Raw genomic sequence first — 55,015 nt, 5'->3', positions numbered from 1 at the left:
GTACAGGCCGATGCGGTGATTGACCCCACCGCCGCAACGCACGGCGTATTTCTGCGCCAGCCGCAGGCCGGGCAGGGTTTTGCGGGTGTCCACAATGCTGGCTCGGTTTCCCGGCACCGCTTGCACGGTCTGCACGTACACCGCCGTTTGTGTGGCCACGGCGCTGAGCAGTTGTAAAAAATTGAGCAAAGTCCGCTCGGCACTCAGCAGTGCGCGGGACAAGCCCTTGATCTCCAGGACGACCTGGTTGGCCTCGCAGCGCTGGCCATCACGCACATGCCAGATCAGTTCGGCCTGCGGGTCCAGCCGCTGCAGGGTGGCCTCCACCCAGGGCAGGCCGCAAATCACCGCGGCCTCCCGCGCCAGCACGCGGGCGTGGCTGCGCCGCGCGGGATCAATCAGACCGGCGGTCAGGTCGCCGGACCCCAGGTCTTCGGTCAGCGCACGCTCAACATCGGCCAGTGCAAGGACAGCAACACTGGCGGTGGAAAAATCAAACAAGGCATTCATGGGTTCATCGCTGGAAGGAAATCTTGGCGGCAAGCATAGCGGCTTCGCAGCCCCTATTTTGGTTGGCACGCTATCAGCACGATCACAAAAGGGGTTTGAGCACCGAGAGCGCCTGTACTAGAATGGAACGGCTCCGGGGTGCTGCCCGACCATTGTGGTCGAGCCGCTGAGATGGCCAGGCCAAACCCGTGAACTTGAATCGGTTCGTACCGACGTAAGAAGAGCTGACAGCCAGCGGACCTCCGCTTGCCCGTCAACGATCAAAACCACCCGGCTGGTTTTGGCCACACCTTCGGAGCATTTTGTGTTTCAACACACCACAAGGATGCCCCGATGAATGCGCCTGATCAATTCGCCCAGTTGCTGTCCCTGACACGTGAGCCTTTTCCCGCGTCACGCAAGATTTACCTGCCCGGTCAGCGCCACCCCGACCTGCGTGTGCCCATGCGCGAAGTCAGCCTGAGCAACGGGGAATCCGCCACGCTTTACGACACCTCCGGGCCCTACACCGATCCAGCCGCCGACATCGACGTGCGCCGTGGGCTCCAGGCCTTGCGCGCACCCTGGATTGCCGCACGCGGCGACACAGAAATTTACATCGGCCGCACGGCCCAGGCCGTTGACGATGGCACGCGTCGGGAAGACCGCACCGACCCGCACGACCCCGAAGCCCAACGCATCGCCGCCCTGCGTGCCCAGGCTGCCGGTCTGCAACGCACACCGCGCCGCGCCAAGGTCGGCGCCAACGTCAGCCAGATGCATTACGCGCGCCGCGGCATCATCACCCCCGAGATGGAATACATCGCGCTGCGTGAAAACACCAAACGCGCGTGGATGGCCGAGTACCTGGATGACACCGAACGGGCCAGCCGCGTGCGCGGCAACCCCATGGGCGCGCAACTACCCGCATTTGTGACGCCTGAGTTTGTGCGTGACGAAGTCGCGCGGGGCCGCGCCATCATCCCGGCCAATATCAACCACCCCGAAGTCGAACCCATGATCATTGGCCGCAACTTCCTGGTGAAGATCAACGCCAACATTGGCAACTCGGCGGTCACGTCCAGCATTGAAGAGGAAGTGGAAAAGCTGGTCTGGGCGATTCGCTGGGGCGCCGACAATGTGATGGATTTGTCGACCGGCAAAAATATCCACACCACACGCGACTGGATCATCCGCAACTCGCCGGTGCCCATAGGCACGGTGCCGATTTACCAGGCGCTGGAAAAGGTAGGCGGCATTGCCGAAGAACTGACGTGGGAGATTTACCGCGACACCTTGATCGAGCAGGCCGAACAAGGCGTGGACTACTTCACCATCCACGCCGGCGTGCGTTTGCCTTTTATCCCCATGACGGCCAAACGCCGCACCGGCATTGTTTCGCGTGGCGGCGCCATCCTGGCCAAGTGGTGTATTTCCCACCACAAGGAAAACTTTCTGTACACGCACTTCGAAGAGATTTGCGAGATCATGAAAAGTTATGACGTGAGTTTTTCGTTGGGTGATGGCCTGCGTCCCGGTTCGGGCGCCGACGCCAACGACGAAGCCCAGTTTGCCGAGTTGCGCACCCTGGGCGAGTTGACCCAGATCGCCTGGAAACACGATGTGCAAACCATGATCGAAGGCCCCGGCCATGTGCCCATGCACATGATCCAGGCCAACATGGACGAGCAGCTCAAACATTGCCACGAAGCGCCTTTTTACACGCTGGGCCCGCTGACCATCGACATTGCGCCGGGCTACGACCACATCTCCAGCGCGATTGGCGCGGCGATGATAGGCTGGTTCGGCACCGCCATGTTGTGTTACGTCACGCCCAAGGAACACCTGGGTCTGCCAGACCGGAACGACGTCAAGCAGGGCATCATTGCCTACAAGATCGCGGCGCACGCGGCCGACGTGGCCAAGGGGCACCCGGCCTCGCGGGCGCGTGACGAAGCCTTGTCCAAGGCGCGCTTTGAGTTTCGCTGGCACGACCAGTTCAACCTGTCGCTGGACCCGGACACCGCGCGCGAGTTTCACGATGAAACCTTGCCCAAGGAAGTCAGCAAGGTCGCGCATTTCTGCTCCATGTGTGGGCCCAAATTCTGCTCGATGAAAATCAGCCAGGAAGTGCGCGAGTTTGCGGCGCAGCAGGGCATTGGAGAGGCCGCGGCACTGGCGCAGGGAATGCAGGCAAAATCGGCCGAGTTCCGCGAAGGCGGCAGCGAAATGTACATCCCCATCCAGAAACTTTGAACCCGCGATGAAAAGGGCGAACATCACCATGCACATCGGCATCGCAGGCGCAGGCCTGCTCGGACGGCTGCTGGCTTTCGAGCTGGCCAGGGCCGGCCATTCGGTCGAGGTTTTCGACCCCGCGTCCGGCCCGCAGGCCCCCCCCGCCGGTCCGGGTGCCGCACCGCGCGCCGCCGGCTGGACCGCCGCCGGCATGCTCAGCCCCACGGCCGAACTGGAGTCGGCCGACGCCCATGTTTTTGCACTGGGCTTGCGCTCGCTGGCCTTGTGGCCGGACATCGTGGCGGCCCTGGGCCAACCGGTCGAGTTGCATCAGCGCGGCAGCCTGCTGGTCGCCCACCGCGGCGACGAAGGCGCAGCCCGCCGCGTGGTGGACCTGCTGCAGCACAAGGCGCCAGCCGGTCACACGCCGCAGGCGCTGGACGCCGCGGCGTTGCGCGAACTCGAACCCGCGCTACACGGCGCAGCCCATGCCTGGTTGTTGCCGCACGAAGGACAAATCCACACCGTGCAGGCCATGGCGGCCCTGGCCCACGCGGCCAGCGCCGCGGGCGCACGCTGGCATTGGGGCGTGACGGTGAGTCGGCTGCAGGCCGGCGAAATCCACACGCCGCAAGGCCTACACCGCTTCGACTGTGTGTTCGACGTACGCGGCACCGGCGCGCGGCCTGAACCAGCCCGCAGCGAACAGGACCCGGGGTTCACGCCGGAGGTGCGAGGCGTGCGCGGCGAAATCATCTGGCTGCATGCACCTGACGTGGTGCTGCGGCGGCCGGTGCGCCTGCTGCACCCGCGGCACCGGGTCTACCTGGTACCACGCGAGGGCGGGCACATTGTGGTCGGCGCCAGCGAAATCGAAAGCGAAGACCGCTCGCCGATCTCGCTGCGCAGCATGGTGGAGTTGCTGGCGGCCGCACACAGCATTGTTCCCGAGCTGGCCGAAGCACGGATTGTTCACACGGAAACCAACCTGCGCCCCGCTCTGCCCGATAATCTGCCGCGCGTCGAACAAAGCGCTGGGCTGGTCCGCATCAACGGCCTGTTCAGGCACGGCTGGCTGATTGCGCCCGCCCTGGTCGAAGAAACGCTCAACAATCTGGCATGAACCCTATCAACATCACACTCAACGGCGAAGCCCGGCAAGTCCCGGCAGGCAGCACGCTGGCCGACGCACTGGCGGCCAGCGGCCAGCCCGCGCAGTCCTTCGCCAGCGCCGTCAACGGCGAATTCGTTGCGCGCGATGCGCGTGCATCCACACCACTGACGGAAGGCGATGCCGTTTTCACGTTCCAGGCCATCACGGGAGGCTAGTAGTAACATGACTTTTCACATCGCAGGCGTCGAGCTGGGCAGCCGCTTTTTTCTCGGCACCGCCAGCTACCCCTCGCCCTTAGCCTTGCAGCAAGCGATTGCGGCCTCGGGCGCCGAGGTCGTCACCGTGGGACTCAAGCGCCAGTTGGCTGCGGGCGGCGGCACCCAGAACGATTTTTACAAACTGATCCGCGACAGCGGTGCCCGCCTGCTGCCCAACACCGCCGGCTGCCGCAGCGCACGGGAAGCCATCACACTCTCGCAGATGGCTCGCGAGTTGTTCGGCACGAACTGGATCAAGCTCGAAGTGGTTGGTGACGAACACACCTTGCAGCCCGACCCTTTTGAGCTGGTCACCGCAGCCGCCGAGCTGGTGCGCGACGGCTTCGAAGTGTTTCCTTATTGCACCGACGACCTGGTCAGCTGCCAGCGCCTGCTGGACGCCGGTTGCCGCATCCTCATGCCCTGGGGCGCACCCATAGGTTCCGGCCAGGGGCTGGTCAACCCGTATGCGCTGCGCACCCTGCGCGCGCGCCTGCCCGACGTGCCGCTGATTGTGGACGCCGGCATCGGCTCCCCGGCCGACGCGGTGCAGGCCATGGAACTCGGTTATGACGCGGTGCTGCTCAACTCGGCCGTGGCCCATGCGCGCGACCCGGTACAGATGGCGCGTGCTTTCAAACTCGGCATCGAGTCCGGGCGACTGGCTTACGAGGCCGGCATCATGGCGCAGCAGGACATGGCGGTTGCCTCCACACCGGTGACGGGCCGGCCCTTCATCCTGTGAGCGCCGTCCCTACACCCCAGGTCTGGACCTTTGCCGACAACGCAAGGGAACTGAAGCAACTGTTGCAGCAGTCCGGCCATGGGCAAGCCCGACGGCCCGCCCTGCTCTGCCTGAGTCGCAGCGAAGCGGCCACGCTGTTGGGCCTGCCGGCGCTGGACAACCCAGAAGCCATAGCACAAGCCGCAGCCAGCTTGCGCGCCTCAGCATGCGAGGCCGTTGTGATCACCGGCGACGAGGCCGACTATGCCGACACGCCGCAGGCCAGCGGCTGGTTGAGCCGGTCCGCCACGTCTGCCGAAGCGCCCGCCCACCCCGATGCGAACAATGTGTTCGCCGATACCGCAGCCCAAGCGCTGGCGTGCGGTTTTGTCGCCATGGAGGCCATCATCCTGGCCTGCATGGCGAGAAGTGATGCCTTGAGCCAAGGGACGGCCCTGCCCCGCCCCGACTTTGCCCAACACAGCCGAAACTTGCCGGACTTCAGCCTGCCAGTGCCCACAACGGTCCGTAGCTTTGCAGCGCTCAGCGATGTCGACCTGGGCCTGTACGCCGTGGTCGACAGTGCCGACTGGATTGAACGTGTGGTCGCCGCCGGCGTGCGCACCGTGCAGTTGCGAATCAAGGACGCCGAGGCGCCGGAACACCGCGACTTTGTGCGCGCGCAGATCCGCCAGAGCATTCGCGCCGCCACCGCCGCCGGCGCGCAGTTGTTTATCAACGACCACTGGCAACTCGCGATCGAAGAAGGCGCTTACGGCCTCCACCTGGGGCAGGAAGACCTGCACATCGCCGACCTGGCCGCCATCCATGCTGCCGGGCTGCGACTGGGCATCAGCACCCATGCCTATTGGGAAGTCTGCCGCGCCTGGGCGCTGCAGCCCAGTTATATCGCCTGCGGCCCGATCCATCCGACCTTTGCCAAAGACATGCCCTGGATTCCCCAAGGCAACGGCAACCTGGCTTACTGGCGGACACTGCTGCCAACACCCGTGGTCGGCATCGCCGGCATGGACGTGACACGCACCGAAGAAGCCGCGCGATGCGGCGTTGCCGGTGTGGCCGTGATCAGCGCCATCACGGCAGCAGCATCGCCCGAAACCGCGATTGCACAATTGCAGCAAGCCATCCAGCGTGGCAGAACGCTGCCGCCAAGCCTGGCGCCGCTGCTGCCAAAATCGACCCTTTCTCTGACCTCTTGACTCTTCAGGACACCATGCAACGCACCCTTCTCGCCGGAAAAATCCACCGCGCCACCGTGACCCAGTGCGAGCTGCACTACGAAGGCTCCTGCGCCATCGACGACGACCTGCTGGAAGCTTCCGGCATTGCCGAGTTTGAACAAATCCACATCTGGAACATCAACAACGGCGCACGTTTTGTGACCTACGTCATCCGTGCCCAGCGCGGCAGCGGCACCATTTCCATCAACGGTTCGGCGGCCCGCCAGGCCTCGGTGGGTGACCTCGTCATCATTGCGGCCTTTGGCCAGTTATCGGCCGACCAGGTGGCGGGCTTCCAGCCCAAGCTGGTGTTTGTCGATGAGGCCAACCGCATCAAGGAAGAACGCTCCACGATTGCAGTCCAAGGCCTGTGAGCCGGCTGTGCCATTCCGGCAGACCACAGATGTCGCATCTGTCCCACCTCAAGAATGAAAGCCATGTCCAGCGTATTTGAACAACCCGTCACCCTGCACCGCCCACGCCAGGCCGCGCCCACCCAGCCACAAGCCGCTTCAAAATGGAGCGTGGAGGCCATCGAAGCGCTGTTCAACCTGCCCTTCCCCGAGCTGATGCACCGCGCGCAGACCGTGCACCGCGACAACTTCGATCCCACACGCGTCGAGTTCGCCACCCTGCTGTCCATCAAGACCGGCGGCTGCGCCGAGGATTGCGGCTACTGCCCGCAGGCGGCGCGCTACGACACCGGCGTGGAGGCCAGCAAGCTGATGGAGCCGGCCGAGGTGCTGGTCGCCGCCCAGCGCGCCAAGGATGCGGGCGCGACGCGTTTTTGCATGGGTGCAGCCTGGCGTTCGCCCAAGGACCGCGACGTCGAGAAGGTCGCCGAGCTGATCCGCACCGTCAAAAGCCTGGGCCTGGAAGCCTGCGCCACGTTAGGCATGCTGGAAGACCACCACGCGCAGACCCTGCAACAGGCCGGACTGGACTACTACAACCACAACCTGGACAGCGCGCCCGACTTCTACGGCAACATCATCAGCACGCGCGACTACCAGGACCGTCTCGACACGCTGGCGCGCGTGCGCAACGTCGGCGTCAAGGTCTGTTGCGGCGGCATTGTCGGCCTGGGCGAAACCCGGCGCCAGCGCGCCGGCCTGGTGGCCGAGTTGGCCAACCTCACGCCCCACCCGGAGTCCGTGCCCATCAACAACCTGGTCAAGGTCGAGGGCACGCCGCTGGCCGACCAGGCCGACCTGGACCCGTTTGAATTTGTGCGCACCATTGCCGTGGCGCGCATCACCATGCCGACGGCGCGGGTGCGCCTGTCGGCTGGCCGCCAGCAAATGGGCGATGCGGTACAGGCCGTGTTTTCTGGCCGGCGCCAATTCAATCTTTTATGGCGACAAACTGCTGGTCACGGGCAACCCCGACACGGACGCCGACGTGGCGCTGCTTGATCGGCTCGGCATGACACGTTCGGCACCGGAGGCACAAGCATGAACCCGAAACCCGTCAACCCGCCGGCCGCCAGCCCTTATGGCACCCTGCCCGCCGCGCCGTCACCGGCTGCGCGCAAACCCATCAGCCTGCCGCGTCTGCGCGAGATGCATGCGCAGGGCGAAAAAATCACCATGCTCACCGCTTACGACGCCACCTTTGCGGCGGTAGCCGATGCGGCCGGCGTGGAATGTATTCTGGTCGGCGACTCGTTGGGCATGGTCTGCCAGGGCCTGACCAGCACCGTGGGCGTGACGCTGGAGACCATGCTGCATCACACCGACTGTGTGGCCCGCGGCCTGCGCCGCGCCCAAGCCACGGCCTGGTTGGTCAGCGACCTGCCCTTTGGCAGCTACCACGAGTCCAAAGAACAAGCCCTGCGCAGCGCCGTGGTGCTGATGCAGGCGGGTGCCCATATGGTCAAGCTCGAAGGCGGCGGCTGGACAACGGACACCGTGCATTTTTTGGTGGAACGCGGCATTCCGGTCTGCGCCCATCTGGGCCTGACGCCACAAACCGTACACGCCCTGGGCGGTTACCGCGTGCAGGGCAAATCCGACGAAGCCGCCGCCACGCTGAAAAACCAGGCGCTGGCGCTGCAGCAGGCCGGCGCGGCCATGCTGGTGCTGGAGATGGTGCCGGCCGCCTTGTCGGCGGCGCTGACGACCGAGCTGAACCATTGCGCCACCATAGGCATAGGCGCTGGCGTGGGAACCGCTGGCCAGGTGCTGGTCTTGCACGACATGCTGGGCATGAACCTGGGCAAGATGCCAAAATTTGTGCACAATTTCATGAACGATGCCGGCAGTGTGCGGGGTGCGATGCAAGCTTATGTGGACGCGGTCAAAGAGGGCCGGTTTCCAGTCGATACATTGCACGCCTGGTGAAATAAGGCCCCCACGCGCCCCACTCCGTGTGGTTTGCTGCCCCCCGAGGAGGCGCATTTTTCCTTGGGGCGGCCCGGCGGAAAAACATCCGCTCCCACGCTAGTCATTTATAGTTCGCTCCTTCAGCTTGAGCCCCTCCTTCCATACACGCCATGAAAATCGTTCACACCATCGCCGACCTGCGCGCCCAACTGGCACCTTTTCAGCGCCCGGCCTTTGTGGCCACCATGGGCAATCTGCACGATGGTCACATCGCGCTGGTCAAGCAGGCCAAGCCGCTGGGCGACGTGACCGTGGCCAGCATTTTTGTGAACCGCCTGCAGTTCGCGCCGCACGAAGATTTCGACACCTACCCGCGCACCTGGGACGCCGACTGCGAAAAGCTGGAGGCCGCCGGCTGCGATGTGTTGTTTGCACCGCGGGAAACCGACCTGTACCCCGAGCCGCAAACCTACAAGGTGCATCCACCGGCTGAACTGGCCGACATCCTGGAAGGGCATTTCCGCCCCGGCTTTTTCGTCGGTGTCAGCACCGTGGTGATGAAGCTGTTTTCCTGCGTCTACGCTGGCAAGACTGGCGGTGTCGCGGTGTTCGGAAAAAAAGACTACCAGCAGGTGATGATCATCCGGCGCATGGTGCAGCAGTTTGCCATGCCGATCGAGATTGTTGCCGGCGAAACCCTGAGGGCGACCGACGGCCTGGCGCTGTCCTCGCGCAACGGTTACCTTTCGCCTGAAGAACGTACCGAAGCCGTGCAGCTGTCCAAAGCCCTCAAAGGCCTGGGCGACGCGGTGCGGTCCACCGGTGTGGCCAACGCGGCCGACCTCGAAGCTTTGGCCATGCAGGCCCTGGCGGCACGTGGCTGGCAGCCCGACTACCTGAGCGTACGTCGCCGCGCCGACCTGCTGGCACCAAACAGCGCCAGCGCGTCGGAAGCGCTGGTGGTTTTGGGCGCCGCCAGGCTGGGTAACACCCGCCTGATCGACAACCTGGAAATCTGAATCTACGGCGCCAGCGCTTAATCAGCGTCGGCCGGTGGTTCCGCCTGCTGGCCCGTGAGCCACTGGTAACCCTTCCAGGCCAGCAGGGCCGAACCCGCCCCCAGCATCAGGTTGCGCAGCAGGGGCCGGCCCCGCACACTGGAAAAAGCCAGCGACAACACCGGACTGAACAACTGGGCACGTTTGAACAGCCCCATGGCCAGCGGCAAACCCTTGCTCAAGGCCAGGTTGGGCACGCCACTTTTCAGGAAGCTGAGCGACTGCCGCGCCGTGCCAAAGGCGCCGCTCATCTCGGCGCGTTCCGTCGCCGCGCGCATCAGCAACAGTTGCTTGCGCAGGGCGCGCTGGGTGCTTGCGTCACTCATGGTGCCCACCCGCTTCGCGCTGCGCCTCAGGGTCCAAGGCAGTTTGCAAGGCCTCGCGGTCTTTCGCCATTTCAGCCAGCGTGGCCTGCAGGAAGGGCGGTCGCGTGTTGAGCACACGCTGGATGCGCCACCAGAACCAGGCGGCCAGACCGAGGTAAGTCGCCGCAATGATCGCCAGCGCCGTCACGCGCTGCGTGGCATCCACCGCCAGCACCACCAGCAGCGTGATCATCAGCACACCCACCAGGCCAAACACCAGCAGGCCCAGCATGCTCAGCAGCACGCCGGTCAGCCGCTGCAGCTCTTCCTCCAGCTCCACACCGGCCAGGGCCAGACGGGTGTGCGCCATGCCCAGCGCCGTGATGGCCAGCTGGCGCAGCGACGCAAACAGGCGCGCCGGCGGGTGGGCGCCGGCGGGATGGCCGGAATCGGTCCGGTGTGCCGTCATGGAGCGCTCACCCCGAAACGCGGCAAACCGGTTTGCCCTGTGGTTTTCGCCATTATTTGCGGTTGACCAGCAGGCCAATCAGAAAGCCAGCTGCGGCCGCAATGCCCACGGCCTTCCAGGGGTTGGCGTGGACATAGTCGTCGGTGAGCCTGGCCGCCTCCTTGCCCTTGATACGCGCGGCCTCCTGCAGCCCGGACAGTTTTTCCGTGGCCAGCTTGAGCTTGCCAGCGGCTTTTTCACGCAGGGCCGCGGCGGTATCGCCGGTGGCGGCAGCCGCCGACTTCAGCAAGTCATCCACGTCGGAGAGAACCACTTTCATATCGGTGATCAATTTGTCTTTGCCAGTGTTTTCCATGGAGTGTTCCCAAGTGGTGTGAGTAAGGGCCAGACGCGGTGCCAACCGTCGGTCTGACGAGATGACTCAGGTTAACCAGAATTGGCCGCGGGGTCAAAACATTCTGCGCCGTAGAAGGCCAAGGCGACGCTCCGCCCGCAGCACGATTCGGCACAATCCAGCCACCATGAACCCCAAGCTTTGGACCCCTCGGTTCACCCTGCTGGGCACGCGGGTCGGAGGGCTGCTCAGGTCTGCCGTGAAGCAGCCGTTCAAGCACCCGCTCCTGGCTTTGCCGCAGCCCTGCAAAACGGGATTCATGGTCGAAGAAACCGCGCGCCATGTCCTGAGCCAGCAAAGTTTCACAGCCCCGTCCTTCGCGGTGCTGAAAAAACACCTGGGCGATTTTGGAGACAATGAATTGCGCAAGACCCTCAAAATCTGCCGGTCCGTCGTGTGTTCATGCATCCAATCGAACTCCAGGCCAAAAGGGATGGGCGTTAACAGCTATCAAAAATATAGCGAATGTATGACCCAAACGTTCTTGGCGGGAGCAATCCCTGTGGTGATAATGGCCATGATTTGCCCTTGCAGCTAACTTGATCAGAAGTTTGCACCTCCCAGGGTGGCACTTCGATGCCGTTTGTCACTCGTCGAGGCTGGCAATCGCGGTCCCGGTAGACGCCTCGGCCTTCAAGGAGCGCTCGTCATGTTACGAAACCTGATTCTCCCTGTATCTGCCCTGTTCGCAACTTCCGCGTTCCCGCAAGACGCGACGCAAACCGATGGAGACAAATACAAGATCATTCTGGAAAACGATTGCGTCAGGGTTCTCGACTACCGCGACAGTCCCGGCGAAAAGACACATCAGCACAAACACCCGCCCTTTGTCCTGTATGCGCTGAGTTCATTCAGACGAACCTTGACCTTGCCGGACGGGAAAGTGCTTAGGCGCGAGTTCAAGGAGGGAGACGTCATGTGGTCCGAGGAGCAGACCCACATCGGTGAAAACATCGGCCAAACGCCTACCCATGTCTTGATCGTGGAACTCAAGAAACCCGGTGCGCCGTGTTCCAAATGATGACGCCCACCCGTTTCAGCCAGGGAGACAGGCGCGAGAAGCTATCGGTTTAGCAGCGACCAGCGCGGCCAGTCCATGTCAGGCCAACTCGGCCGTCGGGTCGCGCCCCATCAACGCCGCCACCGCCTCAGCCGGCTGCATCTGGCCATCCAGCAAGGCCACCACGCCGCGGGAGATCGGCATGTCCACACCCAGGCCGGCGGCGCGTTGCACCACGGTGCGGGCGCAATACACACCTTCGGCCACATGGCCCAGCGATTGCACCGCCTGCTGCAGGGACTGACCTTGCGCCAGCAGCAAACCCACTTTGCGGTTGCGGCTCAGGTCGCCGGTGGCGGTCAACACCAGATCGCCCAGACCCGACAGGCCGGTGAAGGTGTCAAAACGCGCGCCCAGGGCCAGCCCCAAACGGGTGATTTCGGTCAGGCCGCGCGTGATTAAAGCGGCGCGGGCGTTCAGCCCCAGGTTCAGGCCGTCGCACAGGCCGGTGGCAATCGCCAGCACGTTTTTGACCGCGCCGCCGACCTCCACACCAATGATGTCGTCGTTGGCATAAATGCGCAGCGTCGGGCCGTGAAACGCCGCCACCAGTGCGTCGCGCACTTCGGCATGTTCGCTGGCGGCCACCAGCGCGGTCGGCTGGCCGCGCGCTACCTCTTGTGCAAAACTCGGGCCGCTGAGCGCGCCCGCTCTTAAATTGATAGCTACTTGCGCCCGTATTTCGTGGGCTAGCAGCCCAAAAGGCTTGAAAATTGAAGCCACATCGGCAACCGGGGCTTCAAAACCCTTGCAAAGCCAGGCGACCGGCACCCGCACCTGCTGCAGGCGCAACAACATGCCGCGCAAGGCGGCAATCGGTGTGGCGATCACGATCAGGTCCTGACCGTGCAGTACAGCGTCCAGCGAAGCCTCGGAGCCACCGGCCAACAGCAAGGTGTCGGGCAGCGCGATGCCAGGCAAATAACGTGTATTGACCCGCTGCGACTGCAGCGCCGCCAGTTGCGCGCCATCCCGCGCCCACAAGGTAACTTGGTGGCGTGGGGCCGAAGCACCGGCGGAACCGGCAGCGCTGATGGCCAGCGCCGTGCCCCAGGCCCCGGCGCCGATGACGGCAATTTTCATGGCGATGCGGGGGCTGGTTCAGCCGCCCTTAGACGATGATTTGCGGGGCTTCCTGTGCGGCCGATGCGGCAGCGGCTTGCTGCTGATCGAACATGGCCTGGAAGTTGATTTCGGCCAGGTTGACCGGAGGGAAACCACCGCGCTGGATCACGTCGGCCACATTGCCGCGCAAATAGGGGTACACGATTTGCGGGCAGGCAATGCCCAGGATCGCGTTCAGTTGCTCTTCGGGCATGTTGCGGACTTCAAAAATGCCGGCCTGTTTGGCTTCGACCATGAACACGGTCTTGTCGCCGATCTTGGTGTGTACGGTGGCGGTCACGCTCACTTCGTACAGGCCGTCGGTGATGGGTTGGGCATCCACGCCGAGCTGGATATCGACCGCAGGCTGCTCCTGGTTGAGCAGGATTTCAGGCGAATTGGGCTGCTCGAGCGAAACGTCTTTCAGGTAGACGCGCTGGATCTGGAACACTGGATCGAGGTTGGCTTCGGCCATGGTGAATCTTTCGAATTGCTTTAAAAATAAAACCCGCTGTGCGGACAGCAGGCTGGGCGCATTATCTCAGCAGTCCCAGGCGCGCTGGCGCAAGAACTGCCCGGAAAAATCAGGCGCTCAACAGGGGCAACAAGCCGCCCCGGCCGTCCAGCGCCACCAGGTCGTCGCAGCCGCCGACGTGGGTGTCGCCAATAAAAATCTGCGGCACGGTCCGGCGTCCGGTGATTTCCATCATTTTCTGACGTTCGTCCGGCTGCATGTCGACTCGGATTTCTTCAATGGCGGTCACCCCCCGCTGCTTGAGCAGTTGTTTGGCGTGCACGCAGTAGGGGCAGCTGGCAGTCAGGTACATCTTGACGGTTTGCATCAATCAATCTCTCCGGGTCGGGTCAACAGGCAAAAGCGCGGCAGGTAGCCGTTTCAGGCTGGCCGCGCGGCCTTAAGGATTCAGGCCTTCTCAAGCGGAAGGTTAGCGGCTTTCCAGGATTTCAGCCCGCCGCCCAGGCATTGGGCCTGCTCGTAGCCAAGTTTCTTGGCCACCGCCACCGCCCGGCTGGCCCGCGCACCCGTGGGGCAGACCAGAATCAGCGGCAAACCCTTGTTTTTCACGGCACCAGGCAATTTTTCTTCGAGCTGGCCCAGTGGAATGTTTTTCGCACCGGTCACATGGCCGGCGGCGAATTCCTCGGCTTCGCTGACGTCGATGACCACGGCTTTTTCGCGGTTGATCAGTTGCACAGCCCCGCTGGCACTGAGTGAGCCGGCTGCCATCCCGCTGGAAATCAGGGGCCACAGCAGCATGCCGCCGGATGCCAGCGCAATGCCGATCAGCATCCAGTTGTCGATGAGAAATTTCACGTTAAGTCCTTCAGGGTTTTGCAGTTAAGCACTGATTTTAGAATGCAGGGGGTGAACAAGGCCGGGCCCAGGCCCATGAAAACCTTGTTCCTCCCTATTTTTCCTTTGGCCCTGCTTTTTTTTAACGCCCACTCGACTGCTTCAACCATGTACAAACTTGTGCTCATCCGCCACGGCGAATCAACCTGGAACCTGGAAAACCGCTTCACCGGCTGGGTCGATGTGGACCTGACACCCACCGGCGTCCAACAAGCCATCGCCGCCGGGCAATTGCTCAAAAAAGAAGGTTACGACTTCGACGTGGCCTATACCAGCGTGCTCAAACGCGCGACCCGCACACTCTGGCACACGCTGGACGAGATGGACCGCACCTGGCTGCCGGTGGTGCACAGCTGGCGCCTCAACGAGCGGCATTACGGCAACCTGCAAGGGCTGAACAAGGCGGAAACCGCCAAAAAATACGGCGACGAGCAGGTGCTGGTCTGGCGCCGCAGTTATGACACACCGCCGCCCCCCCTCGAGGCCAACGACCCGCGCCGCGAACGCGATGACCCGCGTTATGCCAAATTGAAGCCTGGCGAGGTGCCGCTGACCGAGTGCCTGAAAGACACCGTGGCCCGCGTCCTGCCCTTCTGGAACGACGCCATGGCCCCGGCCATACGCGCCGGCAAACGGATTGTGGTGGCCGCCCACGGCAACTCAATCCGCGCTTTGGTCAAATACCTGGACAACATTGCCGACGAAGACATCGTGGGCCTGAACATTCCCAACGGTATTCCGCTGGTCTACGAACTGGATGCCGACCTGAAACCCCTGCGCCACTATTACCTGGGCGACAGTGAGGCGATTGCCAAAGCCGCGGCAGCCGTCGCCGCCCAAGGCAAGGCCTGAAGAAACCTGCCCGTGAGGGGCTTTTCGCCGCGGCCAGCGCCTGTTTCATGTCAACCGGCGGTAAAAGCCGGCAGGATTTGAAACATTTCCATCCGCAGCCCGCGCCGGAGACGGGAACTGCCGGCCAAGGCCTTCGTCCTGGGTGTATATTGGTTTAAATTCTGTGACAACTGTCTTTCAAGGCGAATGAAGGTTTTTTATGGGTCAGAAACTCAAGATAGCAGGCTGGATCTCCATCGGCGCGGTGGCCGGAGCCCTGACCACGGTGCAACTGCAGGCTGTCGCGCGCGGCGGGATCAGCCCCTTGCCGCTGGAAGAGCTGCAGCAACTGGCCGCGGTTTTTGGCATGGTCAAGACCGACTATGTCGAGCCGGTTGACGAGAAAAAACTCATCTCCGATGCCATCTCCGGCATGGTCGCCAGCCTGGACCCGCATTCGGTGTATTTCGACAAAAAATCCTTCAAGGAATTTCGCGAAGGTACAACCGGCCGTTTTGTCGGCGTCGGCATCGAAATTTCCCAGGAAGACGGCCTGGTCAAGGTGGTGTCACCGATCGAAGGTTCACCGGCCGACCGCGCCGGTCTCAAGCCCAATGACCTGATCACCAAAATCGACGACACCGCCGTCAAAGGCCTGTCGCTCAACGAAGCCGTCAAAAAAATGCGCGGCGAACCCAAGACCAAGGTCGTGCTGATGATCTTCCGCAAGGACGAAAATCGCACCTTCCCGGTGACCATCACGCGTGAAGAAATCCGTACCCAGTCGGTGCGCAGCAAGGTGGTCGAGCCGGGTTACGCCTGGATCCGCCTGAGCCAGTTCCAGGAACGCACGGTCGAGGACTTTGTCTCCAAACTCGAGCAGATTTATAAGCAGGAACCCAACCTCAAAGGGCTGGTGCTGGATTTGCGCAATGACCCGGGCGGCCTGCTGGACGCTGCGGTTGCGGTGTCCGCCGCCTTTTTGCCCGAAAACGTCACCGTGGTATCTACCAACGGCCAGTTGGCGGAAAGCAAGTTCACCTACAAGGCGGCGCCCGAGTTTTACCAGCGCCGCAATGCCGCCGACCCGCTCAAGCGCCTGCCCGCCGCCCTCAAAACCGTGCCGCTGGTGGTGCTGGTCAACGAAGGGTCGGCCTCGGCCAGCGAAATCGTGGCTGGCGCCCTGCAAGACTACAAACGCGCCACCATCATGGGCAACCAGACCTTCGGCAAAGGTTCGGTGCAAACCGTGCGGCCACTGGGACCGGATACCGGCCTGAAGCTCACCACCGCGCGTTATTTCACACCCAGCGGCAAGTCGATTCAGGCCAAAGGCATCGTGCCTGACGTGATGGTCGACGACACCCTGGAAGGCAGCCCGTTTGCGGCCTTGCGCACACGTGAAGCCGATCTGGAGAAACACCTGGCCAGCGGCCAGGGTGCCGAGGTGAAAGACCCGGGTCGTGAAAAAGCCCGCGAGGAAGCCCTCAAACGCCTGGAAGAAGAGTCCAAAAAGAGCCCCGAGCAGCGCCGTCCACCCGAGTTCGGCAGCGACAAGGACTTCCAGCTCGCACAAGCCATCAACCAGCTCAAGGGCCGCCCCGTGCTGGTCAGCAAAACCATGGTTGAGCGCAAGGAAGAGAAGAAAGAAAACTGATCCCCGATCAGCCAACCGCCGGGGCACGGGCCACAAGGTCCGCGGCCTTGGTTCTTTCCTGACACACCTCCCGCACGTCCGGGTACGCCCGTCCCATGAACGATACCCAGTTGCTGCGTTATTCCCGCCATATCCTGCTCGATGAAGTCGGGGTGGAGGGCCAGAACCAATTGCTGGCCTCGCACGTCCTGATTGTGGGTGCGGGCGGCCTGGGATCCCCGGTCGCGCTGTATCTGGGCAGTGCCGGCGTCGGACGACTCACCGTGGTGGACGACGACCAGGTGGACACCACCAACCTGCAGCGGCAGATTGCCCACACGCTGTCGCGCGTCGGGCAGTTCAAGGCGCATTCGGTGCAGCAGGCCATCGCCGCCATCAACCCCGATGTACAGGTCGTACCCGTCACCCTGCGCGCCGACGCGGCCGTGCTCGACGAACTGGTGCCGCAAGCCGATCTGGTGCTGGACTGCAGCGACAACTTTGCGACGCGCCAGGCGATCAACCGGGCCTGCGTGAAACACCGCAAGCCGCTGGTGTCGGGCGCCGCCATTCGTTTTGACGGCCAGGTGGCGGTGTATGACCCGCGCCACCAGGACAACTCGGCCTGTTATGCCTGCGTGTTCCCCCCCTCAGAAGCCGTGGAAGAAGCCAACTGCGCCACCATGGGCGTGTTTGCACCGCTGGTGGGTATTGTGGGCACCGTGCAGGCGGCCGAAGCGCTCAAGCTGCTTTGCGGCATTGGCCGGCCGCTGACCGGCCGCTTGCTGATGCTGGACGGCCGCAACATGGAGTGGAACGAAGTGCGCATCGCGCGTGACCCCGCTTGTCCGGTCTGCGGCAGCCGCGAGGCCCACTAAACCCAGCTCTTTCGGGCCGCCGCTTATTTGACCGCTGCAGCGGCCGGGGCGGGTTTTTCAGGGGGTTTCACCGGACTGGCCATGGCCAGCACGCGTTCGCAATCAGCGTCTTTGCCGGGGCCGGTTTCCACCGTAGCCGCCAGAGCCAGCAGCGGATTGATGACACCCAGCAGCACCGCAATACCCGCCCGGCCTGCCAGCGCGGCCTTGTCCGGAAAAACCGACGGCGCGGCAAACGTGCCTGTGATTTTCAGGGGGGAGCGCAGACTCAGGATGCTGTGATCCTTGGGTTGCGGGTACAGCACCAAATCCAGCGTTTCATGGGCCAGGCTGATCTGGCCCTTGCCGTTGATCACGGTATCGGAAGTGTCCAGCAAAATCGCCCGGCTGCTCATCAGGCCCTGCTTCACGTCAAAAGCCGCAGCCGCACAACGCAAGCTGACGTTTCTGTCGCCCTCCACCAGGAATTTGATGATTTCACCGCCGTCCAGGCCCATGAATTCAAGAAGAATATTGCTGAGTTCGCCTTTGCCCATCAGCAACGCCACCGTGCCCGATGAGGAGCCCAGTACTTGCGCGATGGAGTTGCCGTGCCCTGTCAGGTCAATCCGGCCATTGAGTTTGCCCAGGCTACCTTCGGTGCGGGGGAAAAGCCGGTTGAGCTGCAAAGTACGGGCATCCAGCCTGGCCTGCACCACAACGGGCTTGGCATTGGCGTCAAGGCGGATCTGGCCCACCAGCCGGCCGCCCGCCACGCCCATGTCCAGCGGGTCCAATTGCAACACACCGTCTGTCAGACGGATGTGGGCATCGAGGCGCTCCAGCGGAAGCCCCTTGGCATTTTTGACCTCGTCCACTTTGTAGAGGACATCGGCATTCATGGTGTTGAGACGCGCCAGGTCCAGCGTCGCTGAGGGCAGCACTTTGCCGGCGGCCTGCACCTGTTTGGCGGCCGACGACGGCTGGCTCTTGGCGATGGTTTTGGTGGTCTTGCCCGATCGGTCGGACGGCACCCCCACCAGCGGACCCAGGTCCTCGAAATCCAGCGTCTTGGACTGGAGTTTGCCGGACAGCAGGGCGAGCCGTTCAGAACGGTCGTAAACCAGGTCACCGGAAAGATCCGACTGCCCCAGCCGCCCCAGAATGCCCGCCACCTTCCACACCGCCCCCTGCTTGGATAAATGCCCGCGCAGGGCATAGGGCGGCGTGTCCGGCAACACCACCCCCAGCAGGTTGTAGAGGTCCGCCCAGGTTTGGCCTTTCAGGTCAAAGTTGGCGTCCAGCCCGTCCAGCGCCGCCAGATTGCTTATGCTGCCCCTGGCCTGCAAGCTCGTACGCCCGGCACTGGCCTTGATTTCGACCGGAAAAGGATGCGCCTTGGTGTCGCTCAGCTGAAGCACGCTGCCGGTCCGCCCCTGGGCCAAAAAAGCCTCTTTTTTCCAGGTGCCGCGGGCCTTGTAGCTCAGCGGCATGTCCTGCGCTGGCGTGGTAGCGGCGCCTAACACGGCGTCGGCCGTACTTGCGATGACAAACTCGGCGTTGATGTCGGCGCCCTGTCCCTCCGCCAAGTAGCTGAGCCTGCCCTGGTCCACCAGCAGCAAATCAACCACGGGCACCGTGCCGGTGTCCGCCGTGTCCTTGCCCAAGGCCCAGGTGCGTCGCCCGTCGGCCTGCATTTGCAGGCCAAACACTGGCTGGCGCAAACTGACCCGTGGCAATTCCACTTGCCCGCGCAGCAGGGGCCAGAGCTTGATGTCGAACTCCGCTGCTTCAGCTTTAACCAAATACGGATCGCGCGCCCAGGCCGGGTTGGCAAACTCGATGCCGTCGGCCATCACCCGGGACGTCAGCCCAAGTTTGACATCGAGACGACGCGTGATCTCAAAGTGCCGCCCAGTCCGCTCACTGACATAACGGTTCACCGGTCCACGCAACCAGTCCCATGGAAAAAACAGCACGACCAACACCAGGACCAGCAAAAGTGCAGCAACACGTGCAGCCATCCAGCGCCACAAGGCGCGAGGTGCCCGGGGAGCGGTTTGTTGAGAAGGGTTCATACGTGGTGCATGCGATTCTTGTGGGGGAAAACAAACAGGCGCCGGCAAGGTGGTCGGCGTGGAAGCGTCAGGTTTTAAGGCGATGGCGGAAAAATCCGTGATTGATGCAGTTTCTGCCGTCAACGGCAGATAAACCATCGGTTACAGCCATGGCCGGCTGTCAGTGTGTGCCTACAAACATACTTGTAGGAGACGTCCTACGTTCAAGCCACCCTCGCCCTGTCAAAATCTGTTCGCCGTCGTAGATACATTAGTTAACAAGCGTATTTAACCAAGCAACAACCGTCACAACCGCTCCTAAAGCGGCTGAAGTCCGTATTCAGCCTTTCGATTGAAGATCAGTGGGACTCAAAACTTATATCGTCGAAGACAACGCCACGATCCGTGACAATCTCATAGCCACGCTTGAAGAACTTGCCAACATTGATGCAGTGGGCACGGCGGAAACGGAAAACGAGGCCAAGGCATGGCTCAAGGATAAAGACCATCCCTGGGATCTGGCCATCGTGGACCTGTTCCTGAAACAAGGCAGCGGCTTGGGCGTGCTGGAAGCCTGTCGCAACCGCCAAGCCCATCAAAAAGTGATTGTGTTGAGTAATTACGCGACGCTGGACATCCGCAAGCGCTGTGTCCAGCTCGGCGTGGACGCCGTGTTCGACAAATCCAATGAAATCGATGCGCTGATTGACTATTGCATTGCGCAATACAAGTTACTCGGCGCAGCCCATTGATCAGTCGATCAACTTGTTCTTCAGCGCGTAATACGTCAGATCGCTGTTGGACGAGAGGCTCATTTTCTCCATCACGCGGGTCCGATAGGTGCTGACCGTTTTCACGCTCAGGGACAAGGCTTTGGCGATGTCACCAGCGGTTTCACCTTTGGCCAGTTTCAGGAACACCTGAAACTCACGCTCGGAAAGTTGCTCATGGGGAGTTGCATCATTTTTACGATTCAGTTGCTGCGCCAGCAGTTCGGCCACAGCCGGCGTGATGTAACGTTTGCCCAGCGAAATCACGCGAATCGCATTGACGATCTCCATCGGCTCGCACTCTTTGTTCAGATAGCCGCTGGCGCCCTGGCGAATCAGGTTCACCGCGTAATGTTCTTCCGGGTAGCCGCTGAGAATCAGGATGCCAACGTCCGGGGCCTTGGCGCGAATCATGGCCAAGGCGTCAATGCCGCTCTGGCCGGGCATGGACAAGTCCATGACCAGGATGTCCAGCTCCACGTTGCGCACCAGGTCAATGGCTTCACGGCCACTGGCGGCTTCGCCCACCACGCGCAAATCGACCTGGTCGGAAAAGAACTGCTTGAGCCCCGAACGCACAATGGCGTGGTCATCAACAATGCCGATTTTGATCATTTCATTTCCTTGGTTCTAAGGCCGGCGCTGCCAAATGGCACGCAGCTTCAACGCAGCCCGGTGTTATCCCGGGCTTTTGTTTTCAATCGCGATTATTCACGAATAATCGATCATAAAACCGAGCGGAGATCATGATGCGATGGTTTGTAATACCCAAGATGGCGATCAGCCTGCCCCTGGCAGTGCTGGCGGCCGCCATTTTGATTTTCATCAATGAAGCCGGTTTTCGCCTCTCCACCCAGGCCGCCACCAGCATTGAAGAGGCGCAGGAGACGCGAGGCACCGTCAACAAGCTGCTGCAACACATGCTGGACGCCGAGACCGGTCAGCGGGGTTATCTGCTGACGGGCGACCCGAAGTACCTGGTGCCCTACGACGAGGCCACATCCGACCTCAACCAGACCCTGGACACCCTGCGCCGGCTTTACACCCCTTACCAGGAAGAACTGGCGGAATTCGGCACCTTGTCGCGCAATGTGTCACGCAAGCTGGCGGAAATGGACTTGAGCGTACGCATGCGCAAACAGGGCAACGAGGAAGCCTGGAAGTTTGTGCTGACCACCGACGTGGGCATGGAGCAGATGAATGCCATCCGCAGCCAGATCGTCAAACTGATCCAGTCCAGCGACCTCAAAATGCGCATGGCCCAGGCCCAAATTGCACGTTCGCTGCAACTCTCGCGCCTGGGCATCGCACTGATGGCCCTGGCCGGCTTGCTGGCGTTTTACATGTACCTGCGGCAAACCCGGGCTTTGCTGAATGCCGGCCGGCGCGAGCAGGCCTCTCTGCAGCGCGAGCGTGATCAGCTGGACAAGGAAGTGCGGGACCGCACCGCCACACTGGCCGAGCTGGCCACCCACTTGCAACAGGTGCGGGAAGACGAACGCGGCCACCTGGCCCGTGAACTGCACGATGAACTGGGCGCCTTGTTGACCGCGGCCAAACTCGACGTGGCCCGCATCAAGTCACGGCTGGGCGTGATTTCGCCCGAAGCCACCGAACGCCTGCAGCATCTGGTTGAAACACTCAACAGCGGCATCGCGCTGAAGCGCCGTATTGTGGAAGACTTGCGGCCGTCCTCGCTCTCGCACCTGGGCCTGGTCGCCTCGCTGGAGATCCTGACGCGCGAGTTCGAGGACCGCTCCGGCCTGAGCATCACCACCGATCTTGAAATGGTGGAGTTGGGCGGTTCGGCCCAACTCACGGTGTACCGGCTGGTGCAGGAGTCGCTGACCAACATGGGCAAATACGCCGAGGCCCAGCACGCGGAGGTCAGCCTGCATAACTTTGACAGCTACATCACGGTCGAGGTCAAGGATGATGGCAAGGGTTTCGACAGCACGCAGGTCCGGCCCACCAGCCACGGCCTGACCGGCATGAGACACCGGGTGGAAGCGGCCGGAGGCCGGCTGACGGTGACCTCCAGCCCCGGGCAGGGCGCGCGCATTTTTGCGGTCTTGCCCAAAAGCGCTTTGACGCCTTGAACTGAAGCCTGAAAACGGCAGCGACCCACCGCGCGGCAACACGCGTGAACACATGACGTCCCGCAGCCGACCACGGATCGGCACCGTCCTACACCGCGTCCCCACGCTGACCGACAAGGGCAACCGGCCCTCACCGATGAGCTGATGGATGACCGCCGCGTAACCTTGCGGCAGGTGTTTGAATTGCGAGCGCCGTAACCCGGGCCTCATCCCGCAAGGAGACTGACATGCTGCACTATTCCGTTGTGTTCCTGGTGATCGCCTTGATAGCCGCCGTGTTCGGCTTTGGCGGCATCGCTGCCGGCGCCGTCGAAATTGCCAAGATCCTGTTTGTGATTTTTGCGGTCATGGCTGTCGTCAGCTTTGTGGTCGGCCTGATGAAAAGAAACTGACACCCACCCTGCCACCGGCCCGCTGCGCCGCCGGCGGATCACCCCCGATTTACCCACAAAGGATGCTCCCATGAAACACACGAACCCCGACCTGCCATCGATCCCGCAAACCCTGTCTACCACGCGCCATCTGTCCGACCAGGTGCTCAACGGCGCCGAACATGCCGTGGACCAGGCGGAAAGCAAACTGCGCCAGTTGCGCGGCAGCGTGGACCCCATGGTCGACAAACTCGCGACCCAGGCCCAAAAGCTGGCACGCCAAAGCCTGGACATGGCGGCCGAGGCCAGCGAACGGGCACAACAGTCCATGCACCGTTATGCGAACGCCACCACACGTTACGTGGCCAATGAACCCGTCAAGTCCGTGCTGATTGCCGCGACCGTGGGTGCGGCTGTTGCGTGGCTGCTCTCGGCGGCGCGCCATCGCGATTCCCGTTGACCCGTCAAGACCCAACGGTCTTGGCCAGCCGAAGGCCAGCCACCCGGCGACCTTCGATATATCCCTTACGCAAACCGACCGGCGTGGTGCCGTCAGTCGGCCAGCTGTCCAACTCACCGCACCACCATAAATCCAGAAACCTCCAGGAGAAACCATGAAATACGCTCGCGCCATTGCATTCGCCGCCCTTGCCGGCATCACCATCATCAGCGCAGGTTGTGCCGTCGGGCGTGGCCAGGAGACGGCAGGTGCCTACATCGATGACGCCGCCATCACCACCGCCGTGAAGGCCAAGTTTGCGTCCGACAAGTCGGTTTCCGCCACTGCCATCAGCGTGGAAACCTTGAACGGCACGGTGCAGTTGTCCGGCTTTGCCAAATCGGCCACGGAAAAAGCCCAGGCGGAAACCCTGGCACGCGACACCAAGAACGTACGCGCCGTGCGTAACGACATCGTGGTTCGCCCTTGATCTAGCCAGCAGGTCGCCAAACCAGGCGGGCATCACTGCCAGCCTGCCCGCAGGGTCCGTCGTCATACACGACTGGCCCTGCTTTTTTATGCGCCGGACGTGTTGCTTGACGGGTTGGGCGCAGCGCACGACAGGCATAAAAAAACCACTGGGCGCTGCCCGGACAGGTAGCACCCAGTGGCGAGGGTAGGGGCGAATCAGCTGGCTTTGATGACCAACAGATTGTTGACCGAGGTCACACCCTTGACCTGTTTGGCGATGTCGGTCGCCCTGTCCTTGGCGGCCGCCGTGGGTGCCGGGCCATTCAGGGTCACGATGCCGTCCTTGGTGTCCACATTGATTTTGATGAGGCTCAGGTCCGGATCTTTCGCCAGGCTGGTGGAGACCGAGGCGGTAATGGCAATGTCGTCGATTTTTTCAGCCATCGCGCCAGCGGCCTTGCTCCCTGCCGCTTCGGCCTCCTTGGTCGCATTTTTCATGGCATTGCCGGCACTGTCCATGGACGCCGCAGCCTTGTCTTTGGCTGCCTTGGCGGCCTGCTCGGTTTTAGCCATGCCCGCATCGACGGTTTCGCCGACGGTTTTTCCGCTGTCCTGCTTGTTGCAGGCAGACAATGCCAACAACAAGGCCATGGAACAGGCCACGGTCAGGGCTGTTCGGCTGCTGGGGGTCAGAGGGGAATTCATAGATATCTCCTAAAAAGGGATGGAAAAACGTGCTGCGACTTAGATCTTGTTGATCATTTTTTTGACGGCGTCCTTGAGCTGCTCTTTGCTATCGCCGAAAGTCGCCTGGGTTTTGCCTTTGACCTGCTCGCCCAGGCCTTCCACGGCCAGCTTGTCGCTACCGGCGACACGCCCGGCCACCTCTTTGGCCTTGCCTATCGCCTGGTCCACGCGGCCCTTGACTTGATCTTTGTTCATGGCGTTTTTCCTTTGGCTTTGGATATGACAGCGGCTGGCCGACATGGCCGGCACCCTCTCAATATAGGCAGGCGGCTGACACCAGGCCGTCAGCCTGTGCGGAATTTCCTGTAGGACGGCAGGCCACGGGCGGCCGGCCCCGCACATCAGGCGTGGCAAGGCCCATGGCGCTGGCGAAACACCCGCGGTGACACAGCTGCGGGATCGGCAAACAGGCCGCGCCGTGCGGCTTGCGCCTGTACCTGCAGCGCCTGGTAGGGGCCGCCGTCCCGGCTGAAGGGAGCCGACCAGGCCTGGCCCCGGCCGACCATCCAGCCGGCAATGTCTTCGCCGCCCAAATAAAGGCTGGCCACGGTCCGGCCATAACTGTCACGACGGCGCGGCGACACCCCCACCGTGCGGCCCGACACATGGTGCGCCAGGGCGGCGCGTGCCGCGACACCACCGGCCTGGCAAATCTCGGGCGCGTCGATGCCATGAATCCGGATCTTGACCGGTTTGCCGCCTCGCGCGGGCGCCACCCACACCGTGTCGCCATCCGTGATATGAGTGACTTTTCCGGCCCAAGCCCAGACCGGACGGGCGCAAGCAGCTATCAGAACAATAGCAACAACAAGCCAGACCCTGGCCACGGCCTCAGCCCATCACCTGGCGCAGGCGGGCACCGCGGCGCCGGTCGGCCTTGGGCAACTCGGTGTGGACCAGCACCATGTGGTCGGCACGTTGCTGCAAGGCATCCAGCGTCTGGTCCAGCTGCTCGACCCCGGACCCGGGCAGTGCCGCCAGCAGGTCGCGGTTAATCTCCACCACCAGCGGGAACAAGGCCGCATACAACGCACGGCCTTCCGCCGTCAGGGCCAGCATGGCCTGGCGTCTGTCGCCGGGCCGGGTGTCGCGCTGCAGCAGTTTTTTGCCGACCAGCGAGGTGATGGCCTTGGAGGTACGCGCCCGGTCCAGTTGCGCACGTTCGGCCAGTTGCGAGGACAGCAGGCCTTCGTCCTGGGCCAGCAAAGCCAGGATGCGCCACTCGCGCCGTGTGATGCCAAAACGCCCTTCACACAGCCGTATCACCAGGCTGCCAGCCACACCCAGCAGGCGGCTGATGCGGTACAGCAACACATCGTCCAGCGCGGCGGGTTGGACTAGGCGACAAGGCGTGGACATCAGGGGTAAATACCAAGAATGATTGATTAGAACAATCAATTGTCCGGGGATTAGCATGGTGGTGCAAGCTGGCGCAAGCCGGGCTCAACCATCCATGGTCCCAAGGAGATGTTCATGCTGAAAACAATCAAGCACTGCCTGACAGTGGCCGTGGCCACCGCCGCCCTCTCGGTCCAGGCCCAGCCGCTGGACGGCCCGCTGCGCATCGTCGTCGGTTACGCACCGGGCGGCTCCAGCGACCGTGTCGCCCGCATCGTGGCCGACAAGCTGCAGGCCAAACTCGGTGTGCCGGTGCTGGTGGACAACAAAACCGGCGCCGGCGGCCGGCTCGCGGCGCAGCAGCTCAAGACCACACCCGCGAATCAGAACGTGTTGATGCTGGCCAACCCCGCCGTGATGGTGGTGGCGCCGCTGGTCTTCAAGGACAACGGTTACGACGCCGAACGCGACTTCGTGCCGGTCTCGCATGTCAACAACTACGAATTCGCAGTCGCGGTCGGCGCAGCGATTCCCGTGCGTGAGTTGTCGCACCTGCTGGCCTGGTTACGCGTCAACCCCGGCAAGGCCAACTTCGGCGTGCCGGCCACCGGCAGCCTGCCGCATTTCTTCGGTCTGATGGTGGGCCAGAAAGCCGGGGTGGATGCCCAGGTGGTGGGTTACCGCGGCTCGGCGCCGCTGCTGAACGACTTGATGGGCGGCCAGGTGGCCGTGGCTTTCGACACCTTTGACACCGTGTTGCCGCAACACGAAGGCGGCAAGATCCGTATCCTGGCGGTTTCCAGCGCCGAACGTTCGCCGCATGCACCCAACATCCCGACCTTCAAGGAAGCCGGCATAGACCTGGTGGCCACGGGCTGGAACACCTTCTTCGCCCCCAGCAGCATGCCCAAGGCCAAGGTCGAGATGTTGTCCAAAGCGATCCGCGAAGTCATGCAAGACCCTGACACCGTGCGCAAATTCAACGACGCCAAGATGACCGCCGTGGTCAGCACACAGGCCCAGACCCAGGCCATGCTCAAGGCCTTCCGTGCGCAATGGGCACCGGTGGTGCAGACCTCTGGTTACCAGCCCTGATCCTAGCCCCCTCCAGGAAATGCCATGAATATCCCTTCCCTGACTTTGCCTGCATCGCGCCGCCGCTTCACCGCGCTGGCTAGCCTGTGCCTGCTGGCCGTGTTTGCCGCGCCGGTCCAGGCGCAAGCGGTGTATCCCAACAAGCCGGTGAAGTTCATCAACAGCTTCCCGCCCGGCGGACCGTCGGACATCCTGGCGCGTTCGATCGCCGACGTCTTGCAAACCAGCTTGAAGCAGCCTTTTGTGGTCGACAACAAACCCGGCGCCAGCGGCAACATCGGGACCGACCTCGTGGCCAAAAGCCCGGCCGACGGCTACACCGTGCTGATAGGCATCGACACCACGTTCACGGTCAACCCGCACATCTACAAAACCATGCCCTTCAAGATCAGCGACTTCAAGCCGCTGATGGTCATGGCCTCGTCCGGCCTGCTGGTGGGCATGCACCCCGCCACTGGCGTCAAGACCATGAACGAACTGGTGGCCGCCGGCAAGACCCGGCTGCTGAACTTCAGCTCGGCCGGCAGCGGCAGCCCGGGCCACCTGGCCGTCGAGGTTTTCACCGAAGCCACCAAGGTCAAGCTCAACCACATTCCCTACAAAGGCAATACCCCGGCCGTGACCGCCATCCTGGCTGGCGAGGTGGACGGCGGCGTGTTGGCCACGCCCGGCATGTTGCCTTATGTGAAGGCCGGCAAGATCAACGCCCTGGCGGTCACCAGCCGCCAGCGCTCCAAACTTGCGCCCGAGTTACCCACCGTGGCCGAAGCCGGCCTGAAAGAGCTGGAGCAAGAGGTGTTGTACATCGCCATGGTGCCGGCGGCCACGCCGGACGCCGTGGTGCAAACCTTGCAGCGCAATTTTGCCGAGGCCCTGGCCCGGCCCGACATGCAGGCGCGTATGGCTGGCCTGGACTTGCACCACGAAGGTTTGACCGGCAGCGCCGCGAGCAAACGCCTGGCCGATTTGTCAGAGCGTTACAGCCGCACCATCCGCGCCACCGGCATGAAGGTTGAATAATGAAACGCCCCAACATCATTTTTATCGTCGCCGATGACCTCGGTTATGCCGACCTCGGTTGTTACGGCGGCCGGGCACCGGTGTCGCCGGTGCTCGACGGCCTGGCCGCGAACGGCCTGAAATTCACCCAGGGTTACGCCAACTCACCGGTCTGTTCGCCCACCCGTTTTGCGCTGATGACGGGCCGTTACCAGTACCGCCTGCGCGGCGGCGCCGACGAACCCATCAACAGCAAAAGCCGCGGCAGCACGGTGTTGGGCCTGCCGCCCGAACACCCCACCCTGCCTTCGCTGCTCAAGGACAGCGGCTACCGCACGGCGCTGATCGGCAAGTGGCATTTAGGTTACCCGCCCTCTTTCGGCCCGTTACGCTCCGGCTACGAGGAATTTTTTGGTCCCATGTCGGGCGGCGTGGACTACTTCAGCCATTGCGACTCGTCCGGCCGACATGACCTCTGGTTCGGCGAAGAAGAAAAACAGGAAGACGGCTACCTGACCGATCTGCTTTCCCAACGTGCGGTCGATTATGTGGAACGCATGGCGCCCGGCGCCCAGGACGGCACGCCCTTCTTCCTGAGCCTGCATTACACCGCGCCGCACTGGCCCTGGGAAACCCGCGACGACGCGGCGCTGGCGCCCCAGGTCAAGGACAACCTCTTCCACCTGAGCGGCGGCAACATCCACACCTACCGCCGCATGATCCACCACATGGACGAAGGCATAGGCCAGCTCATGCAGACGCTGGACAAACACGGCCTGATCGACAACACACTGGTGGTCTTCACCAGCGACAACGGCGGCGAACGTTTCTCCGACAACTGGCCGCTGGTAGGCGGCAAGATGGACCTGACCGAAGGCGGCATCCGTGTGCCCTGGATCGCGCACTGGCCGGCGCAGATCGCCCCGGGCGGCCTCAGCGAACAACATTGCATGACCATGGACTGGTCGGCCACCATGCTGGACGCGGCCGGTGTGAGCGCCGCCCCCGACTACCCACTGGACGGCATCTCGCTGCTGCCGGTGTTGCGCGAGGCTGGCCACCACTTTCCCCGGCCGCTGCACTGGCGCATGAACCACCGCGGCCAGCGTGCCCTGCGCGACGGCGACTGGAAATACCTGCAGGTCGATGGCAACGAGTACCTGTTCAACCTCCCGGCCGACGAACGTGAGCGCGCCAACCTGGCCCAACGCGAACCCGAACGCCTGCAGGCCATGCGTGCCGCCTGGCAAACCTGGGAGGCCAGCGTGCCGCCTATTCCCGCGGACGCCACGGTGAGCCTGGGTTATTCGGTCAAGGACATGCCGCAGCGTTAGCCGGCAGGCGCCGGGGCAGTCGCTACCTTATTGATAGCTTCTTGCGCATATGGAGTATGGGCTAGGGCCCTATTTGATCAATAAATGGCCGCATCCAGCCCCTCAGGCGCTGACAATCCAGCCTTCGAGCGGATCCACCGTCGCCGGCAAGCCGTAACAGGCAGCGCCCTGCTCCTGCTGGGCTTGCGCCCAGGCCGCCTGCATCAGGCACAAGACCGCATCCAGGCTGTCGCCGCTGGCGTCGTCTACCAAGGTGTCGCGCTGGGCGTGTGTCAGTTTCAGGCGCAAGGCCAGCCGGGTCTGGCCCATCTCCAGCGCGGTGATCAAGTCCTTGCGGGCGATCAGCCGCTCCGGTGTCTGCTTAGCCTTGTCGTCACTTTTGTAGGAACGCTGGCCCAACACTTCTCGCGCCAGCAGGCCGGGATAAGCTTCAAGCGCCACCCGCGAGTGGTCGCCATCCAGCAAGGCCGGCAAATGTACCCCGGCGGCCAGCAGGCGCGGCACACCGGCGTGCAGCATATAAGCCACCGGCGGGTTGACCCATTTCATGGACGGGCTGGCGCCGGCCGGTCCATCGGTGGCGCGGTGGGCAAACTTGCCACCGACGGGACGTGCATCGCAAAACGCCGCAAAGGTGTCCCGGATTTCGGCGCGACTCAAGCCCGCGTAATGCGCCATCAACGCCGGCCAGGCCTCGGGCCAGCCGAGCTGCGTCACCAGTTCGCGTGGCAGGCCAAAGGGAAAGTCAAAAGCCCCCAGCCAGGCGGCGGGCTGGCGCAGCCAGGCTTCAAAGCCGTCCAGCGATTCGATCCGCTCCAGTTTGGACAGCTGAACGCGCCCGTGTTTGCAGCTGCCGCTGGCCAGCACAATCGGTTTCCGGCGCGTAGGCGCACTGGAAAAATCGCAACCAATGAGCAAGGGCAACACCGCAGACATGGCGCGCGGGTCAGGTTAGCCCAGCGCCAGCGCCATCACACCGACCGCGATCAAGGCCGCGCCCAGCAGGCGCTGCAGGCGGTCGCCCTCGCCCAGCAAATGCCCACCTATCAGCGCCGCAAACAGCATGGACACTTCGCGCGCCGGCGCCACATGCGACAGCGGCGCCGTCTGCATCGCGTACAAGACCAGCACGTACGAAATCGGGCTGATGGTGCCGACCAGCAGCGCATATTTCCACTGCTGGCGCCACAGCCGCAGCGCCGCCGGCATGTCGCGCAAGGCCACGGGTGCCAGCAAGGCCAGGCGCACAAAATTGCCGAAGTAGTCGAGCAGGATGGGCGACATCAGCAAAAACTTCACGGCGTAACCATCGACCACGGTGTAACTGGCGATAAAGGCCCCGGTGAGCAGGCCGTAAATCATGCCCTTGTGTACACGGCGGCGCTGTTCCGGGTCGTGCGCGGCGCGCAGCAAGCCGGGGCCGCCGGCGATCAGAAACACACCACCGACCACACCGGCGATGCCGGCCAGGCCCATCGCAGAAATCTGTTCGCCCAGCAGCATGATGGCCACCATCGAGGACAACAAGGGACCGGAGCCGCGGGCCAGCGGGTAGACCACGGTCAGGTCGGCCTTGCGGTAGCCGCGCAGCAAGACCACGTAATACAACACATGCAAAACGCCGCTGACAGCGATAAACATCCATTCGCGCCAGCCCCAGCCGGGCACCACGCCCCAGGCGGCCCAGAGGCCGACCGGCGCCCAGACCAGCATCAGGATCAGGCTGGTGAACAAGGCGAAACGCGCGTCGCCGCCGGCTTTTTTGGCGGCGATGTTCCAGCTGGCGTGAATCAGGCCGGCGAGGATGACGAGGGCAAGAGCGGAAAGCGGCACCGGTTAAACCGATACGCTGAGGCGGCAGTGCAACATGAGCTTCTCCTTACCAGCCGGGGCCGCGGGTCCGGCTTTGCCGGCCCGCAGGCGCAGCGCCCCCTTGGGGGGGCAGCGACCCGCGCAGCGGCGGAGCGTGGGGGCTCAAGCTCTTCCGCAGATGGCGGCGTTGGCCATCAGGTCTTCCAGCAGGGCCAGCGACATCTTGCCCGAGACCGCATAAGGGTCTAACTCGGGCTTTTCGGAGTATTTCAGCAGGATGGCCGTGTTGACCTTGGCGGCGTTGACCTGGCCCATGGACCAGCCGCCAAAATGGCGCTCGCTGATTTCTTCGTAATGCAGCAAGACCACGTCGGTGTGGCGCGGGTCTTTCTGGATATGGCCAAACAGCTCGCTGACCTGCTCGCGCCCGCCTTCCAGGGCCTGCAGGAAAACGCCGCCGCCGTAACACAGGATGCCGGTGATGCCGCAGGCCGGGTTGTGGCTGCGCGACTGCGCCAGGATGGCGTCGGTGACATCGCTGGAGCCCGGTTGGGCCGAGCGGCTGGCGTAGAGAAGGCGTACCAACATCGTGAAGTCCTCAGTTGTTGTTCTTTTTCGGGATCAGCGACAAAAACTCGCGGCGCAGATTCGGGTCCTTGAGGAAGACACCACGCATCACGGAGTTGATCATTTTGCTGTCCAGGTCTTTCACACCGCGCCAGCCCATGCAGTAGTGGCTGGCCTCCATGACAATCGCCAGGCCGTCGGGCCGGGTTTTGTCCTGGATCAGGTCGGCCAGTTGCACCACGGCTTCTTCCTGGATTTGCGGCCGGCCCATGATCCACTCGGCCAGGCGTGCGTATTTGGACAGGCCGATGACGTTGGTGTGTTCGTTGGGCATCACACCGATCCAGAGCTGGCCGATGACCGGGCAGAAATGGTGCGAGCAGGCGCTGCGCACGGTGATGGGGCCGACGATGATCAGCTCGTTCAGGTGTTCGGCGTTGGGAAACTCGGTGATGGTGGGGCCGGCCACATAACGGCCCCTGAAGACCTCGTTGAGGTACATCTTGGCGACGCGGCGCGCGGTGTTCTGGGTGTTGTGGTCGCCCTCGGTGTCGATCACCAGGCTGTCCAGCACGCCCTGCATCTTGACCTCGACCTCGTCGAGCAGTTTTTCCAGATCGCCCGGTTCGATGAACTCGGCAATGTTGTCGTTGGCGTTGAAGCGTTTTTTGGCGGCGGCCAGGCGTTCACGAATCTTGACGGAAACCGGTGTGCCTTCGTCGCTGGCATCCAGACACGACACCAATCCTGTGCCTGCGGCGGGCGACGAGGGAGGGACAGCGACCAGCGTGGCCGCCAGCTCAGATTCGGGCGAGTTGGATTTCATAAGCATGCTCAGATGTTACCAGCCCGACCGGAAACAGTCATGCCCGACGTTTACAAGGGTTTTAAGCCCCTAGCCCTTTAAGGACGGGCGCAAGCAGCTATAAATTCAGGAGCAATTCAGAGCACCCCGGATACCAGCGGAATTTAGCCCGTACCCGCGGCGCCCACAACTTTCGGCAGCAGCAACACGGCTTCGGCATTCGAGGGGGAATAACACTGGTCGGCGGCCGCCAGATAAGGCAGCCACTGGTAGGCGCTGTGTTCGCGCGTACTGAGGGTGACCGCCGTGGCGGCCGGCACACACAGGCTGAATACATGTTCGGTGTTGCGCATCACGCCGGGGGCGTAGCGCTGCCGCCAGGCCGGGTAAATTTCGTAAACATTGGACAGCGCCCAGTCTTGCAGGTCTTGCGGCCGGGCGCGCAGGCCAGTTTCTTCCCACACCTCGCGCACGGCCGTGTGCAACAAGGGCTCGTCCAGCGCATCTTTGGAGCCGGTCACGCTTTGCCAGAAACCCGGGTGGTCGGCACGTTCGATCAGCAAGACCTCCAGCGCCGGGGTGTGAATCACCACCAGCACGGACTCGGGGATTTTGAAGGCCGTCATGGCCGCACGCGAACGACGTCGCGCCAAAGAAAAACCGCCCCGACGGGCAGCGCCGTGGAGCGGTTGTTCATGTCGGCCATGTGGATGGCGTCAGCGGTGGTGTCAGACCGGCTGCGGGTTGCGCAGGCGAATGTGCAGTTCGCGCAATTGTTTTTCGTCGACCGGACTCGGTGCATGGGTCAACAGACATTGCGCACGCTGGGTCTTGGGGAAAGCAATCACGTCACGGATGGACTCGGCGCCCGTCATCATGGTCACGATGCGGTCCAGGCCAAAGGCCAGGCCGCCGTGGGGTGGCGCGCCGTATTGCAGGGCATCCAGCAGGAAGCCGAACTTCTCTTGCGCTTCCTCGGGGCTGATTTTCAGGGCGTTGAAAACCTTGCTCTGCACATCGGCCTGATGGATACGGACCGAACCGCCGCCCAGTTCCCAACCGTTGAGCACCATGTCGTAGGCTTTGGAAATGCAACGTCCGGGATCGGTGTCCATCCAGTCTTCATGACCGTCCTTGGGCGCAGTGAACGGATGGTGCACCGCGCTCCAGCGATTGTTTTCCTCGTCGTGTTCAAACATCGGGAAGTCCACCACCCACAGCGGTTTCCAGCCGACCGTGAACAGGCCGGATTTTTTGCCGAAGGCGCTGAGGCCGATTTTCAGGCGCAAGGCACCGATGCTGTCGTTGACCACCTTGGACTTGTCGGCCCCGAAGAAAATGATGTCGCCGTTGGCCGCGCCCGTGCGCTGCAGGATTTCGGCAATCGCGGCGTCGTGCAGGTTTTTGACGATGGGGCTTTGCAGGCCTTCGCGGCCTTTGCTCACGTCGTTGACCTTGATCCAGGCCAGGCCCTTGGCGCCGTAAATTTTGACAAACTCGGTGTAACCGTCGATCTCGCCACGGCTCATCTCGGAGCCGCCGGGCACACGCAGGGCCACCACACGGCCGCCCGGCGTGGTCGCCGGAGTGCTGAAGACCTTGAAGTCCACATCGGCCATCACACCCGTCAGTTCCGTGAATTCAAGATTGATACGCAGATCCGGCTTGTCGGAGCCAAAACGGAACATGGCATCGGCATAGGTCATGACCGGGAATTCGCCCAGGTCGGTGGCCAGCACGGTCTTGAAGATGTTGCTGATCATGCCCTGGAACATGTCACGGATGTCTTGCTCGCCCATGAAGGACGTCTCGATATCAATCTGCGTGAATTCGGGCTGGCGGTCGGCACGCAAGTCTTCGTCGCGGAAACACTTGGTGATCTGGTAATAACGATCGAAGCCGGCCACCATCAACAACTGCTTGAACAGCTGCGGGCTTTGCGGCAGCGCAAAAAACTGGCCTTCGTTGACGCGGCTGGGCACCAGGTAGTCACGCGCACCTTCGGGCGTGCTCTTGGTGAGCATGGGGGTTTCGATGTCGATGAACCCATTGGCGTCGAGGAACTTGCGGGTTTCCATGGCCACGCGGTAACGCAGCATCAGGTTGTTCTGCATGTAAGGACGGCGCAGGTCCAGCACGCGGTGGGTCAGGCGTGTGGTCTCGGACAGGTTGTCGTCGTCGAGCTGGAACGGCGGTGTCACACTGGGGTTGAGCACAATCAGCTCGTGGCACAAGACCTCGATCTTGCCGCTTTTCAGCGCGTCGTTGACCGTGCCCTCGGGACGTGCACGCACCAGGCCCTTGATCTGCACGCAAAACTCATTACGCACACCTTCGGCCGTCTTGAACATGTCGGCGCGGTCCGGGTCACACACCACCTGCACATAACCTTCGCGGTCGCGCAGGTCGATAAAAATCACGCCGCCGTGGTCACGCCGGCGATTGACCCAGCCGCACAGGCTGACGGTTTGACCCATCAGGCTCTCGGTCACCAGGCCGCAATAGTGGGAACGCATTTGGGAAGTCATAGATAGGTCGCTTGTACTTGTGAGCGCTCGCGCGCTGCGGAGGAGAAATTATTTCGGTTTGTAGTTGGCGGCGCTGCCAGGCACCACCACACCCATGGAGATCACGTAGGTCAGGGCTTCGTCCACACTCATCTGGAGCTCGATGCAGTCGGCTTTTCGGAGCATAACGAAATAGCCGCCGGTCGGGTTGGGGGTGGTCGGGACATAAATGCTCAGGTAATCATCCGGCAGGTGGTTGGCGACGTCGCCGCCCGGCATGCCGGTCTGAAAAGCAATGGTCCAGACCCCTTCACGCGGCCATTGCACCAGCAGCGCCTTGCGAAACGCATTGCCGTTTTCGGAGAACAAGGTGTCGGACACCTGTTTGACGCTGGAATAAATCGACCGGACGATGGGAATACGACTCAACAGCGCATCCCACCAGCGCACCAGCTTTTTACCCAGGAAATTGCTGGCGATGGCGCCAATCGACAAGACGATGGCCAGGGCCAGCAACACGCCGAAACCCGGAATATGCACACCCAGCAATTTGTCCGGGTGCCAGCCGACCGGCAGGATTTGCAAGGTCTGGTCCAGCGTGCCTATGACCCAGTTCAGCAGCCAGACGGTGACCGCCAGCGGCACCAGAACCAGCAGCCCGGCCAGCAGCCATCGACGGATGGCGGCCATCAGCTCGCCTTGCTAGAGGCGGTGGAGCCGCTCGCCGGTGGAGTGCTCGCAGCGGCCGCCGGAGCCGGGGCGGCTGTTGTTGGGGCCGTGGACGCCGCCGGCTTGGCATCCGCCGTGCTGGCCGCCGGAGCGTCCGAACCACTCACGGGCGGAACCGCCGTGGCACCGCCACCGCCGCGGAAGTCGGTCACATACCAGCCCGAACCCTTGAGCTGGAAACCAGCTGCAGTCAGCTGCTTTTTGAAGGCGGGTGCACCGCACTGGGGGCAGTCCGTCAGGGGCGCATCGGACATTTTTTGCAAAACGTCCTTGGAATGCCCGCAGGACTCGCATTTGTAAGCGTAGATTGGCATGGTGGTAGAGGTTTGGTCGCGGCTGTTTGACCCCACGGGACCCGCAGGATGCAAAACCCTCAATTATAGGCGCTAGGCCACTACCACCATGGTAGCGAGGAGATCAGCCTTCGGTGGACAACCGGCGGTGCAAGCCACGGTTGTTTTCAATGGTTTGCGGGGTCAGCGAGCCCACCAGCATGCCCAGGGTCGCGGCCAGCACGCCGGCCAGCTGGGCCGGAAACTGCTCGCCCAGCGTCGAAAACGTGAACAGCAGCCAGACGCCAATGCCACACACCACGGAAAAAATCGCGCCCTGGGTGCTGGCTTTTTTCCAGTACAGGCCGGCCACCAGCGGCACAAACGCCCCCACCAGAGGCACTTGGTAGGCGCCCGACACCATCTCGTAAATCGAGGTGCCCTGCATCGCGATGGCATACGTGACCACCAGGCAACTGAACACCAGCACCGTGGCCCGCATCAGTTTGAGTTCGTGTTTGTCGCTCATGCGTGGTTTGAACTGGCGCCAGATGTTCTCGACAAACGTCACGCTGGGCGCCAGCAGGGTCGCCGACGCGGTGGATTTGATGGCCGACAACAAGGCACCAAAAAACAGCACCTGCATCACAAAAGGCATCTTTTCCAGCACCAGGGTCGGCAGGATTTTTTGCGGATCGTCCTTGAGCAAGAGGGCCGTCTGCTCCGGCATGATGATCAGGGCGCTGGCCACCAAAAACATGGGCACAAAGGCAAACAGGATGTAGCAAACACCGCCTATGACCGGCCCCTTGGTCGCAGCGCTGTGGCTGTTGGCGGACATCACACGCTGGAAAACGTCTTGCTGCGGGATCGAGCCGAACATCATGGTGATGGCCGCGGCAAAGAAAAACACCATGTCCTTGAACTGGGGTTCGGGCCAGAAGCGGAACAGGTCCTGACTGGTGGCCAGGGCGATGACCTTGTCGGCACCGCCGGCCTGGTTGCCCGCAAACACGGCCAGCACGGCCAGGCCCACCACCAGCACAATCATCTGGATGAAATCGGTCACCGCCACCGACCACATGCCGCCAAACAGCGTATAGGCCAGCACCGAGGCCGTGCCTATCAACATGCCGGCCGTGGGGCTGATGGCGCCGCCCGACAGAAGGTTGAACACCAGCCCCAGCGCGGCGACCTGGGCCGCCACCCAGCCGAGGTAGCTGACCATGATGATGACGGAACAAGCCACCTCGATGATGCGGCCATAACGCTCGCGGTAATAGTCGCTGATGGTCAGCAAAGACATCTTGTAGAGCTTGCCGGCGAAAAACAGGCCCACCAGAATCAGACAGGTACCGGCGCCAAAAGGGTCTTCCACCACGCCGTTCAGGCCGTGGCTGACAAACTTGGCCGGGATGCCCAGCACGGTTTCGGAGCCAAACCAGGTGGCGAAAGTCGTGGTCACAATCATGACCAGCGGCAGCTTGCGCCCGGCCACGGCATAGTCGGCCGTGTTTTTAACGCGCCTGGCCGCGTACAGGCCAATGATGATGGTGATCAGTAGATAGACGAAAACCAGGGTTAAAAGCAAAGCGGCCTCCTCAAGACTGCGTGATTATCCCCACATTTTCAGCCCCACCTTTCCGGCCTCAAAAAAGCCGGATACGCAGCACCAGTTGCATGGCGAGCAGGCCCAGGGCAAAGCCCAGGCCGCCGTAGATCAGGCTTTGCAGCAGCTTGTTGGTGCGCCTTTGTTCCTGCAGCAAGTCCTGGAGATCCCGGTGGTTGCCGCCGGTCTGGCCTTTCAGGTATTGCTGCAGCAGGCGCGGCAACATGGGCAAGAGCTTGGCGTAGGTCGGTGCTTCGGCCTTGAGCTGCTCCAGCAATTTTTCGGGGCCAACCTGCTCCAGCATCCAGGTCTCGAGGAAAGGTTTGGCGGTGCTCCACAGGTCGAGCTCGGGATCCAACTCGCGGCCCAGGCCTTCGATGTTGAGCAGGGTTTTTTGCAGCAACACCAGTTGCGGCTGAATCTCCACCTGGAAACGCCGCGAGGTCTGGAACAGACGCATCAACACCATGCCGAGGGATATCTCCTTGAGCGGCCGGTCAAAGTAGGGTTCGCAACAGGCGCGTATCGCGGCTTCGAGTTCGTCCACACGTGTGCTGGGCGGCACCCAGCCGGACTCCAGGTGCAGCTCGGCCACACGTTTGTAGTCGCGCTGAAAAAACGCGCTGAAGTTCTGCGCCAGGTACTCTTTGTCGACCTCGGTGAGCGTGCCCACAATGCCGAAGTCCAGCGAGATGTAGCGCCCGAAAGTGGCCGGGTCCAGGCTGACCTGGATATTGCCGGGGTGCATGTCGGCATGAAAAAAACCATCGCGAAACACCTGCGTGAAAAAGATGGTGACACCATCACGCGCCAGCTTTTTCATGTCCACGCCGGCATCGCGCAAGCGCTCGGCCTGGCCTATGGGCACGCCGTACATACGTTCCATCACCATGACGTCGGGCATGCAGAAGTCCCAGATCATCTCCGGGATCAGCACCAGGTTAAGCTGGTGCATATTGCGGCGCAGCTGGGCCGCGTTGGCAGCCTCGCGCAACAAATCCAGCTCGTCATGCAGGTATTTGTCAAACTCGGCCACCACCTCGCGCGGCTTGAGGCGTTTGCCGTCGGCCGACATGCCTTCGATCCAGCCGGCCATCATGCGCATCAAGGCCAGGTCTTTTTCAATCGCCGGCAACATGTTGGGACGCAAGACCTTGACCGCCACCTCGCGGCCATTGGGCAAGGTCGCAAAATGCACCTGCGCAATCGAGGCACTGGCCACGGGCTCACGCTCAAAGGTCGCGAAGATCTGGTCTATCCGCCGGCCAAAGGCTTTTTCAATGATGGCAATCGCCACGGCCGAATCAAACGGCGGCACCCGGTCCTGCAGCTTGGCCAGCTCGTTGGAAATATCAGGCGGCAGCAGGTCGCGGCGGGTCGACATGACCTGGCCGAACTTGACAAAAATCGGCCCCAGGCTTTCCAGCGCTTCGCGCAAACGCTCGCCACGCGGCGCCTTGAGGTTGCGGCCCATGGACACCACGCGCGTCAGCCGCCGTATCCAGGGCTTCTCGAAACTCGACAGCACCAGCTCGTCAAGGCCGAAACGCAACACCGTCCAGACGATAAAAACACCCCTGAAGAGGCGGCTCATGAAGCAGCCTTTGGCGGCTCCGGGGGTGCCGAGGCCGACACCGATGTGGACGACGATGGCGCCTGGGCCAGAAACTGGCGCAGACCGGCCAGCGCCTGGCGTGCCAGATTGGACAGTGTGTGGGCCGGCACGTCGCCGATTAGACGCGACAGGTCTTCTTCCACATCCCAGCGCAGGTTGTCGGCCAGCCAGGCAACTTCGGCGGCCAGTTGTACATCCCCTTCGATCTTGACGGGCGGCGCCTTGCCGGCCAGCACCGACTGCACCACCACCGCAGGGGACTCCGCCACCACGGCCAGCAACAGGTCCGGCTTGGAGGTCGATGGTGCGCGGTCCACCAGCCCGGCGGGCGTGATCAACAGGTCCAGCGCAAACACGCCCCAACGCACATGGATCACACTGCCTTTTTTGCGCAAGAGACGGTTTTGCGCCTCTTTCTCCTGTATCAACACATGGTTCAGGAACAGGACGAGTTTTTGCTGGCCCTCATCCACCACCCAGGCGGGCGGTTGAAAACGGGAGGCCAGGGATTGCAGAAAAGAAAAAGGGGACGTGTTATTCATACGTCCCCGATTTTGCAGCAGATTGAAGAAATCCCTCCATCGCGCGAGCGATTGGAGGGACTTTAAAGATCAGTCAGGGCCGCGGGACTGGCTTCGCCAGACCGCAGGCGCAGCGTCCCCTCGGGGGGCAGGAAGCTACACGCAGTGAGCGACCGTGGGGGCTTACTGCAATGCCTGAACGCCAGCGACAAGCCAGCCGCCGCCGCTGCGGGGTTTGGTCATGTTCCAGACTTCACGGAACGGGCTGGCGCCAGCCGACGCGTCTTCGCGGATCATGCCGGAGAACTCCACGCTGGCCATGTAGACATCGCTGAGTTCTTCAATACCCAAGAGCTTGGCATCCAGCATGACCACATCGGTCTTGTTGGCCGTGCCACCGGTGTGTGATTCGCGATCAGCCAACTGGGCCTTGATCTGGGCCAGCATGTCGTCGGTCATCATGGCGCGCAGGCTGGTGACGTCCGAACGGTCCCAGGCGTCTTGCAGGGTCACAAAGTTGGCCTTGCAAGCTTTCAAAAAGCCTTCTGCATCAAAGCCGGCAGGCACACCCCAGGACTGCGAACCGATCAGCGAGGAGCCGATCACCGAAGCGCCGGACGCCGGCGTGTTGGCTTCAAAGGCCGTGGTGTTGCGCTCCCAAGGCCGGGCCGAGGCGTCATTGCCGACGTTGCCAGGGTTGTAGTCACGCGGCGTGCTGGCATTGCCTGCTCCCTGGAAGGCATAAGGCGCCGAACCCTGGCCCTGCCCGTTGCCGGCCTTGAGCCTGCGCATCACAAAACCAATCACCACCATCACCACCAGGGCCAGCAAGGCAAACATGATGATCTGACCAAAGGCACCGCCCAGGCCGAGTGACGAAGCCAGCCAGGCCAGGCCCAGACCAGCAGCCAAGCCGCCCAACATCGCACCCCAAGGTTTTTTAGGCGCCGCGGCTGCAGCACCGGCATTGGCCGGTGCCTGCGCAGGCGGCGTTGCCTGGCGCTGCGTGACATTGGACGATTGCCGCCCCACCGAGCCGCCGCCGCCCATGCGTTTGGCTTCCGCAGGCGCATAGGCCAAGAGCATGGTAGCGGACAATACAGCCGCCAAAATCGCAGACCAAAGTTTCATAACGTCTCCTCTAATTAAACAGAACTCAACACTTGATTCCAACATGCAATGCCACCACGCCGCCGGTGAGGTTGTGATAGTCCACATGACCAAAACCACCTTTGTGCATCAGGGCTTTTAATTCTTCCTGTCCCGGATGCATGCGAATGGACTCCGCCAGGTAGCGGTAACTGGAGTCGTCATTCGCCACCAGTTTGCCCAAGGTGGGCAAGATCTTGAAGGAATACCAGTCGTAGGCTTTTTCCAGCGGCTTGGCAATTTTGGAAAACTCCAGCACCAGCAGCTTGCCGCCGGGCTTGAGCACACGGTTCATTTCCTGCAGGGCATTGTCCTTGTGCGTCATGTTGCGCAAACCAAAGGCCACGGTCACCAGGTCAAAACTGGCGTCGGGGAAGGGCAGATGTTCGGCATCACAAACAGTGGTCGGCAAAACCTTGCCGGCATCCAGCAAGCGGTCGCGGCCTTCGCGCAACATGGCTTCGTTGATATCCGTATGCACCACACAACCGCTGGCGCCCACCTTGGACGAAAAAGCCAGTGCCAGGTCGCCGGTGCCGCCGGCGATGTCCAGAACACGCTGGCCTTCCTTGACGTCGGCCACCATCACCGTGTAGGCCTTCCAGACGCGGTGCAGGCCCATGGACATCAGGTCGTTCATCACGTCGTACTTGGACGCGACCGAATCAAACACGCCGCGCACGCGGCCCGCTTTTTCCTTTTCGTCAACAGACTCAAATCCAAAATGGGTACTTGTCATAAGCCAATGCTAGAGGCGAAAACCGCCAATTCAAGAGACAACCCTGCCCTCACCTAGGACATTGCCCCTGATTTATGTTGAAAAACAACACCGTCGCCCGTTGCCAGGGTGCGGCAAGCTAGCAATTTGATAGCGAACCGGGGACGGTGCCAACGAATCTCAGTGGCTGCTGCAGGCGTGGCCGCCGGCCGCCACCATGGGTGCATCACGCAACATGCCGGCCGCCTCCAGGCGCTGCAGGTAGTCGGCCCACAAACGCGGCTGCTCGGCGCCCAGGAAATACAGGTAGTCCCAGGAAAAAATGCCGCTTTCGTGGCCGTCGGAAAAAACCGGCTTGACCGCATAGTTGCCGATCGGCTCCAGTTCAACGATGTTGACCTCGCGTTTGCCGGTCTGCAGCACTTCCTGGCCGGGGCCGTGGCCCTGGACTTCGGCCGAGGGGGAATACACCCGCATCAGCTCAAACGGAATGTTGAACTGCGCACCGTCGGAAAAGGCAATTTCCAGCACCCGCGACTGGGTGTGCACCGTCAATGCGGTGGGGGTCGGTGTCCCCGGCTGAAGACCTGCCATGGTGGTGAATCGCTTCTTTGAAAATTAATAAAACGCGGCCAGGGCCAGTTTGCCCTGCTTTGGCTGATTTGCAAAACCCATGTTGGCCGTGTGTGCCTGTCCGCCGCCCCTCTGCGGCGGAACAGGCCCGGTGACCGCCGGCTTAAACCAGCACCCGTTCGATGCCGCCGTGGTTGGCCGCTGCTACATAGGTCGGCAGCCATTCCTTGCCCAGGATCTGGTTGGCCATTTCGACCACGATGTAGTCGGCCTCCAGCAAACCGTTCTGCAAGTCATTGCCGAAGCGTGACAAGCCTTGCAGGCAACTCGGGCAGCTGGTCAAAATTTTGACGTTGCCGGTTTCGCTGACGGCGCCACTGGCACGCAGCTTGGCTTCGTCTTTTTGCAGCTCTTCTTCCTTGCGAAAGCGGATTTGCGTCGAGATGTCCGGTCGTGTCACCCCCAGGGTGCCCGATTCGCCGCAGCAACGCTCCGACTTGAGCACCTGGTCACCAAGCAAGGCCTTGACCGTTTTCATCGGCTCCTGCAGCTTCATGGGGCTGTGGCAGGGGTCGTGGTACAGGTAGCCCTGGCCCGGCTGATCGGTTTTCAGCGTGATGCTTTTCTCGAGCAGGTATTCGTGGATGTCGATGATGCGGCAACCGGGGAATATCTTGTCGAACTCATAACTCTGCAGCTGGTCGTAACAGGTACCGCAGCTCACCACCACCGTCTTGATGTCCAGGTAGTTCAGCGTGTTGGCCACGCGGTGGAACAAGACCCGGTTGTCGGTGATGATTTTTTCGGCCTTGTCGAACTGGCCGCTGCCTTTTTGCGGGTAACCGCAGCACAAATAACCGGGCGGCAACACGGTCTGCACGCCGGCGTGCCAGAGCATGGCCTGGGTCGCCAGGCCGACCTGCGAAAACAGGCGCTCGGAGCCGCAACCGGGGAAATAAAACACCGCTTCGGTTTCCGAGGTGGTGGTGGCCGGGTTGCGGATGATGGGAACGTAGTCCTTGTCCTCGATGTCCAGCAGCGCACGGGCGGTCTTTTTGGGCAGGCCGCCCGGCATTTTTTTGTTGATGAAGTGAATCACCTGCTCTTTCACCGGCGCCCGGCCCACGCTGGCCGGCGGTTTGGCGGTTTGTTTGCGGGTCAAGGCACGCAACACATCGTTGGCCGCGCGTTGGGCCTTGAAACCGACATCGACCATCGCACCGCGCATGAACTTGATGGTTTGCGGGCTGGTGGCGTTCAGGAAAAACATGGCCGCCGCATTGCCGGGGCGGAAGGATTTTTTCCCCATCTTGCGCAGCAGGTTGCGCATGTTCATGGACACATCGCCAAAGTCGATATCCACCGGGCATGGGCTCAAACACTTGTGGCAGACCGTGCAGTGGTCGGCCACGTCTTCAAATTCTTCCCAGTGCTTGATGCTGATGCCGCGCCGGGTCTGCTCTTCGTACAAAAAGGCTTCAACCAGCAAGGAGGTCGCCAGAATCTTGTTGCGCGGGCTGTACAGCAGGTTGGCGCGCGGCACGTGGGTGGCGCACACCGGTTTGCATTTGCCGCAGCGCAGGCAGTCTTTCACGCTGTCGGCGATCGCGCCTATGTCGGACTGCTGCATGATCAGCGACTCATGGCCCATCAGGCCAAAGCTCGGCGTGTAGGCATTGGTCAGGTCGGCGAACAATGCCTCGGTAGGGCCATTTTTATAAGCCTTTTTGGCATCCAGCCCAATAGCAACGGGCGCAAGCAGCTCTTTATTTCGTAGCAACTTGCCTTTGTTAAAACGCCCTTCGGGGTCCACCCTGAGCTTGTAGTCGGCGAAAGGCTGGAGTTCGTCATCGGTCAAAAACTCCAGCTTGGTGATGCCAATGCCGTGTTCGCCGGAAATCACACCGTCCAGCGAACGCGCCAGCACCATGATGCGGGCCACCGCCTGGTGCGCGGTTTGCAACATGTCGTAGTCGTCGCTGTTGACCGGCAGATTGGTATGCACATTGCCGTCACCGGCGTGCATGTGTAAGGCGGCCCAGACCCGGCCCTTGAGCACCTGTTTGTGAATCGCGGTACAGGCCTCCAGAATCGGCACAAACGCGGCGCCGGAGAAAATCGTTTGCAGCGGCGCACGCAGCTGGGTTTTCCAGCTGGCGCGCAGGGTGTGGTCTTGCAGCTGCGGGAACAAGGCGTCGCTGTCACGCAACCAGCCCGACCACAAAGCCCGTACCTCGCCGACCAGCGCCACCGCCTGGCCGACCCGGTCTTCCAGCAACTCGGCCGAAGGGATGTCGCCGGCATCGTCGGACTTGCCCAGGGGCAGGTTGCCCTTGAGGAAAAAAGCCTCCAGCGCGTCGCAGAGCTTGATCTTGTTGGCCAGGCTCAGCTCGATGTTGATACGTTCGATGCCGTCGGTGTATTCGGCCATGCGCGGCAGCGGAATCACCACGTCTTCATTGATCTTGAAGGCGTTGGTGTGGCGCGAAATGGCGGCCGTGCGTTTGCGGTCCAGCCAGAATTTTTTGCGGGCGTCCGGGCTGATGGCGATAAACCCTTCACCACGACGCGAATTGGCGATACGCACCACCTCGCTGGTCGCGCGTGCCACCACGTCGGCATCGTCGCCGGCAATGTCGCCAAACAAGACCATTTTCGGCAGGCCACCGTGGGTCTTGGACTTGGTCGCATAACCGACCGCCTTCAGGTAACGGTCGTCCAGGTGCTCCAGGCCCGCGAGGATGGCGCCGCCGCGCTTTTGCTCGGCGAACATGAAGTCCTTGATCTCGACGATGCTGGGCACGGCGTCCTTGGCATTGCCAAAAAACTCCAGGCAGACGGTGCGGGTGTGCGCCGGCATGCGGTGCACAATCCAGCGCGCGCTGGTGATCAGGCCGTCGCAACCTTCCTTCTGGATGCCGGGCAGACCGCTCAAAAACTTGTCGGTGACGTCCTTGCCCAGGCCTTCCTTGCGGAAGCTTTTGCCGGGGATATCCAGACGCTCCGTACGCACGGGCGTTTTGCCGTCGGCTTCGAAATATTTCAGCTCAAAGCTGGCCAGCTCGGCGTCGTGGATCTTGCCCAGGTTGTGGTTCAGGCGCGTGACTTCCAGCCACTGCGCCTCGGGCGTCACCATGCGCCAGGAGGCCAGGTTGTCCAGGGCCGTGCCCCAGAGCACCGCTTTTTTGCCGCCGGCGTTCATGGCGATATTGCCGCCTATACACGAGGCTTCGGCCGAGGTTGGGTCCACCGCAAAGACAAAACCGCCGCGTTCAGCCGCATCGGCCACACGCTGGGTCACCACACCGGCTTCGGTCCAGACCGTCGCCACCGGCTGGTCCAGCCCGGGCAGCGACACCTGTTCGACCTCGGTCATGGCCTCCAGTTTTTCGGTGTTGATGACGGCCGACTTCCAGCTCAGCGGAATCGCGCCGCCGGTGTAACCGGTGCCGCCGCCGCGCGGAATAATCGTCAGCCCGAGCTCGATACAACCCTTGACCAGGCCGGCCATTTCGACCTCGGTGTCCGGCGTCAGCACCACAAACGGGTATTCGACGCGCCAGTCGGTGGCATCCGTCACATGCGAGACACGCGAGAGCCCGTCAAACTTGATGTTGTCCTTGAGCGTGCACTTGCCCAGCTTGCGCGCGGTCTGGCGACGCAGGTCGGCCATGTCGTCGAAAGAGATGGAAAAGCGGCTGACCGCGCCCCTGGCGGCTTCCAGCAACTCGCCGACGATGGCGTCGCGCTGGCGGTCGGCTTCGGGCGTGCGGCGTTTTTCAACTTCACCGAGCCGGTGCTGCAAGGCCTCGACCAGTTGTTTGCGACGCTTGGGGTTGTCCAGCAGGTCGTCCTGCAAATAGGGGTTGCGTTGTACCACCCAGACATCGCCTAGCACTTCGTACAACATGCGGGCCGAGCGGCCGGTGCGGCGCTCGTCGCGCAGCAGGTTCAACAAGTCCCACGCGCGCGCGCCCAGCAGGCGAATCACGATTTCGCGGTCGGAAAACGAGGTGTAGTTGTAGGGGATCTCGCGGATGCGGGCTTGCCCGTGCGCCGCCTCAGGACTCGTGTCGGAGGCGGAAACAGTCAGTTCTTGGAGGGTGTCTGGGGCGTTCATCGTGGGGGAAATTCAGCCGTGGTCAGCTGCCATGCGTGCTGTACGCCTATGTTACCGCAGTGCAGCATTATCTTGACGGCCCCGGCCAGCCTCATGGAAATCCCGCTAGCCAAATCGGCGCGGGCTCGCGTAAATTACTTTGTCACAATCTGCGTCTAGACTGACCGTCATCAAAAATAAGGAGTTTTCATGAAGAACCGTTTTTCAGTAGCCGCGCTTGCCGTTTGCGCACTGGCCCTGCCGCTGGCCAGCCACGCCCAGACCGAAATCCAGTGGTGGCATTCCATGAGCGCCGTGAACAACGAGTGGGTGAACGACCTGGCCAAGCAGTTCAACGAAGGCCAGAAGGAATACAAGGTCGTGCCCACGTACAAGGGGCAATATGACGAATCGATGACCGCCGCCGTCGCCGCATTCCGCTCGGGCAACGCGCCCCACATCCTGCAAGTGTTTGAAGTGGGCACGGCCACCATGATGGCCAGCAAAGGTGCCACCGTGCCCGTGGGCAAGGTCATGACCGACGCCGGCGTAGCGTTCGACCCCAAGGGTTACATCCCCGCAGTGGCTGGTTACTACACCGCGCCCAACGGCCAGATGCTGAGCTTTCCCTTCAACAGCTCGACCACCATCTTCTATTACAACAAGGACGCCTTCAAGAAGGCCGGCCTGAACCCCGACAAGGCCCCCGCCACCTGGCCTGAAGTGTTCGACGCCGCCAAAAAACTCAAGGCCAGCGGCCACACCTGCCCCATGACCCTGGCCTGGATGGGCTGGACCCAGTTGGAGAGCTTCTCGACCTGGCACAACGTCGAATTCGCGACCCACCTGAACGGTCTGGGCAAGGACGGTTATGCCGCGCGCCTGAAGATCAATTCACCGCTGCACGTGCGCCACATCGACAACCTGGCCAAGGCCGCCGCTGCTGGCGAGTTCGTCTACAAGGGTCGTAACAACTCCGCCCAGGCCTCGTTCACCGCTGGCGAGTGCGCCATGATCCAGACCTCGTCGGGCTTCTACGGCGACGTGGCCAAGAACGCCAAGTTCGCCTACGGCCTGGCCCCCCTGCCCTACTACGCCGACGTGAAGGGCGCGCCACAGAACACCGTCATCGGCGGCGCGAGCCTTTGGGTCATGGCCGGCAAAAAGAGCGCCGAATACAAGGGCGTGGCCAAGTTCTTCGAATTCCTGTCGCAAACCAAGGTGCAGTCGGCCAGCCACCAGCGCACGGGCTACCTGCCTGTCACCATGGCTGCCTACGACCTGACCGAAAAATCGGGCTTCTACCAAAAAAACCCCGGCACCGACACTGCCGTCACGCAGATGATTCGCAAGGTGACCGATAACTCGCGCGGCATCCGCCTGGGCAATTACGTGCAGATCCGCACCATCGAGGACGAAGAACTCGAATCGGTGTGGTCGGGCAAGCAGTCGGCCAAGACCGCTCTGGACGCCGTCGTGAAACGCGGCGACGAACTGCTGGTGCGCTTCGAACGCGCCAACAAGGGAAAATAATCGGCCAAGACCTTCGCCTTGTGCCGGACAGCAGACCCGGGGCTGAAAAGCCCCGGGTCTGCGCTAAGGCACAATAGCGCCACTCCGTGTGGCATTGCGCCACTTTTTTTTGCATTTGGAGTCGCGTTTGTGCGCCGACCCAGCCCCTCATCCGCCGCGCCTCGCCAGGGCTCCGGCGGTTGTTTTATTGTGAAGCCCCATGGAAAAACGCGTACTTTTCCGCTCCCAATGGCTGCCCTGGGCATTGCTCATGCCGCAGCTCGTCATCATCGGCGTCTTCTTCTTCTGGCCCGCCAGCCAGGCGATCCTGCAGTCCTTGCAGGTGCAGGATGCCTTTGGACTGTCCACCGAATGGGTCGGCCTCGACAACTTCCGCCAATTGTGGAATGACCCCACTTACCTGGCGTCGTTCAAGACCACCGCCTGGTTCTCGGTGCTGGTCGCCGTGCTGGGCATTGGCATTTCGCTGGTGCTGGCCATTTTTGCCGACCGCATCGTGCGCGGCGCCATGATCTACAAGACCTTGCTGATCTTGCCCTACGCCGTGGCGCCGGTGATCGCCGGCGTGTTGTGGGTGTTCATCTTCTCGCCCTCCATCGGGGTGGCGACCTTTGGCCTGCGCGCCCTCGGCGTGGACTGGAACTACCAGATGAACGAAGGCCAGGCCATGACGCTCATCGTGGTCGCCTCGGTCTGGAAACAGATCTCGTACAACTTCCTGTTCTTCCTGGCGGGCCTGCAATCCATTCCCAAGTCACTGATCGAGGCCGCCTCTATCGACGGCGCGGGACCGTGGCGCCGATTCTGGAACATCCAGCTGCCGCTGCTCTCGCCGACCACCTTTTTCCTGCTGGTGATCAACATCGTCTACGCGTTCTTCGACACCTTCGGCATCATCGACTCCACCACCGCCGGTGGCCCTGGCCAGTCAACCTCGATCCTGGTCTACAAGGTCTACCAGGACGGCTTCAAGGCGCTGGACCTGGGCGGCTCGGCCGCGCAGTCGGTGATCCTGATGATCATCGTGGTGGCGCTGACCGTCGTGCAATTCCGCTATGTCGAGAAAAAGGTGCAGTACTGATGCGCTGTGCCCCGTTTTGTTTTGTGAATCTGGAGCCCGTCCATGGTTGACCGCCGCCCCTGGCTCACCATCCTGTCCCACGCCGTGATGATTCTCGGCGTGCTGGTGGTGGCCTTTCCGCTGTACTTGGCCTTCATTGCCTCGACCCACACGCCCGATGCCATCGTGCAGGCACCCATGCCGCTGCTGCCCGGCAGCAATATGTGGGAGAGCTACAAGGCCGCCCTGCTGGGCTCCGGCAAGCTCGGCTCCAACACCACGGTGGCGCACATGATGTGGGTCAGCTTCGTGACCGCCATGGTGATCACCGTGGGCAAGATCGCGATCTCGCTGCTGTCGGCGTTCGCCATCGTGTACTTCCGTTTTCCCTTCAAGATGTTCTGCTTCTGGGCCATTTTTGTGACCCTGATGCTGCCCGTGGAAGTGCGGATTTTGCCCACCTACAAGGTGGTGGCCGACCTCGGCATGCTCAACAGCTACGCCGGCCTGACGCTGCCCCTGATCGCCTCGGCCACCGCCACCTTCCTGTTCCGCCAGTTCTTCCTGACGGTGCCGGACGAGCTGGTGGAGGCGGCGCGCATGGACGGTGCCGGCCCGATGCGCTTCTTCAAGGACATCCTGGTGCCGCTGTCCAAGACCTCGATCGCGGCGCTGTTTGTGATCCAGTTCATCTACGGCTGGAACCAGTACCTGTGGCCGCTGCTCATGACCACCAGCGAAGACATGTACCCGGTGGTGATCGGCATCAAGCGCATGGTCGCCGGTGGCGGCGAAGCCGCGATCGACTGGAACATCGCCATGGCCACCGCCATCCTGGCCATGCTGCCGCCCACGGCGGTGGTGATCCTGATGCAGAAGTGGTTTGTCAAAGGCTTGGTCGATACCGAGAAATAAGCCGCATCCACCCTCTTTTGACCTATTGAACGAATACTCCTATGGCATCCATTTCCCTGAAAAACGTCGTCAAGCGCTACGGTAGCGGCAAAACCGCCGTGCCCGTGATCCACGGCGTGAATGCTGAGATCGCAGACCGCGAATTCATCGTCATCGTCGGCCCCTCGGGCTGCGGCAAGTCCACCTTGCTGCGCATGATCGCCGGCCTGGAAGAAATCTCCGGCGGCGACATCTGCATCGGCGACCGCGTGGTGAACAACCTGGAACCGGCCGAGCGCGACATCGCCATGGTGTTCCAGAACTACGCGCTCTACCCGCACATGACGAACTTCGAGAACATGGCCTATGGCCTGAAGATCGCCAAGGTGCCCAAGGACGAGATCAAAACCCGCGTGGACAAGGCCGCCAAGATCCTCGAACTGTCGCACCTGCTCGACCGCAAGCCGCGCCAGCTTTCGGGCGGCCAGCGCCAGCGCGTGGCCATGGGCCGTGCCATCGTGCGCCAGCCCCAGGTTTTCCTGTTCGACGAACCGCTGTCCAACCTGGACGCCAAGTTACGTGTGCAAACCCGCCTGGAGATCCAGAAGCTGCACCGCGAACTTGGCATCACCTCGCTGTTCGTGACCCACGACCAGGTCGAGGCCATGACCCTGGCCCAGCGCATGATTGTCATGAACGCCGGCCGCATGGAGCAGTTCGGCACGCCGGAAGAGGTTTACAACCGGCCGGCGACCACCTTTGTCGCGAGTTTCATGGGTTCGCCCCCCATGAACCTGCTCAACCATGCGCCCAATGCCGACTTCGGTGGCCAGCCCGGCACCATCCTGGGCATTCGGCCGGAACACCTGCAAATTGGCGCCACCGGCTGGGCCGTGCAGGTGGATGCGCTGGAAATGCTGGGCGCCGAGCGCCTGGTGTATTGCCGCTTCGGCGACGAGTTCCTGATCGTGCGCACCGATGAAAACCAGGCCGTGCCGGAGATAGGCGCGACCATCCATGTGGCACCGCGTACCGACCGTCTGCACTGGTTTGACGCCGAAACAGGCAAACGCTTGGTATGAGCGCCATAGAACGCAGCGAAGGGCCGCCCCGAGCAAGTTCAGCCCCCTCGGGGGGCAGCGCAGCATACGCAGTGGCAAGCGTGGGGGCACCATCCCCCTGGCCCTACCCTCGCTGGATCGCCCATCGCGGTGCAGGTCGGCTGGCGCCGGAAAACACCATGGCAGCCTTTCGATTGGGCGCGACCCATGGCTACCGCATGTTTGAATGCGATGTGAAGTTAAGCGCCGACGGCGTGCCGTTTTTGATGCACGACGCCACGCTGGAGCGCACCACCAATGGCCACGGCGTGGGGGGTGATCAGCCCTGGAGCGCGCTGTCGCGACTCGACGCCGGCGGCTGGCATTCACGGGGTTATGCCGGTGAAGCCCTGGCCAGCCTGGACAACCTTGCGTCCTATTGCCAGCACAACGGCTACTTCCTGAACATCGAGATCAAGCCCACCCCCGGGCAGGAAGCCCGCACCGGCACGGTGGTGGCCAACGCCGTCGCCTGCCTGTGGTCCCATGCCGCCGTGCCGCCGCTGCTGACCTCCTTCCAGCCCGAAGCCCTGCAAGCCGCCCAGGCGGCGCAGCCGCAGCTGCCGCGTGGGCTGCTGCTCGACAGCTGGCGCGAAGGCTGGCAAAAAACCGCACTGGATCTGCAATGCGCGGCACTGGTGTGTAACCAGGCCTTGTGGGACAGCAGCAGCGTGGCGCAAGCCAAAAGCGCTGGCTTTCGGACCTTGAGCTACACCGTCAACGACGAATGGGCGGTCCAGCGTCTGCTGGCACTGGGCACCGACGGCATCATCACCGACCGCGTGGACCTGTTCTCGCCAGAGAGTTGAGTCAGCGCGGGCCTGGCCTAGCCCGGCCAGCCGACCCCGGCCCTAGCGCCGCAGCGCGGCCCGCGCTTTAACGACTCCAGCCGCGCAGCAACACCCACTGGCAGCTCGCCGCGCCCAACGCCAGCAATGCATAACTGGCCATCTTGCCGTCGCGCCCAAAAAAGACCAGCCCGCCCAGCAACAGCGCCGCGGACACTACAAAAACAATAGCTATCTGCGCCCACAGGGAAAGGGCCAGAGGCCTGTTTGATCTAAAAAATTGGGAGAACACCCAGCTCAGCAGCACCACCAGCAAGGCGACCACCGCCGCCGGCGCCATGAAATTAAGCAATTGGTTGATCAGGTTGAGTGCGGTCATGGCAGCGACGGGTCAAAAGGCTGGGGCGCGGCGTCCAAAGGCCTGGCGCGCCAGGGTTTGACCGGCATCAAAGGAGATTGAAAGAATGTAAGCACCGGCCCCTCTCTTCAATTTTATAATCGGAGGATGTCAGTCTGGGCCTTAGGCATCAACCATACCACCGCACCGCTCGATTTGCGCGGGCGTTTTGCGTTCGCCATCGACCAGATCGAGCCAACCTTGAAGGGTTTGCGCGCCTCCCTGGCGCGTCAGCCCGAGGCGACCTTGCTGTCGACCTGCAACCGCACCGAGATTTATTGCGCTGGTGAGCGGGCCGACCTCGAGCAGACGCTGGAATGGCTGGCGCAACATGGCGGCGTCTCGCCGGCCCTGCTGCGCTCTCACTCTTACACCCTGGAAAACGACCAGGCTGCGCGCCATGCTTTTCGCGTCGCCAGCGGGCTGGACTCCATGGTGCTGGGCGAGCCGCAGATTCTGGGCCAGATGAAAGACGCGGTGCGCGCCGCCGAAGACGCCGGCGCCATGGGCAGCACCTTGCACCAGTTGTTCCAGCGCTCGTTTGCCGTGGCCAAAGAGGTCCGCACCAGCACCGAGATAGGCGCGCACAGTATCAGCCTGGCGGCCGCGTCGGTCCGGCTGGCAGGCCAGTTGTTTGAAAACCTGAGCGACATCCGCGTCTTGTTTGTCGGCGCCGGTGAAATGATCGACTTGGCGGCCACCCACTTTGCCGCCAAAAACCCCAAATCCATGACGGTGGCCAACCGCACCCTGGAGCGCGGCGAAAAACTCGCCAGCCGTTTCGGCGCCGAAGTGATGCGTCTGGCCGACCTGCCCAGCCGCCTGCACGAATTTGACGCGGTGATCAGTTGCACCGCCAGCACCTTGCCCATCATCGGCCTGGGCGCGGTCGAACGTGCCGTCAAGCTGCGCAAACACCGGCCCATGTTCATGGTCGACCTGGCCGTGCCGCGCGACATCGAGCCCGAGGTCAAGGCCTTGCCCGACATTTACCTGTACACGGTGGACGACCTGGCCCACGTGGTGCAAACCGGCAAGGACAGCCGGCAGGCGGCCGTGGCGCAGGCCGAGGTCATCATCGACGCGGGGGTGCAAAACTTCATGCACTGGATGGGTCAAAGGCGCACCGTGCCGCTGATCCAGCAGCTCAATGCGCAGACCGACGAGTGGCGCGCCACCGAAATCACACGCGCCAAAAAACTGCTGGCACGCGGCGAGTCGGTCGACACCGTGCTTGAAGCCTTGTCGCGCGGCCTGACCCAAAAGATGTTGCACGGCACCTTGGCCGAGTTGCATGCCGGTGATGCGGGCAGCCGCGAAGCCACGGCGCAAACCGTCTCCCGGCTGTTTTTGCGCGGCAGCCTGCCCAAAGCCAACAAAGAGCGTTAGCGCCGCTGCCGGGGCCTGCTTGCAGGTCGACCGCACCCGCGGCGCCGGCCTGGCCGGATGCCCGTCCTCCCCGTTTTTTGCCTTTCGGACGTTTTCCCGATGAAACCCTTTCTCCGCCAGACCCTGGACCGCCAGATTTTCCGCCTGCACGAGCTGGACGCCTTGCTGTCGGCCAGCGACGTGGTCAGCAACATGGAGCGTTTTCGCAACCTCACGCGTGAACATGCCGAGGCCAGCGTGGTGGTCGGCCAGTACCAGCGCCTGACGGCGCGCGAGGCCGACCTGGCCAGCGCGCAAGCCATGCTGGCCGAGGCCAAGGACGACCCCGAGATGGCCGCCATGGCCGAGGAAGAAATCGCCGCGGCAGAGGCCGACATCGCCAGCCTGGACGAAGCCCTGCAGCTGATGCTGATCCCGAAAGACCCGGACGATGCGCGGCCGGCCTTTATCGAAATCCGCGCCGGTGCCGGCGGCGACGAATCGGCACTGTTTGCGGCTGATTTGTTCCGCATGTACACCCGCTTCGCCGAACGCAAACGCTGGGCTGTGGAGATCGTCAGCGAATCATCCAGCGAACTGGGCGGCTACAAGGAGGTGGTGCTGCGTATCGATGGCGCCGCCGACAACACCGGCGCCGGCGTTTACGGCAAGCTGCGTTTTGAATCGGGCGGGCATCGCGTGCAACGTGTGCCGGCTACAGAAACCCAGGGCCGCATCCACACCAGCGCCTGCACCGTGGCCGTGTTGCCCGAGCCCGACGAACTCGAGGCCATCAAGATCAACCCGGCCGACTTGCGCATAGACACTTACCGCGCCAGCGGCGCTGGCGGCCAGCACATCAACAAGACCGACTCGGCCGTGCGTATCACACACATCCCGACCGGCATCGTCGCCGAATGCCAGGAGGGCCGCAGCCAACACGGCAACAAGGCCCAGGCGCTGAAAGTGCTGACCGCCCGCATCCACGAAAAAGACCGCTCGGAGCGTGCCGCCAAGGACGCCGCCATGCGCAAAGGCCTGGTCGGCAGCGGCGACCGCAGCGACCGCATACGCACCTACAACTTCCCCCAGGGCCGGCTGACCGACCACCGCATCAACCTGACCCTGTACAAACTGCTGGCCATCATGGAAGGCGACCTGGATGACGTGGTCACCGCCCTGCAGGTGGCGCGCGGCGCTGAGTTGCTGGCGGAGCTGGAAACCGACTTGAACGGTTAAATTCACGCTTTTTATGTATTAAATTGGCCTCCAGCCCTTATGCAACGGGCGCAAGTAGCTACTATTTTTATAGCAATTCAATTACCCGTGAACACCCTCACCTGCACACAAGCGCTGACCGCCGCCCAGACCCTGGGGCTGGATCGCCTGGACGCCCAGTTGTTGCTGTTACACGCACTGGGCAAACCGGGTACCGACCGCGCCTGGCTGCTGGCGCATGACACCGACCTGTTGCCTGACGCGGTGGCGCAAGAGTTCCGACAGCTCAACCTGCGCCGCGCCAGTGGTGAGCCGCTGGCTTACATCGTCGGTAGCAAGGAGTTTTTTGGCATGGCGCTGCAGGTGGATGCGCGTGTGCTGGTGCCGCGGCCCGACACCGAAACCCTGGTGGATTGGGCGCTGCATTGCCTGACCGACCTGCCCGCCTCGGCCCGCGTGCTGGACCTGGGCACCGGCAGCGGCGCCAT

Annotated in this window: 59 protein-coding genes, 1 pseudogene and 1 riboswitch (2 of these 61 only partly in view); of the genes and pseudogenes, 30 read left to right on the top strand and 30 right to left on the bottom strand. The window is 62.4% G+C overall.

The genetic code is table 11. The features are described from left to right. On the bottom strand, positions 1–510 hold the 5' portion of the coding sequence (gene nadC / locus R6254_RS15285) for a carboxylating nicotinate-nucleotide diphosphorylase (protein ID WP_318408053.1). 363 nt of this gene lie to the left of the window's left edge; only the first 510 of its 873 coding nucleotides appear in the window; the start codon lies at positions 508–510; its stop codon lies off the left edge, out of view. A 124-nt stretch (positions 511–634) separates the two neighbouring features. Further along, positions 635–748: riboswitch (TPP riboswitch) on the top strand. Positions 749–843: 95 nt separating this feature from the next. Between nadC and thiC the strand changes: the two genes are divergently transcribed. From thiC to panC, 9 genes and pseudogenes are all read left to right on the top strand, one after another. Then, entirely contained in the window at positions 844–2,745 is a 1,902-nt protein-coding gene (gene thiC, locus R6254_RS15280; RefSeq protein WP_318408051.1) for a phosphomethylpyrimidine synthase ThiC, read from the top strand. Between the two features lie 28 nt (positions 2,746–2,773). Next, positions 2,774–3,850, top strand: a complete 1,077-nt coding sequence (gene thiO / locus R6254_RS15275) for a glycine oxidase ThiO (RefSeq protein ID WP_412103182.1) — start codon at positions 2,774–2,776, stop codon at positions 3,848–3,850. Beyond that, on the top strand, positions 3,847–4,056 hold the full coding sequence (gene thiS / locus R6254_RS15270; RefSeq protein WP_318408048.1) for a sulfur carrier protein ThiS: 210 nt from the start codon (positions 3,847–3,849) through the stop codon (positions 4,054–4,056). Before thiO ends, thiS begins: the two co-directional genes overlap by 4 nt. A 7-nt stretch (positions 4,057–4,063) precedes the next feature. Next, positions 4,064–4,843, top strand: coding sequence for a thiazole synthase (locus R6254_RS15265; protein WP_318408047.1), 780 nt, complete (start codon positions 4,064–4,066; stop codon positions 4,841–4,843). After that, positions 4,840–6,042 (top strand): thiamine phosphate synthase, encoded by a 1,203-nt coding sequence (locus R6254_RS15260; protein ID WP_318408046.1) that lies wholly within the window; start codon positions 4,840–4,842, stop codon positions 6,040–6,042. Before R6254_RS15265 ends, R6254_RS15260 begins: the two co-directional genes overlap by 4 nt. A 14-nt stretch (positions 6,043–6,056) precedes the next feature. Beyond that, a complete protein-coding gene (gene panD, locus R6254_RS15255; RefSeq protein ID WP_318408044.1) occupies positions 6,057–6,437 on the top strand; it encodes an aspartate 1-decarboxylase in 381 nt (126 codons plus the stop codon). A gap of 63 nt (positions 6,438–6,500) precedes the next feature. Next, positions 6,501–7,521, top strand: a pseudogene (gene bioB, locus R6254_RS15250) (biotin synthase BioB). Then, positions 7,518–8,405 (top strand): 3-methyl-2-oxobutanoate hydroxymethyltransferase, encoded by an 888-nt coding sequence (panB, locus tag R6254_RS15245; protein WP_318408042.1) that lies wholly within the window; start codon positions 7,518–7,520, stop codon positions 8,403–8,405. Before bioB ends, panB begins: the two are co-directional and overlap by 4 nt. Before the next feature lie 152 nt (positions 8,406–8,557). Next, positions 8,558–9,406 (top strand): pantoate--beta-alanine ligase, encoded by an 849-nt coding sequence (panC, locus tag R6254_RS15240; protein ID WP_318408040.1) that lies wholly within the window; start codon positions 8,558–8,560, stop codon positions 9,404–9,406. Between the two features lie 17 nt (positions 9,407–9,423). On the opposite strand, the gene R6254_RS15235 is transcribed toward panC, so the two are convergent. The 3 genes from R6254_RS15235 to R6254_RS15225 are packed head-to-tail and all read right to left on the bottom strand — an operon-like array spanning position 9,424 to position 10,574. Then, on the bottom strand, positions 9,424–9,771 hold the full coding sequence (locus R6254_RS15235; protein WP_318408039.1) for a hypothetical protein: 348 nt from the start codon (positions 9,769–9,771) through the stop codon (positions 9,424–9,426). After that, positions 9,764–10,219, bottom strand: a complete 456-nt coding sequence (locus tag R6254_RS15230; RefSeq protein ID WP_318408037.1) for a phage holin family protein — start codon at positions 10,217–10,219, stop codon at positions 9,764–9,766. Before R6254_RS15230 ends, R6254_RS15235 begins: the two co-directional genes overlap by 8 nt. Before the next feature lie 52 nt (positions 10,220–10,271). Further along, complete coding sequence (locus R6254_RS15225; RefSeq protein WP_318408035.1) at positions 10,272–10,574, bottom strand: ElaB/YgaM/YqjD family protein; 303 nt, start codon at positions 10,572–10,574, stop codon at positions 10,272–10,274. Positions 10,575–10,740: 166 nt separating this feature from the next. Between R6254_RS15225 and R6254_RS15220 the strand changes: the two genes are divergently transcribed. Both R6254_RS15220 and R6254_RS15215 read left to right on the top strand, forming a co-directional pair. Further along, entirely contained in the window at positions 10,741–11,151 is a 411-nt protein-coding gene (locus R6254_RS15220; RefSeq protein ID WP_318408033.1) for a hypothetical protein, read from the top strand. A gap of 111 nt (positions 11,152–11,262) precedes the next feature. Next, complete coding sequence (locus tag R6254_RS15215) at positions 11,263–11,634, top strand: cupin domain-containing protein (protein WP_318408032.1); 372 nt, start codon at positions 11,263–11,265, stop codon at positions 11,632–11,634. A gap of 78 nt (positions 11,635–11,712) precedes the next feature. On the opposite strand, the gene R6254_RS15210 is transcribed toward R6254_RS15215, so the two are convergent. From R6254_RS15210 to R6254_RS15195, 4 genes are all read right to left on the bottom strand, one after another. Then, positions 11,713–12,756 (bottom strand): NAD(P)H-dependent glycerol-3-phosphate dehydrogenase, encoded by a 1,044-nt coding sequence (locus tag R6254_RS15210; protein WP_318408030.1) that lies wholly within the window; start codon positions 12,754–12,756, stop codon positions 11,713–11,715. Between the two features lie 28 nt (positions 12,757–12,784). Next, on the bottom strand, positions 12,785–13,252 hold the full coding sequence (secB, locus tag R6254_RS15205; protein ID WP_318408028.1) for a protein-export chaperone SecB: 468 nt from the start codon (positions 13,250–13,252) through the stop codon (positions 12,785–12,787). Positions 13,253–13,361: 109 nt separating this feature from the next. Beyond that, positions 13,362–13,619: a glutaredoxin 3 gene (grxC, locus tag R6254_RS15200; protein WP_318408026.1), complete on the bottom strand. Its 258-nt coding sequence runs from the start codon at positions 13,617–13,619 to the stop codon at positions 13,362–13,364. Positions 13,620–13,699: 80 nt separating this feature from the next. Next, complete coding sequence (locus R6254_RS15195; RefSeq protein WP_318408024.1) at positions 13,700–14,110, bottom strand: rhodanese-like domain-containing protein; 411 nt, start codon at positions 14,108–14,110, stop codon at positions 13,700–13,702. A gap of 147 nt (positions 14,111–14,257) precedes the next feature. Between R6254_RS15195 and gpmA the strand changes: the two genes are divergently transcribed. The 3 genes from gpmA to R6254_RS15180 all read left to right on the top strand — a co-directional run bounded on the left by gpmA (position 14,258) and on the right by R6254_RS15180 (position 17,494). Then, entirely contained in the window at positions 14,258–15,001 is a 744-nt protein-coding gene (gene gpmA, locus R6254_RS15190; protein WP_318408022.1) for a 2,3-diphosphoglycerate-dependent phosphoglycerate mutase, read from the top strand. 199 nt (positions 15,002–15,200) lie between these two features. Further along, positions 15,201–16,637, top strand: a complete 1,437-nt coding sequence (locus R6254_RS15185; protein WP_318408021.1) for a S41 family peptidase — start codon at positions 15,201–15,203, stop codon at positions 16,635–16,637. Positions 16,638–16,732: 95 nt separating this feature from the next. Next, positions 16,733–17,494, top strand: a complete 762-nt coding sequence (locus R6254_RS15180; RefSeq protein WP_318408020.1) for a HesA/MoeB/ThiF family protein — start codon at positions 16,733–16,735, stop codon at positions 17,492–17,494. Between the two features lie 23 nt (positions 17,495–17,517). Here the strand turns inward: R6254_RS15180 and R6254_RS15175 are convergent, their stop codons facing one another. After that, entirely contained in the window at positions 17,518–19,551 is a 2,034-nt protein-coding gene (locus R6254_RS15175) for an AsmA family protein (protein WP_318408019.1), read from the bottom strand. 341 nt (positions 19,552–19,892) lie between these two features. Here R6254_RS15175 and R6254_RS15170 point away from each other — a divergent pair, with 341 nt between their 5' ends. Beyond that, a complete protein-coding gene (locus tag R6254_RS15170; RefSeq protein WP_318408017.1) occupies positions 19,893–20,282 on the top strand; it encodes a response regulator in 390 nt (129 codons plus the stop codon). Here the strand turns inward: R6254_RS15170 and R6254_RS15165 are convergent, their stop codons facing one another. Then, positions 20,283–20,915 (bottom strand): response regulator transcription factor, encoded by a 633-nt coding sequence (locus tag R6254_RS15165; protein WP_318408016.1) that lies wholly within the window; start codon positions 20,913–20,915, stop codon positions 20,283–20,285. Positions 20,916–21,049: 134 nt separating this feature from the next. On the opposite strand from R6254_RS15165, the gene R6254_RS15160 reads away from it, so the two are divergent. From R6254_RS15160 to R6254_RS15145, 4 genes are all read left to right on the top strand, one after another. Then, complete coding sequence (locus R6254_RS15160; RefSeq protein ID WP_318408014.1) at positions 21,050–22,399, top strand: sensor histidine kinase; 1,350 nt, start codon at positions 21,050–21,052, stop codon at positions 22,397–22,399. A 227-nt stretch (positions 22,400–22,626) separates the two neighbouring features. Next, entirely contained in the window at positions 22,627–22,791 is a 165-nt protein-coding gene (locus tag R6254_RS15155; protein WP_318408012.1) for a DUF1328 domain-containing protein, read from the top strand. Between the two features lie 70 nt (positions 22,792–22,861). Then, on the top strand, positions 22,862–23,230 hold the full coding sequence (locus R6254_RS15150; RefSeq protein ID WP_318408011.1) for an ElaB/YgaM/YqjD family protein: 369 nt from the start codon (positions 22,862–22,864) through the stop codon (positions 23,228–23,230). Between the two features lie 154 nt (positions 23,231–23,384). Further along, the gene (locus R6254_RS15145; RefSeq protein ID WP_318408009.1) at positions 23,385–23,699 is read left to right on the top strand and encodes a BON domain-containing protein; all 315 of its coding nucleotides are present in this window, start codon (positions 23,385–23,387) and stop codon (positions 23,697–23,699) included. A gap of 197 nt (positions 23,700–23,896) precedes the next feature. Here the strand turns inward: R6254_RS15145 and R6254_RS15140 are convergent, their stop codons facing one another. The 4 genes from R6254_RS15140 to R6254_RS15125 all read right to left on the bottom strand — a co-directional run bounded on the left by R6254_RS15140 (position 23,897) and on the right by R6254_RS15125 (position 25,786). After that, positions 23,897–24,385 carry a BON domain-containing protein gene (locus R6254_RS15140; RefSeq protein ID WP_318408007.1) on the bottom strand — a complete coding sequence of 163 codons (489 nt, stop codon included), beginning with the start codon at positions 24,383–24,385 and terminating at the stop codon, positions 23,897–23,899. A gap of 39 nt (positions 24,386–24,424) precedes the next feature. After that, complete coding sequence (locus tag R6254_RS15135; RefSeq protein ID WP_318408005.1) at positions 24,425–24,622, bottom strand: CsbD family protein; 198 nt, start codon at positions 24,620–24,622, stop codon at positions 24,425–24,427. A 146-nt stretch (positions 24,623–24,768) separates the two neighbouring features. Next, positions 24,769–25,149 (bottom strand): thermonuclease family protein, encoded by a 381-nt coding sequence (locus R6254_RS15130; protein WP_318408004.1) that lies wholly within the window; start codon positions 25,147–25,149, stop codon positions 24,769–24,771. A gap of 109 nt (positions 25,150–25,258) precedes the next feature. Continuing rightward, the gene (locus tag R6254_RS15125) at positions 25,259–25,786 is read right to left on the bottom strand and encodes a MarR family winged helix-turn-helix transcriptional regulator (protein ID WP_318408003.1); all 528 of its coding nucleotides are present in this window, start codon (positions 25,784–25,786) and stop codon (positions 25,259–25,261) included. A gap of 114 nt (positions 25,787–25,900) precedes the next feature. Here R6254_RS15125 and R6254_RS15120 point away from each other — a divergent pair, with 114 nt between their 5' ends. The 3 genes from R6254_RS15120 to R6254_RS15110 are packed head-to-tail and all read left to right on the top strand — an operon-like array spanning position 25,901 to position 29,193. Beyond that, positions 25,901–26,860 (top strand): Bug family tripartite tricarboxylate transporter substrate binding protein, encoded by a 960-nt coding sequence (locus R6254_RS15120; RefSeq protein ID WP_318408002.1) that lies wholly within the window; start codon positions 25,901–25,903, stop codon positions 26,858–26,860. A 24-nt stretch (positions 26,861–26,884) separates the two neighbouring features. Then, positions 26,885–27,880: a Bug family tripartite tricarboxylate transporter substrate binding protein gene (locus R6254_RS15115; RefSeq protein ID WP_318408001.1), complete on the top strand. Its 996-nt coding sequence runs from the start codon at positions 26,885–26,887 to the stop codon at positions 27,878–27,880. After that, entirely contained in the window at positions 27,880–29,193 is a 1,314-nt protein-coding gene (locus tag R6254_RS15110; protein WP_318407999.1) for a sulfatase family protein, read from the top strand. Before R6254_RS15115 ends, R6254_RS15110 begins: the two co-directional genes overlap by 1 nt. Positions 29,194–29,295: 102 nt before the next feature. Here R6254_RS15110 and R6254_RS15105 read toward each other — a convergent pair whose 3' ends face one another. From R6254_RS15105 to R6254_RS15035, 15 genes are all read right to left on the bottom strand, one after another. Beyond that, positions 29,296–30,129 carry a DUF429 domain-containing protein gene (locus tag R6254_RS15105; RefSeq protein WP_318407997.1) on the bottom strand — a complete coding sequence of 278 codons (834 nt, stop codon included), beginning with the start codon at positions 30,127–30,129 and terminating at the stop codon, positions 29,296–29,298. Between the two features lie 15 nt (positions 30,130–30,144). Then, entirely contained in the window at positions 30,145–31,026 is an 882-nt protein-coding gene (locus R6254_RS15100) for a DMT family transporter (protein WP_318407996.1), read from the bottom strand. Positions 31,027–31,167: 141 nt separating this feature from the next. Continuing rightward, positions 31,168–31,593 carry a BLUF domain-containing protein gene (locus tag R6254_RS15095; protein ID WP_318407995.1) on the bottom strand — a complete coding sequence of 142 codons (426 nt, stop codon included), beginning with the start codon at positions 31,591–31,593 and terminating at the stop codon, positions 31,168–31,170. A 10-nt stretch (positions 31,594–31,603) separates the two neighbouring features. Continuing rightward, positions 31,604–32,404, bottom strand: a complete 801-nt coding sequence (folE, locus tag R6254_RS15090) for a GTP cyclohydrolase I (protein WP_412103180.1) — start codon at positions 32,402–32,404, stop codon at positions 31,604–31,606. Between the two features lie 137 nt (positions 32,405–32,541). Next, entirely contained in the window at positions 32,542–33,003 is a 462-nt protein-coding gene (nudB, locus tag R6254_RS15085) for a dihydroneopterin triphosphate diphosphatase (protein WP_318407994.1), read from the bottom strand. 102 nt (positions 33,004–33,105) lie between these two features. Then, positions 33,106–34,893: an aspartate--tRNA ligase gene (aspS, locus tag R6254_RS15080; protein ID WP_318407993.1), complete on the bottom strand. Its 1,788-nt coding sequence runs from the start codon at positions 34,891–34,893 to the stop codon at positions 33,106–33,108. A gap of 60 nt (positions 34,894–34,953) precedes the next feature. Further along, on the bottom strand, positions 34,954–35,574 hold the full coding sequence (locus R6254_RS15075; protein WP_318407991.1) for a DUF502 domain-containing protein: 621 nt from the start codon (positions 35,572–35,574) through the stop codon (positions 34,954–34,956). Then, positions 35,574–35,927 (bottom strand): FmdB family zinc ribbon protein, encoded by a 354-nt coding sequence (locus R6254_RS15070; RefSeq protein ID WP_318407989.1) that lies wholly within the window; start codon positions 35,925–35,927, stop codon positions 35,574–35,576. The genes R6254_RS15075 and R6254_RS15070 overlap by 1 nt, the downstream gene beginning before the upstream one ends. A 103-nt stretch (positions 35,928–36,030) precedes the next feature. After that, entirely contained in the window at positions 36,031–37,476 is a 1,446-nt protein-coding gene (locus R6254_RS15065; RefSeq protein ID WP_318407987.1) for a high affinity choline transporter 1, read from the bottom strand. A 58-nt stretch (positions 37,477–37,534) separates the two neighbouring features. Next, a complete protein-coding gene (ubiB, locus tag R6254_RS15060; RefSeq protein WP_318407985.1) occupies positions 37,535–39,088 on the bottom strand; it encodes a ubiquinone biosynthesis regulatory protein kinase UbiB in 1,554 nt (517 codons plus the stop codon). Beyond that, positions 39,085–39,651 (bottom strand): hypothetical protein, encoded by a 567-nt coding sequence (locus R6254_RS15055; RefSeq protein ID WP_318407984.1) that lies wholly within the window; start codon positions 39,649–39,651, stop codon positions 39,085–39,087. Before R6254_RS15055 ends, ubiB begins: the two co-directional genes overlap by 4 nt. 162 nt (positions 39,652–39,813) lie before the next feature. Then, entirely contained in the window at positions 39,814–40,761 is a 948-nt protein-coding gene (locus R6254_RS15050; protein ID WP_318407982.1) for a Tim44 domain-containing protein, read from the bottom strand. 25 nt (positions 40,762–40,786) lie between these two features. After that, positions 40,787–41,518 carry a bifunctional demethylmenaquinone methyltransferase/2-methoxy-6-polyprenyl-1,4-benzoquinol methylase UbiE gene (gene ubiE, locus R6254_RS15045; RefSeq protein WP_318407981.1) on the bottom strand — a complete coding sequence of 244 codons (732 nt, stop codon included), beginning with the start codon at positions 41,516–41,518 and terminating at the stop codon, positions 40,787–40,789. Between the two features lie 159 nt (positions 41,519–41,677). Beyond that, positions 41,678–42,091 (bottom strand): gamma-butyrobetaine hydroxylase family protein, encoded by a 414-nt coding sequence (locus R6254_RS15040; RefSeq protein WP_318407980.1) that lies wholly within the window; start codon positions 42,089–42,091, stop codon positions 41,678–41,680. Positions 42,092–42,233: 142 nt separating this feature from the next. Next, positions 42,234–46,190 carry an FAD/FMN-binding oxidoreductase gene (locus R6254_RS15035; RefSeq protein ID WP_318407979.1) on the bottom strand — a complete coding sequence of 1,319 codons (3,957 nt, stop codon included), beginning with the start codon at positions 46,188–46,190 and terminating at the stop codon, positions 42,234–42,236. A gap of 189 nt (positions 46,191–46,379) precedes the next feature. Here R6254_RS15035 and ugpB point away from each other — a divergent pair, with 189 nt between their 5' ends. The 5 genes from ugpB to ugpQ all read left to right on the top strand — a co-directional run bounded on the left by ugpB (position 46,380) and on the right by ugpQ (position 51,565). After that, a complete protein-coding gene (gene ugpB / locus R6254_RS15030; protein WP_318407978.1) occupies positions 46,380–47,702 on the top strand; it encodes a sn-glycerol-3-phosphate ABC transporter substrate-binding protein UgpB in 1,323 nt (440 codons plus the stop codon). A 199-nt stretch (positions 47,703–47,901) separates the two neighbouring features. Beyond that, a complete protein-coding gene (ugpA, locus tag R6254_RS15025) occupies positions 47,902–48,783 on the top strand; it encodes a sn-glycerol-3-phosphate ABC transporter permease UgpA (protein WP_318407977.1) in 882 nt (293 codons plus the stop codon). 42 nt (positions 48,784–48,825) lie between these two features. After that, positions 48,826–49,677 carry a sn-glycerol-3-phosphate ABC transporter permease UgpE gene (ugpE, locus tag R6254_RS15020; RefSeq protein WP_318407975.1) on the top strand — a complete coding sequence of 284 codons (852 nt, stop codon included), beginning with the start codon at positions 48,826–48,828 and terminating at the stop codon, positions 49,675–49,677. A 41-nt stretch (positions 49,678–49,718) separates the two neighbouring features. Then, positions 49,719–50,738 (top strand): sn-glycerol-3-phosphate import ATP-binding protein UgpC, encoded by a 1,020-nt coding sequence (locus R6254_RS15015; RefSeq protein WP_318407974.1) that lies wholly within the window; start codon positions 49,719–49,721, stop codon positions 50,736–50,738. Between the two features lie 80 nt (positions 50,739–50,818). After that, positions 50,819–51,565: a glycerophosphodiester phosphodiesterase gene (ugpQ, locus tag R6254_RS15010; protein ID WP_318407972.1), complete on the top strand. Its 747-nt coding sequence runs from the start codon at positions 50,819–50,821 to the stop codon at positions 51,563–51,565. 67 nt (positions 51,566–51,632) lie between these two features. On the opposite strand, the gene R6254_RS15005 is transcribed toward ugpQ, so the two are convergent. Further along, positions 51,633–51,923 (bottom strand): hypothetical protein, encoded by a 291-nt coding sequence (locus tag R6254_RS15005; protein WP_318407970.1) that lies wholly within the window; start codon positions 51,921–51,923, stop codon positions 51,633–51,635. Between the two features lie 126 nt (positions 51,924–52,049). On the opposite strand from R6254_RS15005, the gene hemA reads away from it, so the two are divergent. The 3 genes from hemA to prmC all read left to right on the top strand — a co-directional run. Then, entirely contained in the window at positions 52,050–53,330 is a 1,281-nt protein-coding gene (gene hemA / locus R6254_RS15000; protein WP_318407969.1) for a glutamyl-tRNA reductase, read from the top strand. 99 nt (positions 53,331–53,429) lie between these two features. Beyond that, on the top strand, positions 53,430–54,548 hold the full coding sequence (gene prfA, locus R6254_RS14995) for a peptide chain release factor 1 (RefSeq protein ID WP_318407967.1): 1,119 nt from the start codon (positions 53,430–53,432) through the stop codon (positions 54,546–54,548). 87 nt (positions 54,549–54,635) lie between these two features. Then, positions 54,636–55,015, top strand: partial view of a peptide chain release factor N(5)-glutamine methyltransferase gene (gene prmC / locus R6254_RS14990; protein ID WP_318407965.1) — the beginning only. 484 nt of this gene lie beyond the right edge of the window; 380 of the gene's 864 nt are visible here — the first part of the coding sequence; it begins with the start codon at positions 54,636–54,638; its stop codon lies beyond the right edge, outside the window.

The organism is Polaromonas potterensis (assembly GCF_033446725.1).
Taxonomy (GTDB): Bacteria; Pseudomonadota; Gammaproteobacteria; order Burkholderiales; family Burkholderiaceae_C; genus Polaromonas.
Note: the sequence above shows the minus strand (reverse complement) of the source record. Positions and strands in the feature narration are given on the sequence as shown.

Bases quoted from the DNA above. Each gene is read 5' to 3' on its own strand.
- thiC (WP_318408051.1), top strand. From the start codon at position 844: ATGAATGCGCCTGATCAATTCGCCCAGTTGCTGTCCCTGACACGTGAG.
- thiO (WP_412103182.1), top strand. From the start codon at position 2,774: ATGCACATCGGCATCGCAGGCGCAGGCCTGCTCGGACGGCTGCTGGCT.
- thiS (WP_318408048.1), top strand. From the start codon at position 3,847: ATGAACCCTATCAACATCACACTCAACGGCGAAGCCCGGCAAGTCCCG.
- R6254_RS15265 (WP_318408047.1), top strand. From the start codon at position 4,064: ATGACTTTTCACATCGCAGGCGTCGAGCTGGGCAGCCGCTTTTTTCTC.
- panD (WP_318408044.1), top strand. From the start codon at position 6,057: ATGCAACGCACCCTTCTCGCCGGAAAAATCCACCGCGCCACCGTGACC.
- panB (WP_318408042.1), top strand. From the start codon at position 7,518: ATGAACCCGAAACCCGTCAACCCGCCGGCCGCCAGCCCTTATGGCACC.
- panC (WP_318408040.1), top strand. From the start codon at position 8,558: ATGAAAATCGTTCACACCATCGCCGACCTGCGCGCCCAACTGGCACCT.
- R6254_RS15235 (WP_318408039.1), bottom strand. From the start codon at position 9,771: ATGAGTGACGCAAGCACCCAGCGCGCCCTGCGCAAGCAACTGTTGCTG.
- R6254_RS15230 (WP_318408037.1), bottom strand. From the start codon at position 10,219: ATGACGGCACACCGGACCGATTCCGGCCATCCCGCCGGCGCCCACCCG.
- R6254_RS15225 (WP_318408035.1), bottom strand. From the start codon at position 10,574: ATGGAAAACACTGGCAAAGACAAATTGATCACCGATATGAAAGTGGTT.
- R6254_RS15220 (WP_318408033.1), top strand. From the start codon at position 10,741: ATGAACCCCAAGCTTTGGACCCCTCGGTTCACCCTGCTGGGCACGCGG.
- R6254_RS15215 (WP_318408032.1), top strand. From the start codon at position 11,263: ATGTTACGAAACCTGATTCTCCCTGTATCTGCCCTGTTCGCAACTTCC.
- R6254_RS15210 (WP_318408030.1), bottom strand. From the start codon at position 12,756: ATGAAAATTGCCGTCATCGGCGCCGGGGCCTGGGGCACGGCGCTGGCC.
- secB (WP_318408028.1), bottom strand. From the start codon at position 13,252: ATGGCCGAAGCCAACCTCGATCCAGTGTTCCAGATCCAGCGCGTCTAC.
- grxC (WP_318408026.1), bottom strand. From the start codon at position 13,619: ATGCAAACCGTCAAGATGTACCTGACTGCCAGCTGCCCCTACTGCGTG.
- gpmA (WP_318408022.1), top strand. From the start codon at position 14,258: ATGTACAAACTTGTGCTCATCCGCCACGGCGAATCAACCTGGAACCTG.
- R6254_RS15185 (WP_318408021.1), top strand. From the start codon at position 15,201: ATGGGTCAGAAACTCAAGATAGCAGGCTGGATCTCCATCGGCGCGGTG.
- R6254_RS15180 (WP_318408020.1), top strand. From the start codon at position 16,733: ATGAACGATACCCAGTTGCTGCGTTATTCCCGCCATATCCTGCTCGAT.
- R6254_RS15175 (WP_318408019.1), bottom strand. From the start codon at position 19,551: ATGAACCCTTCTCAACAAACCGCTCCCCGGGCACCTCGCGCCTTGTGG.
- R6254_RS15165 (WP_318408016.1), bottom strand. From the start codon at position 20,915: ATGATCAAAATCGGCATTGTTGATGACCACGCCATTGTGCGTTCGGGG.
- R6254_RS15160 (WP_318408014.1), top strand. From the start codon at position 21,050: ATGCGATGGTTTGTAATACCCAAGATGGCGATCAGCCTGCCCCTGGCA.
- R6254_RS15155 (WP_318408012.1), top strand. From the start codon at position 22,627: ATGCTGCACTATTCCGTTGTGTTCCTGGTGATCGCCTTGATAGCCGCC.
- R6254_RS15150 (WP_318408011.1), top strand. From the start codon at position 22,862: ATGAAACACACGAACCCCGACCTGCCATCGATCCCGCAAACCCTGTCT.
- R6254_RS15145 (WP_318408009.1), top strand. From the start codon at position 23,385: ATGAAATACGCTCGCGCCATTGCATTCGCCGCCCTTGCCGGCATCACC.
- R6254_RS15140 (WP_318408007.1), bottom strand. From the start codon at position 24,385: ATGAATTCCCCTCTGACCCCCAGCAGCCGAACAGCCCTGACCGTGGCC.
- R6254_RS15135 (WP_318408005.1), bottom strand. From the start codon at position 24,622: ATGAACAAAGATCAAGTCAAGGGCCGCGTGGACCAGGCGATAGGCAAG.
- R6254_RS15125 (WP_318408003.1), bottom strand. From the start codon at position 25,786: ATGTCCACGCCTTGTCGCCTAGTCCAACCCGCCGCGCTGGACGATGTG.
- R6254_RS15120 (WP_318408002.1), top strand. From the start codon at position 25,901: ATGCTGAAAACAATCAAGCACTGCCTGACAGTGGCCGTGGCCACCGCC.
- R6254_RS15115 (WP_318408001.1), top strand. From the start codon at position 26,885: ATGAATATCCCTTCCCTGACTTTGCCTGCATCGCGCCGCCGCTTCACC.
- R6254_RS15110 (WP_318407999.1), top strand. From the start codon at position 27,880: ATGAAACGCCCCAACATCATTTTTATCGTCGCCGATGACCTCGGTTAT.
- R6254_RS15105 (WP_318407997.1), bottom strand. From the start codon at position 30,129: ATGTCTGCGGTGTTGCCCTTGCTCATTGGTTGCGATTTTTCCAGTGCG.
- R6254_RS15095 (WP_318407995.1), bottom strand. From the start codon at position 31,593: ATGTTGGTACGCCTTCTCTACGCCAGCCGCTCGGCCCAACCGGGCTCC.
- folE (WP_412103180.1), bottom strand. From the start codon at position 32,404: ATGCTTATGAAATCCAACTCGCCCGAATCTGAGCTGGCGGCCACGCTG.
- nudB (WP_318407994.1), bottom strand. From the start codon at position 33,003: ATGACGGCCTTCAAAATCCCCGAGTCCGTGCTGGTGGTGATTCACACC.
- aspS (WP_318407993.1), bottom strand. From the start codon at position 34,893: ATGCGTTCCCACTATTGCGGCCTGGTGACCGAGAGCCTGATGGGTCAA.
- R6254_RS15075 (WP_318407991.1), bottom strand. From the start codon at position 35,574: ATGGCCGCCATCCGTCGATGGCTGCTGGCCGGGCTGCTGGTTCTGGTG.
- R6254_RS15070 (WP_318407989.1), bottom strand. From the start codon at position 35,927: ATGCCAATCTACGCTTACAAATGCGAGTCCTGCGGGCATTCCAAGGAC.
- ubiB (WP_318407985.1), bottom strand. From the start codon at position 39,088: ATGAGCCGCCTCTTCAGGGGTGTTTTTATCGTCTGGACGGTGTTGCGT.
- R6254_RS15055 (WP_318407984.1), bottom strand. From the start codon at position 39,651: ATGAATAACACGTCCCCTTTTTCTTTTCTGCAATCCCTGGCCTCCCGT.
- R6254_RS15050 (WP_318407982.1), bottom strand. From the start codon at position 40,761: ATGAAACTTTGGTCTGCGATTTTGGCGGCTGTATTGTCCGCTACCATG.
- ubiE (WP_318407981.1), bottom strand. From the start codon at position 41,518: ATGACAAGTACCCATTTTGGATTTGAGTCTGTTGACGAAAAGGAAAAA.
- R6254_RS15040 (WP_318407980.1), bottom strand. From the start codon at position 42,091: ATGGCAGGTCTTCAGCCGGGGACACCGACCCCCACCGCATTGACGGTG.
- R6254_RS15035 (WP_318407979.1), bottom strand. From the start codon at position 46,190: ATGAACGCCCCAGACACCCTCCAAGAACTGACTGTTTCCGCCTCCGAC.
- ugpB (WP_318407978.1), top strand. From the start codon at position 46,380: ATGAAGAACCGTTTTTCAGTAGCCGCGCTTGCCGTTTGCGCACTGGCC.
- ugpA (WP_318407977.1), top strand. From the start codon at position 47,902: ATGGAAAAACGCGTACTTTTCCGCTCCCAATGGCTGCCCTGGGCATTG.
- ugpE (WP_318407975.1), top strand. From the start codon at position 48,826: ATGGTTGACCGCCGCCCCTGGCTCACCATCCTGTCCCACGCCGTGATG.
- R6254_RS15015 (WP_318407974.1), top strand. From the start codon at position 49,719: ATGGCATCCATTTCCCTGAAAAACGTCGTCAAGCGCTACGGTAGCGGC.
- R6254_RS15005 (WP_318407970.1), bottom strand. From the start codon at position 51,923: ATGACCGCACTCAACCTGATCAACCAATTGCTTAATTTCATGGCGCCG.
- hemA (WP_318407969.1), top strand. From the start codon at position 52,050: ATGTCAGTCTGGGCCTTAGGCATCAACCATACCACCGCACCGCTCGAT.
- prfA (WP_318407967.1), top strand. From the start codon at position 53,430: ATGAAACCCTTTCTCCGCCAGACCCTGGACCGCCAGATTTTCCGCCTG.